Consider the following 42,670-nt stretch of genomic DNA (forward strand, 5'->3'; position numbering starts at 1 on the left):
CCGACGGCAAGACAGTTGAGGCCGAAGCTGCGCACGGCACCGTCACGCGCCATTATCGCATGTACCAAGAGGGCAAGGCGACCTCGACCAACCCAATCGCGTCGATCTTCGCATGGACAGGTGGCCTTAAATATCGCGGAAAGTTCGACGATACGCCCGATGTAATCAAGTTCGCCGAAACGCTCGAGCGCGCCTGCATCTATACCGTTGAACAAGGTGGAATGACCAAGGATCTGGCGATCCTAATCGGACCAGACCAGCCCTGGATGACGACCGAGCAATTCTTCGAGGCCATTCGCCAGAACCTCGAAAATGCCATGAATAACTGGAAGTAAGGTACAGGCGGGGAGCGGCAAGCGTCGTTTCCCCGCTGCGATGTATTGCATCGCGATATATTTCTCTACCTGCCCTGCCGTGATCGCAAAAGTCGCGCTAGGTTAGGGCATGAGCACCGGAACCCTTTCCGCCGCCGCGAGCGACGCCCTCGTAATCCTGGGCGCGGCGGGAATTGTCATTCCGGCCTTCGCCAGGTTCCGAATAACGCCGATCATAGGGTTCATTCTGGTTGGGATACTGGTTGGCCCCTTTGGCCTCGGTGCTCTAGACGGTCGTTTTCCCTGGCTGTTCTATTTCTCGATTACCGATCCGCATGCGGTAGAGCCCTTTGCCGAACTCGGTATCATATTGTTGCTATTTTCCATTGGGTTGGAACTGTCCTTTCGCAGGCTGTGGCTAATGCGAAGGCGTGTCATCGGCTTTGGTGCCACCCAGTTGATCGGGTCGGCCACCCTGATTGCCTGCATATTGTTGATAACGCGAGAGCCAGGTGATGCGGCATTGGGTCTCGGTGTTGCGCTCGCGCTGTCATCGACGGCGCTGGTCCTGCCGATGGCGGGCACCACCAGCGCGGTCGGCAAGCTGGCCTTTGCAATGCTGTTGTTCCAGGATCTCGCGCTGGTTCCGATCGTCTTCACGCTCGGCGCACTGGGAGGGTCGGCGGCGGGCTTCGATGGTGTAATGCGGCTGTTGATCGGTGGTGGCGCGACCGTTGGCGCAATGCTGATCGCTGGACCCTTTGTCCTGTCCCGCCTGTTTGCGCAGGCGGCCCGCACCAAGACCCCCGAATTATTCCTGTCGGCTAGTCTGCTGGTCGTCATTTTGGCCAGCGTCGCGACCGTATCGGTCGGACTTTCCCCCATCGTCGGCGCATTGGTTGCGGGATTGTTGATCGCCGAAACCGATTATGCGCATGAAGTCGAATCGGTCGTAGCGCCGTTCCGTGGGCTGGCGCTCGGTATTTTTCTGATCACGGTCGGGATGAGTCTGAACCTGCCGATGGTACTGGCCCGGTGGCCCGCGCTGCTGGCGGCGATTACGGGCGTGGTGGTTATCAAGGCAGTTGTGACAACGCTGGCCCTGCGGGTCGGTGGAGTCCGGGGCGGGGTCGCGGTCGAAACCGGCGTCCTGATGGCCAGCCCCTCTGAGACCACGCTGATCGTGCTCGGTGCAGCGGCCACGGCGGGGTTGATCGCCCCCGATGCCGCCGCTTTCTGGCAGGTTGTGACAGCAATCGGACTGACGATCACGCCACTGCTGGCATGGGGCGGGCATGAATTCGCACGGCGCACCGAATGGCGTGACGTGCCCGCCGCGAGCGCAGAGCCAGTGGCAGCGTCGGGAACGATCATCATCGGCTATGGCCGCGTGGGTGAAATGGTCGCCGCGATGCTCGACAGGCACAATTTGCCATGGCTCGCCGTGGAGGCCGATGTCGACATTATTACGACCGCACGGCGTGCTGGCAAGCAGGTCCGCTTTGGCGACGCCGGTCGCGAAGGCGTGCTGGAGGCGCTCGGCATAGAAAGCGCGTCAGCGCTGGTGATGACGATGGATGATCCCGTTCAGGCGGTGCGGCTCGTACGTCGGCTTAGCAAGGCGCATCCCGACCTCACCATCGTCGCCCGCGCGCGCGATCCCGAACATGCGGGCGAGCTTTATCGGGCCGGGTGCACCGATGCCGTCCCGGAAACGCTTGAGAGCTCGCTGCAATTGTCCGAAGCGGTGCTGGTCGACCTGGGTGTTGCTATGGGTCCGGTGATCGCGTCAATCCACGAAAAGCGCGATGAACTACGCGCCCAGATCAAGGATTCGGGTCATCTCGATGTGCTGCCACGGCTGGGTAGCCTGCGCGCCCGATCATGCTGAAACGGTCATTGTCTCGGCGAGCGCACGAGCGGCCTGAATGGCGAGCGCGGCCGCTTCCTGCCCCCCTGGCCCGCCGCCCTGGGCCATGTCCGGGCGCCCGCCGCCACCCTTGCCGCCGCCTGCAAGGACTCCCGTTTGGACGATCTGAACAGCGCTGAGCCGGTCGCTCACGTCAGGGGTGACAGACGCGACATAGGTGTTTGCGGCTGGATTGCTGGCCACCAGAAATACGAAGCCCGATGTGATCAGCGCGCGTTTTTCGTCTGCAAGCGATTTCAACTGCTTGCCGTCCAGCCCCTCGAAAACCTGGGTCAGGACTTCCAGGTCGCCGATCTTGTCCGGTGCGGTCGCGGTGCTGACGGTACCGCCACCTCCCAGCGCCAAGGCCTTTCGGGCTTCGGCAAGTTCTTTTTCCAACTTGCGGTGGGCGTCGATCAGAGCTGCGACACGGGCGGGGACATCGTCGGGAGCCGCTTTGAGCGCGGACGCGACTTCCTTCAGGCGATCCTCACGCGCGGTCAGCCATAGCCGCGCGGCCTCTCCGGTAAATGCCTCGATCCGGCGGATACCCGATGAGACCGCGCTTTCCGAAACAATCTTGAATAGCGCAATATCGCCGGTCGCATCGACATGCGTTCCGCCGCAAAGCTCGACCGAGTAATGACCGTCCTCGCGCGTCCCCATTGACAGGACGCGGACCTCCTCACCATATTTTTCGCCGAACAGCGCCAGCGCGCCGGCAGCAACGGCATCGTCGGGGGTCATCAGGCGCGTCGTGACCGCTCCGTTATCCCGGATGCGCGCGTTCACTTCGCGTTCGATGACGGCAATGTCGTCGCTCGACAGCGCGGTCGAATGCGAGAAGTCGAAGCGCAGGCGATCGGCGGCAACCAGGCTGCCCTTTTGCGAGACATGGCCCCCGAGCCTGTGGCGGAGCGCGGCGTGGAGTAGATGGGTCGCGCTGTGGTTGGCGCGCAACTGGTCGCGGCGCTGGACGTCGATGCGCATATGGATGGTATCGCCAACCTTGATCGTGCCGCTGTCGATCATCGTGTGGTGGGTATGGAGGCGACCGAGTTGCTTGCCGGTGTCGGTGACCCGCGCGGACATGCCTTCATCGCTGGTGATCGTCCCCGCGTCGCCCGCCTGCCCGCCGCTTTCACCGTAGAAGGGTGTCTGGTTGGTCAGGATGATAACGCTGTCCCCGGGGTTTGCCGTTTCAATCTTCGCGCCGTCCCTGATAATGGCAACAACCTGGCCGTCGCCGGTCTCGCTGGAATATCCGGTGAATTCCGTCCCGCCGAGCGTGTCGGCAATGTCGAACCAGATGTCGGCAGAGGCGGCGTCGCCCGACCCTTTCCAGGCGGCGCGCGCGGCGGCTTTCTGGCGGCCCATGGCTTCGTCGAACCCGGCCTTGTCGACGCCGATACTGCGACCGCGCAAGGCGTCCTCGGTCAGGTCATAGGGGAAACCATAGGTGTCATAGAGCTTGAAGGCGGTTTCGCCGGGGAGCGTGTCACCCTGCCCCAGCGTTGCGGTGGCATCGTCGAGCAGCTTCAACCCGTTATTGAGCGTCTGGCGAAAACGGGTCTCCTCTTGGAGCAGCGTCGCTTGAATGAGCGGCTGCGCGCGGACCAGTTCAGGATAGGCGCTGCCCATTTCGGCGACGAGCGATGGGACCAGCCGGGACATCAGCGGCTCTGCCGCGCCAAGCAACTGAGCATGGCGCATGGCGCGGCGCATGATGCGGCGCAGGACGTAGCCGCGGCCTTCACTGGCGGGCAGGACGCCATCGCCGATCAGGAAGCTGGAGGCGCGGAGGTGGTCGGCGATGATGCGGTGCGACGACTGGGTGTCGCCGGTGATAGCGGTCCGGGTGAGATTACCCGATTCGGCGATCAACGCGCGGAACGTGTCGGTGTCATAATTATCGTGGACGCCCTGCATGACGGCGGCGATCCGTTCGAGGCCCATGCCGGTGTCGATCGAGGGTTTCGGCAAGTCGAGGCGCGGACCGCCGGCAACCTGTTCGTACTGCATGAACACCAGGTTCCAGATTTCCACGAAGCGATCGCCGTCTTCATCGGGGCTGCCGGGCGGACCACCGGCAATATGGTCGCCATGGTCGTAGAAGATTTCGGAGCACGGCCCACAGGGACCGCTGTCGCCCATCGCCCAGAAATTATCCGAAGTTGCGATGCGGATAATGCGGTGATCGGGCAGGCCCGCGATCTTTTTCCAAAGGTCGAAAGCCTCATCGTCGGTGTGATAGACGGTAACGGTAAGGCGGTCGGGGGCAAGGCCCCAGTCCTTGGTCAGCAACCCCCAGGCGAGGGCGATCGCGCGTTCCTTGAAATAGTCGCCGAACGAAAAATTGCCGAGCATTTCAAAAAAGGTGTGATGTCGGGCGGTATAACCGACATTGTCGAGATCATTGTGCTTGCCGCCCGCCCGAACGCATTTCTGGCTGGACGTCGCGGTCGTGTAGTTCCGGTTTTCGAGGCCGGTGAAGACATTCTTGAAAGGGACCATCCCGGCGTTGACGAACATCAACGTCGGATCGTTGTGCGGCACGAGCGGCGCTGAATTGACGCGCTCATGACCTTCCCCTGCGAAATAGTCGAGGAACGAGCGGCGAATGTCGTTGGTCGATGTCATGGACAGCGATGTAGGGAAGACCGCTGCACTTGGGAAGGCGGACGCACTGGGAAACACTGACACTAGAGTCGCAGGATTCGCTCTAGATCGGCAAGAAAGTTACGCGAACCCTGCTCATTGATCGCTCATTCGGCATCGTCGTCCTCGCTGGGGCCAACCATCAGTTCCTCCGCAACCTTGTCGGTGCGCTGGCGGATGGCCTTTTCGAGGCGGTCGGCGACTTCGGGATTGTCCTTCAGGTAAGTCTTCGAATTCTCGCGACCCTGCCCGATGCGGATCGAATCATAGCTGAACCAGGAACCCGACTTTTCCACGATTCCGGCTTTCACGCCAAGATCGAGGATTTCGCCGGTCTTTGAAATACCCTCGCCATACATGATGTCGAATTCGACCTGCTTGAACGGTGGCGCAACTTTGTTCTTGACGACTTTCACCCGGGTAGTGTTGCCGACGATATCGTCGCGCTCCTTGATCTGGCCGGTGCGGCGGATGTCGAGCCGAACGCTGGCATAGAATTTCAGCGCATTGCCGCCGGTCGTCGTCTCGGGCGAGCCGTACATCACCCCGATCTTCATGCGGATCTGATTGATGAAGATGACCGTGCACCGTGAACGGCTGATCGACCCGGTGATTTTGCGCAGCGCCTGGCTCATCAGGCGGGCTTGCAGGCCGACATGACTGTCCCCCATCTCACCCTCGATTTCGGCCCGCGGCACAAGTGCGGCGACCGAATCGATTACCAGCACATCGACCGCGTTCGATCGGACTAAAGTGTCGCAAATCTCAAGCGCCTGTTCGCCGGTGTCCGGCTGCGAAACGATCAGCTCGTCGATATTGACGCCAAGCTTCTTGGCATAGGATGGGTCGAGCGCATGTTCGGCGTCGATGAACGCCGCCGTGCCACCAATTTTTTGCGCCTCGGCAATGGCATGGAGGGCGAGGGTGGTCTTGCCCGACGACTCAGGCCCGAAAATTTCGATAACCCGGCCGCGTGGCAGTCCACCGATGCCAAGGGCGATGTCGAGTCCGAGCGAACCCGTCGAGACCGCCTCGATCTCCATCTTTTCACGGCTGCCCAGCTTCATCGCCGAACCCTTGCCGAAAGCGCGGTCGATCTGCGCCAATGCCGCCTCGAGCGCGCGCGCACGGTCGCTTGATTCTGCTTTTTCCGCTTTGTCTGTCTTGGATGCCATATCGCTGCCGATGACTTTCAACTGAGCTGCCATGTCGTCGTTCCCTCGTAGCCGTTATGCGCATCCGGTCAACGCGCTGATTGGCTTCGTATCCGGTTTGTTCCATAAGAACAAGAGTAGAACGAACTTATTTCACTGGTGCCAATCGATCAGGAGGCAGACGCCGATCGTCCCGCCAGCGCGTCGCGCGCTGCCTCTGCCAGCTGCTTCACTGAAAATGGCTTGGGCAGGAATGCAACCCGGTCAATCTGGATCGATTTGCGCAACTGTTCCTCGGCATATCCCGACATGAACAGGATGGGCAGATCCGGAAAGCGTTCGCGGGCGTGGCGGACAAGGGTCGGGCCGTCCATTGTCGGCATCACGACGTCGGAAATCAGCAGGTCGATCGGCGTCCCCTGCCCCAGTATCTCGAGCGCCTCCTCGCCATGCGACGCCGTCAGCACGGTATAGCCATGCCGGGTCAGCGCGCGTTCGGCGACGGTCCGCACCATGTCCTCGTCCTCGACCACCAGGACGGTGCCATGCCCCCACAGGTCGGCGGGCTTTTCGACCCTGACCGGTGCGTCGACCGGCGCCAATTCCTCGGCCTTGTGAACGGGCAGGTAGATGACGAAGCTGGTGCCGACCCCCTCCTTTGAATCGGCGAAGATAAAGCCATTCGACTGTTTGACGATGCCATAGACGGTCGACAGGCCCAGCCCAGTGCCCTTGCCGACCTCCTTGGTGGTAAAGAACGGCTCGAACACCTTGGACAGGATTTCAGGCGGGATGCCGGTGCCAGCGTCGCTCAGCCGCAGCGCCGTGTAGTCAGCGACCGGCATGATGTCGCTGCCCAGCTTGCGGACGTCGGCTGCGGATACGGCATAGGTCTGTAGCGTCACGGTGCCGCCGTTGGGCATGGCATCGCGCGCATTGACCGCCAGGTTGACGATGACCTGTTCGAGCTGCCCCGGGTCGGCGCGCACCGACCCCAGGGCCCGCCCATGATTGACCGAAAGCGTCACCGTTTCACCCAGCAGCCGCTGGAGCAGATGCGAAACCTCTGCGATGACGTCGGGCAGTTGCAGGATTTGCGGACGCAGCGTCTGTTGCCGCGAAAAAGCAAGCAATTGCCGCGTCAGCCCCGCCGCACGGTTCGAATTGATGCGGATCTGGGTGATGTCGTCGTAGTCGCTGTCGCCCGGCGTGTGGCGCATCAGCATCAGGTCGCAATGGCCGATGATCGCGGTCAGGATATTATTGAAATCGTGCGCCACCCCGCCCGCCAGCTGGCCGACCGCCTGCATCTTGGTGGCCTGCGCAACTTCGCGCTTGAGACGCGATTCTTCGGTATTGTCCTTGAGGCTGAGCAGCACGGCCGCCTCGCCCAGCCCGCGGGCACCTGCCATCGTCAGCGCGACAGGCTCGTCGGGGCGATCGCGCAGCCGGACCGACAAATCACCCGAACTCGACTGTCCCGAGGCAAAGCGGCGGACGGCATCGGCAACCGCGGTCTTGTCGTCGCGAATGACCAGGTCGCCAGGATAGACCGGGGTGGACCCCGCCGCGACATTGGCAGCGCGCACGAATGCCTGGTTCATGTAGAGGAACCGCCCGTCGCGGTCGGCGAGCGCAAGACCCAAAGGCAACATTGCCAGCAGTTTCTGCAGGGGCACGTCGGCACCCTCCCCCGCCCGCAAGCTGTCGTCGTCGATCAGAGCCACCAGTTGAGGCCCGTTCTCGACCTCGGTCTCGACCGGAATCGTGAACAGGCGCAGCGGGGTGCCGAGCGGTCCCTCCAGCTTGAAGCGCGTCTGTCCGTGGCTGTCTGAGGACAACAGGCTGGCCAGGTCGCGCCCCGCGATCGGAGCCTCTACGCGACCGGTGGCGCGCTTGATCATCGGGCGATTGGCAGCGCGGACACGGCCTTCGCTGCCGATCAGCGCCAGCATGACTCCCGCTTCGCCCATGCGGTCGCCCCAGACGCCGTCGATCACCTCCGACGGGTCGAACCGGGCAGCGGAGCCCGAAGCCGCGCTGAATCGCCAGATCAGGCAATCCTGTGCGGCGCCGGCGCGGACGATGTCGACATCGAGCACCCGCCCGTCGCGCCTGATGCCTGCTGCGTGGGCATCGCCGTCCCGCCATGCCGAACGTCCGGCGGCGGTCAGCGCATTTACGCCTGCGCCATCGACGGGCAGGCCGGGCGGTGCCGCCGGCCCCCCGAACATCCGGTCGTGCGCGTCGTTGGTGCAGACCAGCCGCCCCTGCCGGTCGGTAATGGCGATAGCGGTGCCGCCCTGTTCGGCGGCCTCGCGCACCAGCGACCAGTCGACCGACTGCGCGTTTGTATCGGCTGCGGGCGGATAAAGCTGTCGGAACAGCAGCAACAGCGCCGCCGCGCAGACGATCGTGCCGCCGAACCCCGCCGCGATTGCCGCAGAACCCGTCGCATGCAGGATAGCCCACGCTGATAATATAGCGGCTGCGGCGACGATGGCACCGACTGCGCGATTGCGTTTCGATTGGCGTCGGTCAGCCATTCTTCGGCCCGGCCCCACCAGCCATGATCGGGCCGCGATCGTGCCGGCCCCGCCATTTGCGCGCCATCCGGAACCGCCAGATTAGGCTGACAAGAACGTAACCGACCACGCCGGCGGCAATGGCGAGCACGACGCTGCCCAGCGCGATCTCGCCCGACGTCTTCAGGACGACACTCAGCCAGCCGTGGACCGAACTGCCCGCCTGCGCTGCGACGTGCACGGCCGGGTTGATGTGGTTCAAGCCGATCAGAAACCGGCCGATCGAACGTTCAAGGGGAAAGATGACGATCCATGTAATAGGGTTCGACACGACCGTCGTGCCCGCCGCGATCAGCACATTTGCACGGAGCGGGATGGCGAGGAGAGCCGCGATGATCGTGTGGGCAAAGGGCACGGCAAGCCCGGCGAACAGGCCCAGCGCAACGCCACGCGGCACCGACCGCCGGTTCAACCGCCACAGACCGTTATTGAGCAGATGGGGCGCGAACGGGGCCAGCCAGCGATTGGCGGCGATCGTCTCGCGAGTCGGCAAATGGCCATGCAGCCAGGTCCCGGCCCTCGCGAAAAAGGGCGGCGGGGGCGTCGTCACCCCTTGTCCCGAAGGATGCGCGCCGCATCGCGTTTCCAGTCCTTTTCCTTTTCGTACTCGCGCTTGTCCTGATGCTGGCGACCCTTGGCCAGCGCCAGTTCGATCTTGGCCCGGCCCCGGCTGTTGAAATAGATCGACAGCGGGACCAGCGTCATCCCCTTGCGCGAGACGGCGTTGTATAATTTGGTGATCTCGCGTTCGTGCAACAGCAATTTGCGCGGGCGTTTCGGCTCGTGGTTTTCGCGGTTGCCGTGGCTGAACTCGGGGATAGTCGAATTCACCAGCCAGACGGTCTCGTTCTTCACCTCGGCATAGCTTTCGGCGATCGACCCCTCGCCAAAGCGCAGCGACTTGACCTCGGTGCCGGTCAGCATGATGCCCGCCTCGACGGTGCTTTCGATGGCATAGTCATACCGCGCGCGCCGGTTTTCGGCGACGGTCTTCACCTTGTCGAATTCGGGATGACGGGGCCGTGCCATCAGACCAGGCCGGCCGCCTCCAGCGCGGCGTCGACGGCACGGCGCGATGCTTCCGACGGGGGAGTCATCGGCAGGCGCAGTTCAGCACTCACTTTACCGAAGACCCTGCTGAGGGCGTATTTGACTGGACCGGGCGATGCATCGCTGAACAACGCGGAATGAAGCGGAAAGAGCCGGTCGTTGATGGCAAGCGCGGATTTCCAGTCGCCGCTTGCGCAGGCCGCCTGGAATTCGGCACATAATCTAGGTGCGACGTTGGCGGTGACCGAAATACAGCCGACACCACCGCTGGCGTTAAAGGCGAGTGCGGTTTCGTCATTGCCCGACAGCTGGATAAAATGGTCGCCACAACCCAGCCGTTGCGCGGTGACACGGCCCAGCACGCCGCTGGCGTCCTTGATGCCGACGACGGTGGGCAGTTCGCTGAGGCGCGCCATCGTTTCGGGCAGGATGTCGGTGACGGTTCGCCCGGGAACATTATAGACGATGATCGGCAGGTCGCTGTGCTGCGTCAGATGTTCGTAATGCGCAAAAATGCCGTCCTGGTTGGGGCGGTTGTAGTAAGGGGCCACGACCAGTGCGGCATCGGCGCCGGCCTTGGCGGCAAAGGCCATGTGGCGGACGGCAGTGGCGGTATCGTTCGACCCGCAGCCCGCGATGACGGGCACGCGACCCGCCGCCACTTCGATGCACAGTTCGATGACGCGGTAATGTTCTTCGTAGGACAGGGTGGCACTTTCGCCGGTCGTGCCACAGGGAACGAGCGCGTCGGTGCCACTGGCGATCTGCCAGTCCACGAATTCGTGAAAGGCGGCCTCATCGAGCTTACCGTCACGAAAAGGCGTCACCAGTGCCGGAATCGAGCCGGAAAACATCGCATTAATCCTTCACCAAACTGCGGCCACGCGGCATAAGCGCAATCATGATGATCATGAAGCCGTATTCGCAAGCGCCCTATTATCGGCACCCGTATTCAGCGCCTGATAAGGATGCGTGTGGCAGAATGTCCAGCATGACGAAGATAATTGCCACAGGAATGGTTTCGACGATTGCGCTGTTCGCGGCTTTTCCGGCGGCGGCACAGGATTTGATGGCCCCGCCCCCGCCGCGTTCGTTCGTTGCACCGAGCAACGCGGGCCTGTCCGATGCGCTGGCGCAGTGGATGGCGATCCGCCAGTCGGAGTCGTTGCCGTTTTCGTCCTATGCCGACTTCCTGCTGCGCCATCCCGGCTGGCCCGGAGAGGCAGCGCTTCGCAAGGTAGCGGAGCGCCAGTTGCGGCCTGACAGTGTGTCTCCGTCGCAGGTGCTCGCGTATTTCGCGCGTTACCCGGCGCAGTCCCCTTCTGCCGCCCTGCGCTATGCCGAGGCGCTGGAGTCTACCGGACAGCGCGATGCGGCCCGCGACATGGCGCGGCGGGCCTGGACGACCGGGCCATTGTCGCTTGACGACGAACAGCGGTTGCTGGCGCGCTTCGCCGGTGCCTTGACACAGCAGGACCAGGACCAGCGCACCGACCGGCTGCTATGGGCACGCTCGACGGCCAATGCGTCGCGGCAGATGGCGCTGTCCTCGCCCATCCGCCAGCCGATCTTCGACGCGCGGATTGCGATGCAGGGCCGGACGCCCGATGCATTTACCAAAGTCTCGCTGACGTCGGACAGCGCGCGGGGCGACGCCGGCTATCTCGCTGATCGGGCGAACTGGCTGCGGGCAACTGGGCAGGAGTTTGCCGCCCGCGCGCTGCTCGCGGCGCCGCGCCGCCTGACTTATACGCCGCTCGACCCCGACCGCTGGCTCGACACGCTTTACAGCTTTGCCAAGGGCGCGGCCGATGCCGGGTCATGGCAGGTCGCTTACGACATTGCGCGGCAGGTCGACGACACTTACCCAGCAGGCACCGTGATCCGCGACCGCCCGTTGAGCGAGCGCGACGACTATACCAATCTGACGTGGCTGGCGGGGACCGCGGCGCTAAATCGCCTCGGCCGTCCTGCCGATGCGATCGCGCTGTTCGACAAATATTCGCAGGCCGCGCGGTCGCCGCAGACGCAGGTCAAAGGCATCTACTGGGCCGGGCGCGCCGCCGAAGCCGCCGGACGTCGCAGCGAAGCCGATGGCTATTACCGCCGCGCCGCCGCTTATTTCGACCAATTCTATGGTCAGCTTGCCAACGAACGGCTGGGCACGGCACTCACCATCCCCCCCGTCACGCGCACCATCGAAATTTCCGCCAACGAGCGCGATGCTTTTTTCGGGCGCGAGATCGTGCGCGCGGCCAGCTATCTCGGGTCAAGCGGCGACTGGGCCAGCCAGAGCCTGTTCGTCCGCGCCATTGCCGCCGCAGCAGAAACCGACAAGGATCATGTGCTGGCATCCGAGCTGGCCGTCCGCATCAACCGCCCCGACCTTGGCGTGATGGTGGGACGCAGCGCGGGAATTAACGGCCTGCGTGACTATGTCCGCACGGGCTTTCCCATCGTGCCCGTGACGCCTGAGAACCAGCCAAGTTGGACGATGATCCACGCCATCGCCCGACAGGAAAGCCAATTCGACCGCAAGATCGTCAGCCGGGCGGGCGCTCGCGGCCTGATGCAGTTGATGCCCGGCACGGCCCGCGATGTCGCTGGCAAGACCGGCGTTGCCTATAATGCCGCCAGCCTCGACGACCCCACCTTCAATGCCTCGCTCGGGTCATGGTATTTCGGGCGGCTGATGGATCGCTACAGCGGTAATTATGTGCTGTCGGTCGCGGCCTATAACGCCGGTGCCGGGAACGTGAACAAATGGTTGGCGGCAAACGGAGATCCGCGCGCGCCGGGGGCCGACGTGCTGGCATGGATCGAGGCCATTCCGTTCAAGGAAACCCGCGACTATGTCCAGCGGGTCCTGGAAAACGCTGTGGTTTATGACCTGCTGAACCCGCGCGCAGGTTCTGCCAGGCGCAATCCGCTGTCCACCTATCTCGGCAAGTCGAACCCCGGTTGACCGAACGCAGCAACCCGATAACGCCCGCTGGATTTGCCGCGATGCAGGCCGAATATCACCAGTTGATGAGCATCGACCGCCCCGCCATCGTCGAAATTGTCAGCTGGGCCGCCGGGAACGGTGACCGATCGGAAAACGGCGACTATATTTATGGCCGCCAGAAACTGCGCGACATCGATCGCCGCGCCGGTTTTCTGGCCCGTCGCATGAAGGCCGCGCAGGTGATCGATCCAGTGCACCAAGAAAACCGCACCCGCATCTGGTTCGGCGCGACGGTCACTATTGTTGATCCGGAAAACAATCAACGCACCCTGACACTGACCGGCGATGACGAAAGCAATGCCAGCGCGGGTCAGATCGGCTGGTCCTCCCCCATCGCCCGCGCCCTTCGCGGGGCTGCAATCGGCGACCTCAAACGGGTGCAACTCCCCGGCGGCGAGGTCGAATATGAAGTCGTCGCGATCGGTTACCCGAACGCAGCCTTTGCCAGCGCCAGTACTTCGGGGTCCGCATCGACGGGCTTCATATCGACCCCCGCCTCCAGTCGGTCCGCCACATAGGTCATTACCGCGATCCGGGCAGACTTCTTGTCATTCGCGTCAACGACTTTCCATGGAGCCCAGCGCGTATCGGTGCGCTCGAACATCGTGTGATAGGCCTTTAGATAATCGTCACGCCGCGCCCGGTTGCGATAATCGTCCTTGCCGGTTTTCCAGCGTTTCCAGTGACAGTCGAGCCGATCCTTGAAGCGGCGGTCCTGCTCCTTCTGGGTGATGTGCATGAACAGTTTGATCAGCGTGACGCCGTTGTCCTTCTGCTGCGCCTCGAACTCGTTGATCTCGTCATAGGCGCGCTTCCATTCGGTCTCGGTGCAAAAACCCTCGACCCGTTCGACCAGCACGCGTCCGTACCAGGTCCGGTCGAAGATGTTGATTTCGCCCTTTGCCGGAAGCCCCTTCCAGAACCGCCACAGGAAGTGCCGCTCGCGCTCCTCGGCGGTCGGGGCACCGATCGGCCAGACCTCATACCAGCGCGGATCCCACGACGCCGTAAGCCGAGCGATCGCGCCGCCCTTACCGCTCGCATCCCATCCCTCGAAAGCGATGATCGCAGTCCTGCCATGGTTGATATACGCCGCCTGTATTCGCGCCAACCGTTCGGTCAGCGCCTTAAGGTCGTCGCCATAGTCGCCGTCGTAATCGGCGCCCTTTTCAAAGTCGGCGAGGTCAATAGCCATCTGGCGAGGTTAGCGCGGAAGGGGTTAAGGTTCTATAGACCTTTGTTGGTTCCTCAAACGACCGGGCACATTCATCGCGGAATGAAGAATACGGATGACCGCAACTGTTCGACCGTCGAAATCATATAGCACACGATGGCTACGATAGATAAGCTCCCTAAGCCGAGGCTTTACGCCTTCGAACACCGGCCCAGACTCGGGATATTGCACGAGCCGAAGCAGCGCCACATCAAGACCGTCTACATAATCCTGAGCAACTTTGCGCCCGAACCGCTCGATACTGAAAGCGTAAATGTCCGCGATGTCGAGACTGGCTTCCGCCCGAATTTCAATTTCAAACATCTTTCACGTGATATTCGGCCACCACGTCTCGAATAACCTGCGAAGGGGTACGCGGGTCGATCGGAGACGCTCGCCCCTTGTCGACTTCAGCCTGTAGCCAAGCCAGTTCTCCCGCCTCATCCTGATCCCGCCGCACCAGATCGCGAATGTAATCGCTGGTGCTTGCATAACGACCATCGGCTACCCGCTGGTCAGCCCAATTTTTTAATCCGTCCGGAACGGAGATGTTCATCTGTGCCATTCGGAGAAACTACCAATCCGCACGGATTTGCGCAAGCCTACCGCGTCAGCTTCTTATAAGCCAACCGTGTCGGCCGATCCGCAGCGGCACCCAACCGCCGCCGCTTGTCCTCTTCGTAGGATTCAAAGTTCCCTTCGAACCACTCGACATGCGAATCCCCCTCGAACGCGAGGATATGCGTCGCCAGGCGATCGAGGAAGAAGCGGTCATGGGAAATAACCACCGCGCAACCGGCAAAGGACTCCAGCGCCTCTTCCAGTGCCCGCAGTGTCTCGACGTCGAGATCGTTGGTCGGTTCATCGAGCAGCAGCACGTTGCCGCCCGCCGCCAACATCTTGGCCATGTGAACCCGGTTGCGCTCACCGCCGGACAGTTCGCCGACCTTCTTCTGCTGGTCGGTGCCCTTGAAATTAAACGCGCCGACATAGGCCCGCGTGTTCACCTCATGCTTGCCGAAATAGAACCGGTCGTTCCCGCCCGATACTTCCTGCCAGACGGTATGCGTGGGATCGAGGTCATCGCGGCTCTGGTCGACGAAGCCGAGCTTTACCGTCGTCCCGATCTTGATCGTCCCGGCATCGGGTTTTTCCTGTCCCGTAATCAGCTTGAACAGCGTCGATTTACCCGCACCGTTCGGCCCGATGACGCCGACGATCCCGCCCGGCGGCAGCGTGAAGTTCAAATTCTCGAACAGCAGTTTGTCGCCATAGGATTTGCTTAAGCCCTCGGCGTCGATGACGTTGCCGCCCAACCGCTCAGGGATCTGGATCAAGATCTGCGCGCCGCCCGGACGACGATCCGCCTGCTTTTCAACCAGCTCGTCGAACGCCCGGATACGCGCCTTGGACTTGGTCTGGCGGGCCTTGGGCGACTGGCGAATCCACTGGAGCTCTTCCTTGATGGCTTTCTGACGGCCCTCGTCTTCGCGGTCTTCCTGCTCCATCCGCTTGGCCTTGGATTCGAGCCATGCCGAATAATTGCCTTCAAACGGCAGCCCGCGCCCGCGATCGATTTCGAGCACCCAGCCGACGACGTTATCCAGGAAATAACGATCATGGGTGACGAGGATCACGTTGCCCGCATATTCGATCAGGTGATTTTCCAGCCACGACACGCTTTCGGCATCGAGATGGTTGGTCGGCTCATCCAGCAGCAGGATTTCAGGCTTTTCGAGCAGCAACCGGCACAGCGCGACACGACGTCGTTCACCACCTGACAGATTATCCACCAGCGCATCGCCGGGCGGGCACCGCAATGCCTCCATCGCGATTTCCAGCTGGTTATCCAGGGTCCAGCCATCGACCACGTCGATCTTTTCCTGCAACTCGCCCATTTCGGCCAGCAGCGCGTCGAAGTCCGCATCTTCGGGCGGATCGCCCATCAGGTTGGAGATTTCGTTGAACCGATCCATCATGTCGGCGACATCGCGGACGCCGTCCATCACGTTTTCACGGACGTTCTTCTTGGGGTTCAGGCGGGGCTCCTGCTCCAGATAGCCGACACGAATGCCCTCGCCCGCCCACGCCTCGCCATTGAATTCGGTGTCATAGCCCGCGATGATCTTCATCAGCGTGGACTTACCCGCGCCGTTCACACCGATGATGGCGATCTTTGTGCCCGGCAGGAACTGCAGGTTCACGTTGTTCAGGATCGGCTTGGCGGCACCGGGAAAGGTCTTGGTCAGACCCTTCATGACATAGGAATATTGCACGGCCATCGGGGTCGGTTCTCTTGCGGTTCGAGTGGTTTGATTTCGCGCAGCCGTTAGCCGGAGACGAACATATTGGCAAACAAATGGGAACGCGGGTAGCCTTTGTCCATGAAGCATATTGTCCTGATCGCCGCGATGGTGCCCGCCCTGGCCTCAATCGTCCCGCCAATCGCCCCCGCTAACGCCGCGCCTGCCCGACCGCCGGTCGATGATGTCGCAAAGCTGCGCGACGCCGCGCTGAACGACACGATTGCCTATGACATACTGGAAGGGCTGACGACCGAGGTCGGTCAGCGGCTGGCGGCCACCGAAGCCGAGGCACGCGCGCGGGTGTGGGCGGTGGCCAAGCTGAAGGCGCTCGGCTTTGCCAACGTCCGCGTCGAGCCCTTCACCATGCCGGTGTGGACCCGCGGTGCCGAGACAGCAGAGATCGTGTCGCCCTTCCCGCAGAAAATGATCTTGGCGGCGCTTGGCAACAGCGCGGCGACGCCGGTGGGTGGTATCACCGCGCTGATCGTCGCGTTCGACGGACTGGAAGCCCTGCAGGCCGCCCCTGCGGAAACTGTCCGGGGCAAGATCGTCTATGTCACCCACCACATGATCGCCACGCAGGATGGCATCGGTTACGGATATTATGGCGACGTCCGGCGCAAAGGCCCGCTGATTGCGTCGCAAAAGGGGGCGGCGGCGATCATCATCCGCTCGATCGGCACCGACGTCAGTCGCGCACCGCACACCGGCGTGACCGAATATGGCGAGATCAAGCCACTTCCCGCCGCCGCGCTGTCAGTCGTCGATGCGGAGCAACTCGATCGGATCCTGAAGCGTGGCAAGCCGATCATCATGAAGCTGGTGCTGACGCCGCAACATGCGCCGAACGGCCAATCGGGCAACGTGATCGCCGAGGTGCCCGGCAGTGACCCGGCGGCGGGCGTCGTGGTCGTGGGCGGGCATCTCGACAGTTGGGACCTCGGGACCGGCGCAATCGATGACGGCGCGGGCGTCGCGATTTCAACAGCCGCCGCCAAGCGCATCCTCGATAGCGGGGTGAAACCGCGTCGGACGATCCGTGTCGTCTGGTTCGGGGCTGAGGAGCCGGGGCTGTTCGGTGGCTATGCTTACCGCGACAAGCACAAGTCGGAGCCGCATGCGCTGGTTTCGGAATCCGACTTCGGGGCCGATCGGATTTGGCGGTTCGACACTAAGCTGCCCGCAGGCGCAGCAGGGGTGCGGGAGCGGCTGACGATGGCACTGGCGCCACTCGGGATCGTTGCCGGGACGACAGATGCCACCGGAGATTCGGACGTCGCTCCGTTGGTGGAAGTTGGGGTGTCGGCAGTCGATCTGAAACAGGACGGCACCCGATACTTCAATCTTCATCACACGCCCGAGGATACGCTCGACAAGATCGACCCGGCGCAGCTTCGCCAGAATGTTGCGGCGTGGACCGTAATGCTGGCGATTACGGCCAATGCGCCAGAGAATTTGATAAAAACACCAGCTTCAAAGTAGGAATTATGGCGGAAATGGCGGATTTCTGCGGTTTTATCTTGTAACGCTACTGCAATTTTACGTTGACGCGTCGCATTGTGGCGTTAATGGGGCAGGCAGCGACGGCAATCGGGCCGGCCGTTTCTTATCCAATTTGGAGCACCTGAATGAAGAAGCTTAGCTTTGTTCTCGCTGCCGCCGGCCTGATTTCGCTGGCCGCCTGCAACAAGCCTGCCGACACGGCGAACTCTGCAAATGCTGCAGACAACGCTGCTGTAGCCCTCGACAACGCCGCTGACAGCCTGAACGCTGTTTCGGAAAACGTTGCTGTATCGGCTAACGAAACTGCTGTTGCTGCGGATAACGCTGCTCATGCTGCCAACTCGGCCAGCAACGCTGCGAACGCAATGTAATCTGCTTCGGTCGCCTCGGCGACCGGGCATAGCTATTGAACGGGCGTTTCCCTTAGTGGGAAGCGCCCGTTTTTTATTGCGTGATTGATGCTGGTCATTCCGTGCTGATGCATCGTCAGATCCACCGGATGACGCAGCTATTCAATTGGCCACCTAGGCGATCGCTGATTAATCATTTCGGTGATGCCGACCATTTCGATAAAATGGTCGGGGAGACAGGATTCGAACCTGCGACCCCCTGGTCCCAAACCAGGTGCGCTACCAGCCTGCGCCACTCCCCGACACTGTCAACGACCAGCGTTTCCGCCAGCCGGTCTTGACCGGAACGCAGCCCCTAACGTTATGACAGCATAACGCAAGCGGCTTGGTGGGCCCGGAGGGACTCGAACCCCCAACCAAGCCGTTATGAGCGGCCGGCTCTACCATTGAGCTACAGGCCCGAAAGCATTTCGGAAGCGGGGCGATAGCGGACGGTCGACCCCGCTGACAAGTCGGGTTTCAAACTTGCTCACCGTGAAGGTCTTGCGCGGTCATGGCAGCGGGCAACATTAGCCGGAACGCATCATTGTCCAAGGTCAGCGTCGCACTGGTTTCCCGCGCGAGGTTGGCGATCAGGCGCAGCGTGAAGCCGAGGCCGAGGATAGGAGCATCGGGCCATTCCCCTTCGGGACCATAGGACGGGTCGAGCAGCGCACGTTCATCGCGACCGTCCAGGACCGTGGGACGGGACAGGGTCAGCAGGACCCCCGTCGACCGCGTCTCGAGCGCCACGTCGACCGTGTCGCCCACCCCCAACAACCCCACGACCGAGGCTAGCAGCCGGCGCATCATGCGGTCGAGCAGCGTTTCGGTGATCGTGACGATGGGACCGCCCGCGCCAAGCGGTACGGCTGTCTTCAGCATGACGCCACGCGCGGCGAGCGCCGACCGTTGTTCCGCTACAATCCGTTCCAGCACGAGTCCGGCATCGCTCGTGCCCGCCACGCGCTCGAAACGGTCGCTGTCGAGCCGGGCCGCCGCATCGAGGTCGTCGACCACCTCCAGCAAGCGCCGCGATTCGCCGACAACATATTGCGCGCGCGTGCGATAGGCTGACGCTGCGGGGCCCAGGATCTGCCGATCGATCATCTCGGCGAAACCCTGGATCGCGTTCAGCGGCGTGCGTAGTTCATGGACCAGCTGACGCAGCGAGTCAGCGGGCACTGCGATCCCTGACAAGGCGCCCTGCCCACCTCCTGCACGCTCATCACGCCGCGGACGTCGGGCATCGCCGTGATAACCCGCAAACCGCCCGTCGCGCGGATTGAAGATCGGTATTGCCGAAATCAGCCAGTCGCCGCCTGCCGGTCCCGTTCCGGTCACCACCAGGCGGGCATCGTGAAAAGGCGCGCGGCGGCGATATGCACCTGCCGCCTGCCCGTCGACACCCGGTTCGCGCGGCACTGCGATCTCGGCGATGGACAAGCCAACCAGCGCCTCGCGCGCGGTTCCCTGAACCCAGTTGATGTCCCCATCAATGTTTGTTTCGAACGTGAAGGCGTCGGAGGCTACTGCGACCGGGTCAAGCGCGCTCTCGGCTGCGTGCTGACTGCGAAAAGCCTCGATGCGGGCAACAAGGTTACGGATCTGCGAGCTCGATTCCTCGGGCGTCGCGGGCAGTACGGGCTCCACGGCAAAATTTGCGAGAGCAAAGTCGGATGCGCCAAAGCTTGCCAATGCGCGTTCGACCGCTGGCCCCAGGTCACGACGATTGCGTAAAATAGCGCGCGATGTTGGTGGGAAATTGCCGATCAGCCCGATCCACTCGGCTTCCGATAACGTCGCGCGTGCAATCACGGGCGCCGCCACCGCTGGCTGGTCGGTCGCAAAGATGGCGACCACGGCGGGCTGGTTTAGCCGATCGGCAAAGCTCGCTGCCGCCTGGCGTCGTTCGTTCGCGGGAATGGTGTCGCGCAGGGCCGCGATGCGTTCGTGAACGATCGCACGTAATTCGGGCTCGATCCGGCTGCCGCCTTGCGCGACGATATCGACCAGCTGCCGCCAGACCGCAGTTCGCGACCCGACGTCGGTTGCCGTCAGCCCCAGTATCGTCTGGATCATTCCGTCGTATCGCACGATTTCGGCCAACTCCCGGTGCCATGATTGGGCGCGACGCAGATGCGAGCGTGAGGAGGGCCTAGAGCGCCGGGAGTCAGTGGCCAAGGACTCAAAATGGCACGTCGCTTTATGGCACAATTGTGCCGCGCCGCAATTTTCTTATAACGGCGGGACAATAGCCAAGGAATGATGCGCGGATGAGTGTGGGGCCCTATGATTCTGTCGATCTGAAAATATTGGCAGAACTTCAGGACGAAGGTCGGATGACCAATGTCGAGCTGGCAACGCGGGTGGGCTTGACGGCGCCGCCTTGCCTGCGTCGTGTGCGCGGTCTGGAAGAGGACGGCGTTATCCGCGGGTATCATGCCGAACTGGATGCCCCACGGCTGGGTTATGCCATAACGGTGTTCGCCATGGTCAGCTTGAAAAGCCAGGCGGAAGCCGACCTGATCGCCTTTGAGCGGCATGTGGGCGCGCTCGACGCGGTGCGCGAATGCCATATGCTTAACGGTGAGATCGACTTTATCCTGAAAGTAGTGGCGCGCGATCTTCAGGAGTTCCAGAATTTCCTGACAACGTCACTGACCGCCGCGCCCAATGTCGCCAGCGTGAAAACGTCATTGACGATCCGCCGGGCAAAATATCTGCCCGGCGTACCCGTGCCGCAGGAAAACTAGGCCGCTGCAGGCTGGTCGAGATACAGTAACCAAAACCCTGCGATATCGCCACGCGAACCATTTGCACTGACAGCCGTGAATGCAGCCTTTGCTGCGTCCTTCTGGCCAGCCCGGAACAGCGCCACGCCCAGATGGGTGTTGACCGCATCGGCGTCCACGCCACCCTTAGTCAGCGCTGTTTTGTACAGCGCGATCGCCTTGTCGTTTTGGCCATAGCCCAGATAGGCATCACCCGTCGCCAGTGCGCTCTTGCCGTTGGCCGCAGACGCTGCGGTCCGCTCGGACGCGGCCAGGCTGGCGCGATCGCTGGTGGCCTTCGCATTCGCCATGGCGCGGATTTCGGTTACCGCTTTGCTGCCTGCGGGCACCGCGCTGGTCGCAAAGCCCTCTTCTGCAACCGACTTGGCCTCGCCAGGCAGCCCACGATCCGTCGCCAGCGCCGAATATTCGTAATAATCGCGCTCGCCAGCCAGGCTTTTGGTCGCGCGCATCAGGCGAAAGACATCAAGATTGACCGCGCCGTCCCGCGTGGCACTATCGCGATAGATCACCAGTGCGCTGCGCCAGTTCTCGGCCGAAGGATAAGCCTTCAACTGGGCGCGCGTCCATTTCACCGTCTCGCCATTCAGCTTGGCCTTGTAAGCGACCGACGCGGCACGGGCATACCATTCCTTAGGCGCCTTGGCACCCGTCGCTTCCTGCGCCGTGACGGCCTGCTGGACATACGCCAGCCCCGCCGGGACCTGGTTGGTCTTGAAACTGGCTTCGGCGAGCAGCAGGAAGACATCTGGCGACTTGTTGCCCAGGCGCTGCGCTTCGGTCAGCAACTGGATCGCGCGCGGATAATTTCCTGCCTGATAGGCGGCCTGACCGGAAGCCATCGTCAATTGCGTCATCATCGCTGCCGGGGCACCGCCGCTGGCTAGCATCGCGTCGACCGCCTTTGCCTGTGCAGCGGCATCCTTTTGTGCGGTTGCAACCTGGTAATGCAGCTGCGCCGATATAAACAGTTCATCGGGCGACTTCGATACCGCATCGAGCGCCGCCAGCCTGGTCGTCGCTTCAGTAAAATTATTTGCCTTGACGGCCTCCTGCGCGGGACCGGCGGCAGCGCGATACTCCTTGCTCAACTGGAGCGTCGGAGCCGCAGCCGGCTTTTCCTTGGCGACGGCGGCGGTCAGACCCGCGCTCCCCATCGTCAGTGCCATGCCGAGCGCAATTGTTGATACCAGCTTCATTCAATCCTCCTTGGACGGTCGGTTCAATGGTGCCCTTGGCGGACCACCGTCGTTCGCCGCATGATTAGCCTTGCTGAATGGACCGCACAAGCAGGGCATACCGACAAGTGCCGTCATCAGCGAAGGCCGTGATGAGCCCCGCCCGATGAACGCGCTTTGAACCAGAGGGTTGCGCCAGGGGGTTGGAATTGTGACGTCGTTGTCATGTTTGCGACATCGACATGCCATCCCACGACGCCCATCCAATTGCCACGAGCAGACGAAATTGCGTCGTTCGTGTATTGGGAGAAGTCCGATGTCGTTTCTTCGTTTCGCACCCGCGCTTGCTGCAATCACCCTGATGGCTGGCGGCGCCCATGCCGCTCCGGCCAATTCGATGGCACCGGCCACGGCGGCTAAGCCTGCCAAGCCTACCAAGGCTGCCAAGACAATGAAGCCAGCCATGGCACCTGCAAAGCCCGCCATGGCGCCGATGAAGCCTGCGGCGGCCATGAAGCCAACTACCACCATGAAGCCCGCCGCGACCCCTGCGATGCCAGCCCGCCCGGCAATGCGCGCGAAACCGCGCCATGCCGTCGCGACACCAACTGGTCGCATGGTCACGACCAAGACCACGACTGGCAAGACCATCACCTATAATTGCTCGAAAGCAGGCAACGCTGACAAAAAAGCCTGCAAATAACCTTTTGAAACCACCCTGCGCTCGTCCATCGTCCCGTGAGCGCGGGGTGGCATTTGCCGTGTCGAACGGCTAGGGTGGCTGTCACCATATCGTCATACGCCAGACCGGCCAGCGCCGGGATCGCAAACGAAAGACAGTTCCCCAGATGAGCGACGAGCTGATTCTCGCCGACCCTTCCGATATCACGCCGATCAACATCGTCGATGAAATGAAGACGAGCTATCTCGACTATGCCATGTCGGTCATTGTCGCGCGCGCGTTGCCCGATGTCCGTGACGGCCTGAAACCCGTGCATCGTCGCATCCTGTGGTCCGCGCACGAAAGCGGATTTGTCTATAACAAAGCGTTTCGGAAATGCGCCCGCATCGTCGGTGATGCGATGGGTAAATATCACCCGCACGGTGACAGCTCGATTTACGATGCTCTGGCCCGTATGACCCAGGACTGGTCGATGCGCCTGCCGCTGATCGACGGACAGGGCAATTTCGGCTCGATGGATCCCGATCCCCCGGCGGCCATGCGTTACACCGAAGCGCGCCTCGCCAAGGTCGCTGGCGCTCTGCTCGACGACATTGACAAGGACACCGTCGATTTCACACCCAATTACGACGGGTCGGAGCGTGAGCCGCAGGTCCTGCCCGCGCGCTACCCCAACCTGCTCGTCAACGGTGCTGGTGGTATTGCCGTCGGTATGGCGACCAATATTCCGCCGCATAACCTTGGTGAAGTCATCAATGCCTGCCTCGCCTTCATGGAGAACGGGGCGATCACGATCGAGGAACTGTACGAGATCGTTCCTGCTCCCGATTTCCCGACCGGCGGCCTGATCCTTGGCACCCATGGCGCGCGCTCCGCATACGCAACGGGTCGTGGCTCGATCATCATACGGTCGCGCCACATCGTCGAGGAAGGGCGCGGCGACCGGCGCTCGATCGTCCTCACCGAAGTGCCGTACCAAACCGGCAAGAACGGCCTCGTCGAGAAAATTGCCGAAGCCGCCAAGGACAAGCGCATCGAAGGCGTCAGCGACATCCGCGACGAATCGAATCGTGAAGGCGTCCGCATCGTCATCGACCTGAAACGCGATGCAACGCCCGATGTCGTGCTCAATCAGTTGTGGCGGCACACCCCCGCGCAGTCGAGTTTTCCGGCGAATATGCTCGCCATCCGCGGCGGCCGTCCGGAAACGCTGACGCTGCGTGACATGATCGAAGCGTTTGTGAAGTTCCGCGAGGAAGTCATCACGCGGCGTTCGAAGTTCGAACTGGCAAAGGCCCGCGACCGTGCGCACCTCTTGCTGGGGCTGGTCGTTGCGGTCAGCAACCTGGATGAAGTCGTCAGGATGATCCGGGGATCCGCCAGTCCCGCAGAGGCACGCGAAAAACTGAGCGCGCGGGAATGGCCGATTGGGGAAATCCTGCCCTATATCGCCATCGTCGAGTCCATCGAACCGCAGGCCGGCAGCGACACCTATAAGCTGTCGGATGTTCAGGTCCGCGCGATCCTCGAACTGCGCCTGGTCCGCCTGACCGCATTGGGTCGCGACGAGATTGGTGGCGAGCTGAAGGGGCTGGCCGTCGTGATCGGTGAATTGCTCCAGATCCTCGGCAACCGCGTCCGCCTGTATGAGGTCATGCGCGAGGAGTTGGTGGCCGTCCGCGACGAGTTCGCGACCCCGCGCCGTTCCGAAATCACCGCCGCATTCGACGGTATCGAGGACGAAGCCCTGATCGAACGCGTCGACATGGTCGTCACCGTGACGCTCGACGGCTATATCAAGCGCACGCCCCTCGAAACCTTCCGTGCGCAGGCGCGCGGCGGCAAGGGGCGTTCGGGCATGAACACCAAGGACGAGGACGCCATCACCAACCTGTTCGTGACCAGCACGCACACGCCTGTCCTGTTCTTTTCGACGCTCGGCAAGGTTTACCGGATGAAGGTCTGGCGCCTGCCGGAGGGCGGCCCCGCGACGCGCGGGCGTCCGATGATCAACCTGTTGCCGCTGGCGACCGGCGAAACCATCTCGACGGTGCTGCCCTTGCCGGAAGATGAGAGTTCATGGGGTGCGCTGCACGTCATGTTCGCGACCGCCAAGGGGCTGGTGCGCCGCAACTCGATGGATGCGTTTGCCAATGTGCCAACGGCAGGCAAGATCGCCATGCGGTTCGAGGATGAGAGCGCCGACCGGTTGATCGGTGTCGCCCTGCTGACCGAAGCCGATGATGTCCTGCTCGCCACGCGCGGCGGCAAGGCGATCCGCTTCGAAGGCACCGATGTCCGCGAGTTCCAGAGCCGGACCGCGACCGGCGTGCGCGGCGTTTCGCTGAAAGGAGACGACGAGGTCATCTCGCTGTCGATCCTGCATCGCTCGGGTGCCAGTACCGAGGATCGTGATGCCTATCTGCGGGCCGCGCCGTGGAAGGAAAACGAGAATGAATCGACACTTTCGGCTGAAATAGTGGGTGAAATGCACGCAAACGAGCAATTTATCCTGACGGTTTGCGCCAATGGCTATGGCAAGCGTTCGTCGGCCTATGAATATCGACGAACCAATCGCGGTGGCCAGGGCATCGGCAACATCGACAACATCGCCCGCAATGGCCCGGTCGTGGCCAGTTTCCCGGCCTCCGACGGGCAGCAATTGATCCTTGTCACCGACCAGGCGAAACTAATCCGCCTGACCGTTGGTGACCTCCGCGTGATCGGTCGCAACTCGGCAGGCGTGAAGTTGTTCGACGTCGGCAAGGGCGAACACGTCGTCGGGGCCGCGCGGATCGAGGAAACGGTCGAGGAAGCCGAGGCTGTGCTGATCGATCTTGCCCCCGAACTTTCACCCGACGACGGTGCGATGACCGGTGAGGATGCAGCCGACGGTGGCGAGAGCGATACGTCTATCGACGAATGATCGCCTTTAAAATACTTACGGCGGGCCAATGGGTTCGTTTCCAGGCTGACGGCGTGTTTTCGGGCGCGCCGGTCGACCTGGCTGACGGCTATATTCATTTGTCGACGGCGGAACAGTTGGACGAGACACTGGCCCGGCATTTCCAGGGGCAGGTCGGGTTGGTCATCGCGACGGTTGATCTCGACCTGCTCGGCAACGCCTTGAAATGGGAAGTCTCGCGGGGCGGTGCGCTGTTTCCCCATTATTATGGAGTGTTATCGATGAGCGCAGTCACTGCCGCGTCGCCGGTCGTTGCGCGTGACGAATAGGGTGGCTCGTGGATCGGAAACACTGTCGCCCGGAACCCTGTCCTACAGGCGTTTCCTCGACTATGCCCGCGTGCCTTGGAATCCTCTCGATCCTGCGTCCACGCAACTTTATGACCGATTTACTGCGCTTTCTGTGATCCTAACCAAATGACACACGACATCCAAGTCATTGGCGGCGGCCTCGCCGGTTCCGAATCCGCCTGGCAGCTTGCGGAATCGGGGCACAAGGTCCGCCTGTCGGAGATGCGTGGCGGCGGTGACGAAACGGCCGCCCACCGCACTGAAAGCCTCGCCGAACTGGTCTGCTCCAACAGCTTCCGCTCGGACGACGCCGACTCCAATGCGGTTGGCCTGCTCCACTCCGAAATGCGCCAGCTAAACTCGCTGATCATGGCCTGCGCCGATCGTCACAAAGTCCCGGCCGGCTCTGCCTTGGCGGTCGACCGCGACGCCTTCTCACAGTCTGTCACCGACGCCATTGCAACGCACCCAAATATCACCTTGGTCCGTGAAAGGGTCGATGCCCTGCCAGCGGGCCCGACCATCATCGCCAGCGGCCCCCTCACCGCCCCCGCACTCGCCACCGCAATCGGCGCGGAAACGGGCCAAGACCATCTCGCCTTTTTCGACGCCCTCTCCCCCATCGTCCACCGCGAGTCCATCGATATGGACATCGCTTGGATGGCCTCCCGCTGGGACAAGGGAGAGGGCGCGGACTACATCAACTGTCCGATGAACAAGGCCGAATACCTCGCGTTCCACGAGGCCCTGCTCGCCGCCGACAAAATGGCGTTCAAGGAATGGGAGGCCGACACGCCCTATTTCGACGGCTGCATGCCGATCGAAGTCATGGCGGAACGCGGCGTCGACACTTTGCTGTACGGCCCGATGAAACCAGTCGGCCTGGACAACCCAAAAACTGGTCACTGGCCGTGGGCGGTCGTCCAGCTACGCCAGGATAATGCCCTTGGCACATTGTGGAACATCGTCGGCTTCCAGACCAAGCTGAAACATGCCGAACAGGTCCGCATCTTTCGCATGATTCCCGGTCTGCAAAACGCCGAATTCGCGCGGCTGGGCGGACTGCACCGCAACACCTTCATCAAATCGCCGATCCTGCTGGACGAGACCCTTCGCCTGAAATCTGCGCCGCGCGTCCGCTTCGCCGGGCAGATCACCGGGTGCGAGGGGTATCTGGAATCCGCCGCCATCGGGATGCTGGCGGGCCGGTTCGCCGCCGCCGAACTGACGGGCACCTCAATGTCCCCGCCGCCTCTCACGACCGCATTCGGTGCCCTGCTCGGGCACATCACCGGGGGCGCGGACGCCAGTACCTACCAGCCGATGAACGTTAACTTCGGCCTGTTCCCGCCCCTCGTCCTGGAGGGCAAGCGCAAGAAGGCCGACCGCAAACGATTCTACACGTCGCGGGCGCGGGCGGCTTTCGAGGGCTGGGCGCTCACCCTTCCTCGGGTTCGTCCGCTATCGCCGGAGCCCGCACCGTCGGCGCACATTTCGGTTTCGGCTTAGGCTTGCGGACGACCCGGGTCGAGGCGAACTCGACATTGGTCAGCGCCCCGTTCTTGTCACGATCCGCACCCGCGAACTTGATCACCGCTTTGGTCGCATACTCATCGAAATCTAGCTTGCCGTCGTGATTCAAGTCGAGCTTGGCAAACGCCTTCTGACGGCTGACGAGATATTCGTCGCGATCGACGGCACCGTTCTTGTTCTTGTCATACCGCGAAAACCGCTTTTCCTCGCGGGTCTTTTCGCTGGCACTGGGCGGACCTGCCAGATCAACCATGCTCATCGGCGCGCCCGCGGCAGCCGCTATGGGCATCGCGGGAATCAGTGATTCGCGGTTGGCCTGCGCCTTCCAGATGAATAGCCCTGCCGTTATCAGTAACAAAGCCGATGCCACGCCACCCAGAAATCGCCACATGATAAACCCCCGCCAATGTCAAAGACCGGCAGTTGATGCCGCCTTGGCCCCCTTTGCCACGTTATCCCAGCACCGCGCGAAGAAAAACGAAGCGTGGCAGCGACGCACCCATCGATCGCGCCCACAATCGTGATCTGGCACTGGCGAGCCGGGACAGGATACGCAGGGGCCGGGGCATGGTCGGATGGTCCCGCAATCGCTCCGCCACCATCGCCAGCGCGCTAGCGGCAATTTTGGGATCGGAACAATGCGCGGCAAAGTCGACCAGCGCCCACCCCTGCCCCGCGATCGGCGGAACCTCGGCGCTCAAAATGCGCGCCGACAGGGCGAACAACATCCCTCCGCGCTGGTCGGCAAATATCGCCAGCGCAGCGTCGTCGAGCGGCAGCTCGAGCAGCGCCTCCCACCCCTCTATCAGCATGGCAAGGTCGGTTCCCGTCACGTCATAGGGCAGCACATGTTCGGCTAGTCTGCCGAGCAGTGGCTCGCCGCTAGCCTCCCCCGCGGTCAGTCCTGACAGGCGCTCATGCCACCAGGTCAGGCGAATCTGGCCGATCACCGGTTCGGTCGTGGTGGCCACAACCCGGCCAAGGGTTTCGTCGAGCTGCCACAGCGTGCCGAGCGCGGCGCGCCGCGATTTCGGCGCATAATTTAACGCCAGTACCCGTTCGCTGTCGGCCAGTTCTGGATCGATCATCGCCGCCAACCGCAGCAAAGGACGGTCGCCCCGTCAACCCTTTCTCGCCAACGATGACGTCAGTATGCGTTGATAGTCGCGGGTCCGGCGGTGTGGAGATTGCACGTCGATGCCGTCGCTGTCGGCGAAGGATTGGTCACCTTCGAAAAATCCCGGTTGTCGCGGACAATGAAGGATGCGGTGTATTTGATGGTCGTAGGCGTCATGAAATATGACCCGAACAATGGTTTGTATTGATAGTTGATTTCGACATACATCACGCCCGAATCCTGCGGCGCTGTGATCGGTGCCGTCGTCGGTCCGATATTAGCGACAACCTTGCCGGCATACGGATCGGTGTCCGAAGCAGTATAGCCAGCGGGCGCCGGCGCTCCTGCGGTAGTGCTCGTCACGGCGGTGTCGAAACCGGCTCCCGCCATCACGCCTGTGCAGCGTTGCCAATGAATCCGCTGCTTGCGGGTCGAGTCATACAACTGCGTGACATTTTCCAGGCTGGAAAGCGTCACCCGGCCATTGGTGGTCAGTTTCAGCCGCTTGCCCTCGACAACGGTTGCTTGCAGGATGTCGTTGATGTCGGTTTCCCGCAGGGTGCTGACGCCGTTGGAGGCTACCACGCCCACGCGCGAGGCATTATCGGCCAGGTGCAGGGCATATTGGCTGACTTCCAACTGAGTCAGCGCATATTGCGATATCTCAATGCCATAGCCGCCCGCGAGTAGCAGGATAGGCGCGCCAAAAGCGAATTCGAGCAGCGCGAGACCACTTTCGTTCGCCCAAATGCCGTGCACGCTGCGAAGTCTGGATTTTGTCATCAGCTTGGGCACTTCTTGACGTTGTCGGATGTCGCAGTCGTCCGGTACGGCTGGTTCTTGACCGTCGTTTTCGCCGTCAGATGTTGCGTGGCTGGCCATCCGATCATCTGGTAAATCGGAAACAGTCGGTTGTAGGTGAAGCCCATCTGATAGACCACAACCGCATTTGCCGTGCCCTGTCCGGTCGCGCCGGGATTGGCATCCCAAACCCCGTTGTTGTTGCTATCGAGATAGCATTCGGTCGCCGAGTCATAGACGCCATTGTTGTTACTATCGAAATAATACTCGGGTCCGATGTCGGCGAAATGCGAGTAATTCACCCGTGACGGGGTATCCCAGGTAAGGTTGGCCAATACCTTTCCGACCGCTGTCATCACCTTGTTGTCGACAGTGGTATTTGCCAGGGGCGTATTATTACCCTCAAGCGTAGAATCGCGGGAGGCCTTTTGCACCGCACCGGTTAGGATGGATTGCAAATAGCTTTGCATGGTCAATTCGGCGAGACCCATCATCATGACAAGCATCACTGGGCATATAATTGCGAATTCCACCGCCGTGATGGCACGGTTATCCTGCCGCAATTGCCGGAGAAAACGGCTTCTCACAAGCTGATCCGCAGCATGGCGATGCGTCGAGCAATTGACGTAAATGCGGTTTGCAGCGTGGCATTGTCGGCGGCGGTAAAAGCCTGTCCCGGCGAGGCGCAATAGTTCATATCTGCGGTCAAAGCCGTCCCGAATGCAATCATGTAAACGGTGATGCCGCGTGCTTTTGCAGCATCACAAAGCGCCCTGAATCGCGCCGAATGCTTGGTATCTTCGCCTCCTGCCCCGCCCGTGATGCGCTTGTCCAGGGCCTCGATACCGTAAAGCTGGTAATTGTCGGTGTTCGTCTGCGGGTCGCCATCGGTCATGAAGACAATGTTTTGCGTCGGAGCTTTCCGACCCGACGGCGGCGCCACCGAAGCCGCGAACGGCCCCGTTTTCGACAACATGCGCAATCCCCAGCTCATGCCATAATCATGATAAGTGTAGCCGGCCGCTTTGAAATTGGTGTTGTTGACATAGTTTTGAACAGCCGTTGCGGTCATCAGACTGAGCGTTTTGGCTTCCATTGGGCAAGTGACATTCTGGTTGGTCTCGAACGTTCCCAGCGCTTTGTAGCTATAGTTTTCATCGACGTTTTCGTCCTTGATGGCTGTGCCTTGGGGTTTCCAGACAGCTTCCGGCCACATTGGACGCCAGTTCGGCATCACGTCGGGATCGAGGTCAGACGGCAGGCTGCTTGCGTTAAAAGTCGACGCAGCGGATGTGTCGGTCAACTCAACGCAGCCGCGCCATTTGCTGGTTGTGCCATCAAGACGGCCGGGCGTGGCGACCGTATTCAACGCCGCATATTGAGCGACATCGAGATTAACCAATCCGTATTTCCACATGGGACGCTTGATCGTTGCCGGTCCGGTGCAGGTTCCAACCCCGCTTGGGGTCGACCAGCTCGTTGTGCCGGTGAAACTGATATAGCCGTAATAGCCTGTCGTGGTCGCCGTGCTCCCTACCTTGTACTTAAGGCCAGTCGCAAAGCCGGTAACGGGGGTCCGCCTTGCCGTACACTCGGCCTGGGTCAGGCCGGTCGCGGAGGTAGCATTGGTGACAAAGTCATAGTCACCGTTTAATCCGCGCGAATTATACGAGAGGTTGCCTGAAATCGTTGAGGTAGGCAGCAACTTGCCGATATTGACGACTTCTGAATACGGCGCGAAGCCATATCGGATATTGGTATCCGCCTGCTTGTTCGACGTCATGGTGCTGTCGAACAAGACCACCGCGTCGCGCAACGCCTGGATTTTCGAGCCGGCTTGCTCAGTTTGATATCGCGCCTGGTTGCCATCGGTGCGCGTATAAGTCGCCGCATTCCCCGACGGACCGGTGGGAGTGGCAGACATCGAGCCAGTGTTATCCAAGATGAACATGACGTCAGTGTCGGCAAGATCGTAAAGCGCCTGGCACGTCACGTTTAGCGTGCTGGCTGACGACCCGAACATGCTCATGATGGTCATCGGCACTTGCGTTGAAGCAGCGCCGCTGACGGCATTTGCGACCGACGAGTCAGTGCCGACCGTTGCCTTTGTCCAGGTTCGCGTCGTGGCCGTCGTCGAGAACCAGCCGGTGCGAAAGTTGTTATCGAAAAAGGTATTGGCTTGAGTACTGGGAGCAGGTTCGAGCGTCGTTCCTATCGTCGTGTTGGTCATCGCCTTGCGGCCCGCCAGCGCCCCCGCGTCGCAAGCCTGTTGAAGCCGCGCCTTGATGACATACAGGCGGGAGATATCGATGGCCGAACCCGACAGGGCGACGAGCGGAATGATCATTGCCGCGGTCATCGCCAGAGCGTTGCCGCTGGCGTCCCGTCGTAAACCCGTCAGAATTCCGCCGGTCCTGGTCCTGGTTTGCTTCATGCCCGATCACCCCTGACCCAGATAGAATATTCCGGGACAGGGTGTTTATGCGGTGCACACGTAAATAAGAGATTAACGCCGACGCAGGAGCCAACGACGGATTGACGTCAGTTCGTCGGACTCAAAAGGTCCGTTTTCCGGTCACAAGTCAGCGATTGAAGACCTTCCTGACCGCATCAACCACCCACGCCGCATTGACGACCACTTCCTTCTCGAGGTTGGCTGCATAAGGCATCGGCACGTCCTTGTTGGTCACGCGCATGACGGGCGCATCGAGGTCGTCGAAGCCCTGTTCCATCGCGATACTGATGATTTCACTGGCGATCGAGCAAACCGGCCAGCCTTCCTCGACCACGACCATGCGGTTGGTGCGCTTCAGGCTTTCAAGAAGGGCGGCGGTGTCCAGCGGGCGCAGCGTGCGCAGGTCGAGAACTTCGGCCTCGATGCCCTCTGTTGCCAGCGTCTCCGCTGCTTCCAAAGCCAGCCCGACGCCGATCGAGTAGCTGACGATTGTGACGTCACTTCCGGAGCGCATCGTCCGTGCCTTGCCGATGGGAACGATGACATCACCTTCCGGGACATCGTAAGTGCGCCCATAAAGCAATTCGTTTTCAAGGAAGACGACCGGATCTTCGCAACGGATGGCTGATTTCAACAGCCCTTTCGCATCGGCGGCGTCGTAGGGGGCGATTACGATCAAGCCGGGGACGCTGGCATACCATGGCGCATAATTCTGGCTGTGCTGGGCACCGACCCGCGACGCTGCGCCGTTGGGACCACGAAACACAATGGGGCAACGCATCTGGCCGCCCGACATGTAATTGGTCTTGGCCGCAGAATTGATGATGTGGTCGATCGCCTGCATCGCGAAGTTGAATGTCATAAATTCGACGATGGGACGCAGGCCCCCCATTGCCGCCCCCGCTCCGATGCCCGCGAACCCGTGTTCGGTGATCGGTGTGTCGATGACGCGCCGGTCGCCGAATTCGTCGAGTAGTCCCTGGGTCACCTTATAGGCCCCCTGATACTCGGCTACTTCTTCGCCCATGACAAAGACGCGGTCGTCGGTGCGCATTTCCTCGGCCATCGCGTCGCGCAGGGCTTCGCGCAGGGTGATCTTGCCGCCCGGCGTGCCGGTAGCAACCGGGGCTGCTGCTTGTTTCTGGACTGGTGCTGGCACCGGGGCTGCGGTCTCGTCTGGGGACTTTGCCGGGGCGGGGGTCGCGACCGGCGCCGGGGATGCCAGCGCAGCAGTTTCGGCCTCGCCGGTCTCACTCGCCATGATGGCAATGACAGTGCCGACTTTCACATTGTCAGTACCCTCGGCCACCATGATCTTGCCGACCACGCCTTCATCGACGGCTTCGAACTCCATCGTTGCCTTGTCGGTCTCGATCTCGGCCAGAATGTCACCCGACTTGACGGTGTCGCCTTCCTTGACGAGCCATTTGGCCAGCGTTCCCTCTTCCATCGTGGGCGATAGCGCGGGCATCTTGATTTCGATCGGCATCAGTATTTTCCCACGAGAATGTCGGTGTACAGTTCGCCAAGCTCGGGCTCGGGCGACTGTTCGGCAAAATCTGCCGCTTCGGCGACGATGCCGCGGATTTCCTTGTCGATAGATTTCAGCTGTTCTTCGGTCGCACCGCCCGCTTCCAGTTCCTTTTTCAACCCCTCGATCGGGTCGGACTTGTCACGCACCGCCTGCACCTCATCGCGTGACCGGTATTTGGCGGGATCGGACATTGAGTGGCCACGATAGCGATAGGTCTTCATCTCGAGGATGATCGGTCCCTTGCCCGCGCGCGTCCACTCCAGCGCTTCTTCGGCAGCAGCGCGGACCGCCAGCACGTCCATGCCGTCGACCTCTATGCCGGGTATGCGAAAACTTTCGCCGCGTCGCGACAGCTTGGCCTCGGCGCTGGAACGCGCGACACTGGTGCCCATCGCGTAGTTGTTGTTCTCGATGACGTAGATGACGGGCAGCTTCCACAACTCGGCCATGTTGAAGCTTTCGAAAACCTGCCCCTGGTTTGAAGCACCGTCGCCGAAATAAGCTAGACAAACGCCACCGTCGCCCCTGTATTTGTGACCGAAAGCAAGCCCGGTCCCCAGCGAGACTTGCGCGCCGACGATGCCGTGGCCGCCGTAAAAGCCATGTTCGACGCTGAACATGTGCATCGACCCGCCCTTACCCTTCGAAATGCCCGCCGCCCGACCGGTCAGTTCGGCCATGACGAGTTTGGGGGGGATGTTGCATAAGAGCATATGGCCGTGGTCGCGGTACCCGGTGATGACCGAATCCTTACCGATCGTCAGCGCCGACTGCAGTCCGACTGCAACAGCTTCCTGGCCGATATAAAGATGGCAGAAACCGCCGATCAGGCCCAGCCCATAAAGTTGGCCGGCCTTTTCCTCGAAGCGACGGATCAGGAGCATCTGACGATAGAATTCCAGCATCTGGTCCTGCGATGCCTGAAATCGCACAGGAGTAGCCGGGCGTTCGATGTCGGCCAGGGCGGTGCTGGCAACGCTGTTTGATGCACTCACGGACGATGAGACGGCTTTTGCCGAGACGGCTGCTTTTGCCAAGAACGGGCCTTTCGGGTGAACCAGTTTGTCGCAGCCGATATAGGCTCACCGCGCGCGGGGGTGCAACCGTTTCGCTACGGAATTATGCGATTTACGCGCACCAGAGCTAGTGGAGTGGCACGACCACTTCGTCGGGATGTGCCACGCCCAGATCACGACGCACCAATTCGTCGACCATGTCGGGATTGGCATGGTGCGGGTCGAGCAACGCGACCCGGTTGGCCAGCACCATATGATCGTGCTCGAGCTTTGCCAGTTCGATGCGACGGGTGTCGAGGCGCTTGGTATATTCACCCCAAGCCAGGATGCCGTTCGACCCGAACAGCGCATAGCCTGCGAAAAAGGCGACGATGACCATCGCAATCGCAGGGAGCGCCGCCGCCCGGACGTTTGCCCAAAGATTTCGCTTTGCCTGCGCCATTAGTTTGTCCGTGCCATCCTCACCCTTGAATCACAGGCGGTTGCGCGAATCAACTATGAAATCGTGCAAACACTGCTCTCCCCGCATATTTTGCGACAGGACCCAGTTCTTCCTCGATGCGAATGAGCTGATTATACTTTGCCAACCGGTCTGACCGCGCCAGGCTGCCCGTCTTGATCTGCCCGCAATTGGTTGCGACGGCGAGATCGGCGATGGTGGCGTCCTCGGTCTCGCCCGACCGGTGCGACATTACGGCGCTGTAACCGCCGCGCTGCGCCATCGACACCGCATCAAGCGTTTCGGTGAGCGTCCCGATCTGGTTGACCTTGACCAGCAGCGAATTTGCCAGCCCCTCTGCCATGCCATCGGATAGTCGCGCGACGTTGGTAACGAACAGGTCGTCGCCAACCAACTGGACTTTCTTGCCGATCAGGTCGGTCAGCGCCTTCCATCCCTCGAAATCATCTTCGCTCATGCCGTCTTCGATCGAGGCGATTGGATAACGTGCGGCGAGATCGGCGAGATAAGCCGCGTTTTCGTGCGGTGACCGAACGATGCCCTCGCCGGTGAAGCGATAGGCGCCATCGCGGAAATATTCGGTGGCGGCACAATCGAGCGCGAGCACGACATCCTCGCCGGGTCGATAACCGGCGGCCTCGATCGATGCCATGATCAGGTCCAGCGCTTCCGGAGCCGACGCGATGTTAGGGGCAAATCCGCCTTCGTCGCCGACCGACGTCGACAGGCCCCGGTCATGCAACTTGCCGCGCAGGGTGTGGAAAATCTCCGCACCCATCCGGACGGCTTCAAAAATGCTGTCGGCACCAACCGGCATCACCATGAATTCCTGGAAGTCGATCGGGTTGTCGGCGTGCATGCCGCCGTTGACGATATTCATCATCGGCACCGGCAACAGGTTTGCGCCGACCCCCCCGACATAGCGATACAGGGGCAGGCCACGCGCGTCGGCAGCAGCCTTCGCAACCGCCAGGCTGACGCCGAGGATCGCGTTCGCCCCGAAACGCGCTTTGTTGGGCGTGCCGTCGAGCGCGATCATGGCCGCGTCGATCTCGCCCTGGTCTTCGGCATCCATGCCGACGACTTCGCCTGCGATGTCGTCATTTACCGCATCGACCGCCTTAGTCACGCCCTTGCCCATGAAACGCGTCTTGTCACCGTCGCGCAATTCGACAGCCTCGTGCGCGCCCGTTGATGCCCCCGAGGGCACGGCGGCACGACCGAAGCTGCCATCCTGGAGCAGGACATCGACTTCGACCGTAGGGTTGCCGCGGCTGTCGATGATCGTGCGGGCGTGGACGTCGAGGATGCCGGTCATCGATAAAGCCTTCGTATTGCTGCCTGTGATGGTCGCGCCCCTATCGAAGCCGCCGACTTTGTGCAAATAGTGGTCGGACAATGGAACCCAGCGTGCCGCTTGCCGGTTTCAGCCCGATAAGACCCATTCCATGAAGGAAGTACCGACGATGGCCGATACAAATTCCTCCGATACCTCTAATAAAACACCCCGCAAGCGCGTTGCAGCGTCGGCCAGTGACATTAACGTCGGTACCGGCTCGCCTGCGAGCAGCGGGACGGCGACCAGCAGTGGCGCAACCGGAACTTTTGCCAAGGTCAAAGCACAGGCGGCGGGATTGGTCGACGAGGCCGCTGAAGTGGCGCGCAACGCCGCGACGCAGGGAAAAGACAAGGCGGCGGACGCGCTCGGTGGCCTTTCGCGACTGGCCGAAGATGCAGCCAAAGCTGTTGATGACCGTCTGGGCGGGAATTACGGCGACTATGCGCGACGGGCCTCGACCAGCGTTTCGGACTTTGCGACTTCGCTCCAAGGCAAGGACGTCGATGCCATAATTGCCGATACCAAGGCGTTTGTCCGCAAGAGTCCTGTCGTTGCCCTTGGAGCAGCGGCCGCCGTCGGCTTCTTGCTGACGCGTCTCGTCAAGATTGGCTCGACCGACCGCGACGCCTGACTTTGATGTCGGGACAACAGAACGACGGCATAGCGCCTCTGGTCGAAGAACCTTCTCGGCCGAGCCTTGGTGCCCTGTTTTCCCGGCTGATCGAGGAGGGCGAGGCGTTCATTCGCGCGGAAGTATCGCTTTACCGCGCGCAGGCGACGCGCAAGGCGTTTTCGGCAGGTTTGGTTGTAGGACTAGTTGGTGCCGCAATCATGCTGACGCAGGCGCTGCTGGTGGCAATTCTGGTCGGACTTATTCTGATCCTCGCCCCCAGGCTGGGTATGGGGTGGGCGGTGTTGTCGGTCACAGTGTCGACGGTTATCCTGATCATCGTCTGTGTCATGATCGGTCGCGCGCGCGTTGCTACACTTTTGAAGCCAGAGGCAACGCCATGAGAAACGAGGCCGATCTGCTGGTTAAATATGCCGAACGCAATGCGGTCAGATCGAGAGCGCAATTTATGGCGACGCTGGCCGAAATCCGTCGCCGCGCCGATCCGCGCGTGATCGTTGCGGAAGCCGCTGAGAACTTAGTCGGTCGGGCAAATCAGTTACGCAACGACACCACGACGACGATTCGCAATCGCCCTGCCCTGTCGTTTGGCGGCTTGGCGGCATTTGGGATTGCCGTGGGTCTGCGCGTTTGGCTTGCTCGAGCTAAAGTTGATCGTGATGCAACATGAGAGCCGATAGAGCGTTCACCCGCAGACTCTTATCGAAGTAGAGGTAGTTTCCATGACTGATTCACAGCGCTCAAACGTCGGCACCACTCGCGGTTCGTCGGAAGTGAAGCGGAAACCGAAAGCCAAGCCGGTCGACGTCGCTCGCAAGGCGATTGGAGATGGTGCCGAGGCCGTTCGGCAGCAGGCGACCGCAGCCTACGAGGCGGGGGCCCATGCTGTCGACAATGCACCGCTCACCGCGCTTGCAGGCGCAATCGCAGTCGGTGCAGTCGCGGCTGCTCTCATCCCTAATTCGGCCCGCGAGCTGCAGGCGCTTGGTCCCTTGGGTGATAGGGTACGCGGCGCGGTCGATGGGGCATTCTCGGCGGCGAAAGAGGCCGGAGCGGAACAGTTGACTGCACGCGGCCTGACCGCCGCGGCTACCAGCACGGGAGCGGGCGCGTTGCTTGGCAGTATTGTCAAAGCTGTTCTGGCAGCGAACGGAGCCGCAAAAGAAGCGCTTCACCCCACCGAAGGCGTCCAGGAAAAGTCGCCAGCGGCATAACTCCACCTTGAACACCACGCTCATGCCGCTACGGAAGGCGGTATGAGCAAACTTCATCTGGTATTCGGCGGACGGGTCAAGGATCCGCGCTTTCTCGATTTCGATCCGGCGACGATCCAGACAGTTGGTATCTTTCCCGACTATAAGTCGGCTGAAAAAGCTTGGCGGAGTGCGGCCCAGCGGACGGTGGATGATGCCGAAATGCGTTTCGTTGTCGTCCATCTGCACAAATTGCTTGAACCCGATGCGATTGCGCCTGACGCCTGACCGCTAAGAACCGCGGTCATGGGTTAGGCGTGGCGATACCGCCAGGCGAGCAAGGGACGCGCCAGTGCGAGCCCAACCAGGAAGCCGCCAACATGGGCCGCTGTGGCAATCTGGTAACTGCCCCGCGACGTCGCAAAGCTCAGCAGCCATTGGACCCCGGTCCACGCCAGTGCCAGCCACAAAGCGCGAACCCAGTGCGCGGGAATAGGCCCCAGCGCCTTCACTTCGTTGCGGCTGAACAACAGTGCATAAACGGCTAGCACCGCCGATATCGCCCCGCTTGCACCAATCATCGGCACCGGCGAACTGGGATCAACGAGATATTGCGCAAAGGCCGACGCGACAGCGCCAGCAAGATACAGCGCGACCAGCGGCACGGCACCAAGCACCTGTTCGACCGCACGCCCGCAATAGACCAGCATGATAAGGTTGAATGTCACGTGCATCAGGTCCCCGTGGACCACGGTCGCGGTGAACGGGGTCAGCCAATTGGGAACGACGAAGCCCGAGTTTGAACTAGCAAAACGAAGCGGAATGAAACCTGCCTGCTCAGCTACCCAGGCTTCCGCCCCGGTCACTTGCACAACGATCCAGGCAAGTCCGGTCACGATGGCGAGCATATAGGTGACCCGCGCCGTTCGGTGCGGAGCCAACATCAGATGAACTCTATTTTAGAGACCTGATAATATTTATCACCCGCCGGTACGGTAACTTCGACATCTTCATCGACCTTGCGTCCGATAAGAGCACGACCCAGCGGCGAATTGTACGATATCCGGCCCGATTTCGCATCGGCCTCTGTCTGGCCGACAATCTGGTACTTGACCGGTTTTTCGTCCTCATCGAGCAAAGTTACCGTCGCCCCGAACACGATCTTGTCCCCGGACAATGTTGTCGGATCGATAACTACGGCGCGCGACAGGCGATCCTCGATGTCACCAATCATCGCTTCGACCTGGCCCTGGCGTTCCTTGGCAGCGTGATACTCGGCGTTCTCAGATAGATCACCGTGCGCACGGGCTTCCTCGATCGAGTCGATGATGTCAGGACGCTCAGCCTTGAGGCGAGACAAGTCCGCAATCAGCATCCGTTGCCCTTCGATCAGCATCGGCATCTTTTCGGCAGTTGCCATAAACGTCACAGTCCCTGTTTAATTCTAGCCCGGACCAACCGCACACCCACCCGTTCAAGCTGCCCGGAGTTTCAGCTTGCGAGCCGTAGATGATAAGATTGCAGCGTCCGCACTTCAAGTCCGCGACCCCGTAAAGCAGCAATTGCCTGTACTGCCGCGACAGATGCCTGCGCGGTGGTGAAGGACGGAACCTTGCTCATCAGCGCCGATCGTCGGATGCTTTCGCTGTCTTTCAGCGATTGCTGGCCTTCGGTGGTGTTGAAGATCATTGCGATATTGCCGTCCTTGATCCGGTCGACGATATGGGGGCGGCCTTCGGCCACCTTATTAACGTGCTCAACCGTCAATCCTTCGGATTCCAGATATTTTGCCGTGCCCGTTGTCGCTGCGATGGTGAAACCCAGGGCTGTAAGTTGCCGCACGGCAGCCAGGATGACCGGCTTGTCGGTCTCCTTGACCGACACGAACACCCTGCCCGATTGTGGCAAGGTCACCCCGGCCCCGAGCTGTGCCTTAGCAAAAGCGGTGGCAAAATCGTCGTCGATGCCCATGACTTCGCCGGTCGACTTCATTTCGGGACTGAGCACCGGATCGACCCCGGCGAAGCGCGCGAACGGGAAAACCGCTTCCTTCACCGCGATATACGGAATGTCGCGATCGATTTTTGGCAAGTCGCTCAGCATTTCCCCTGCCATCACCCGCGCCGCGATCTTGGCAATGGGCGAACCAATTGCCTTGGCCACGAACGGCACTGTCCGTGAGGCGCGCGGGTTGACCTCGATGATAAAGACCGCGCCGTCCTTGACCGCGAACTGGATGTTCATCAGTCCCTTTACAGACAGAGCGCGGGCCAGCACGTCGGTCTGGCGGGCGATTTCCGTGACGATCTCGGGGCTGAGGCTATAGGGCGGCAAGCTGCACGCCGAATCACCGGAATGGACACCGGCTTCTTCGATATGCTGAAGGATGCCAGCGACCACGACGTCCACGCCGTCAGCAATCGCATCGACATCGACTTCAACGGCGTCGCGCAAGTAACGGTCGATCAGCACCGGCGCGTCGCCTGAAACCTGGACGGCGGTCGCGATATAGTGGTCGAGCTGTGCCGTCGTATCGACAATCTCCATGGCGCGGCCACCGAGTACGAAGCTGGGACGCATCAGCACCGGGTAACCGATCCGCTCGGCCACCGCGACCGCTTCGTCGCGGTTTCGCGCCAGCCCGTTTTCCGGTTGCTTCAAGCCAAGCTTGTTGATGAGGTCGGCGAACTGCTCGCGGTCCTCGGCAAGGTCGATGGCGGCAGGCGATGTGCCGAGGATCGGAATCCCGGCGGTCTCCAACGCGCGCGCGAGGTTGAGGGGCGTCTGTCCGCCGAACTGGACGATCACGCCCTTCAGCGTGCCATTCTTCTGCTCGACATGCAGGATTTCGAGCACGTCCTCAGCCGTCAGTGGCTCGAAATAAAGGCGGTCGGACGTGTCATAGTCGGTCGAGACCGTCTCCGGGTTGCAGTTGACCATGATGGTCTCATAACCCGCATCGGACAGCGCGAAACAGGCGTGGCAGCAGCAATAGTCGAATTCAATTCCCTGCCCGATCCGGTTCGGTCCGCCACCAAGAATGACGATCTTCTCGCGGTCGGTGGGATCACTCTCGCACTCGGGTTCGCCAAACGTCGGCGCTTCGTAGGTCGAGTACATATAGGGTGTCTTGGCCTTGAACTCGGCGGCGCAGGTGTCGATCCGCTTGAACACGGGGCGCACGCCCAGCTTGTGCCGCAACGCGCGCACCTCTTCCTCCGTGATGCCGCCGGTCATCGCCTTGACCGCGTCGTGGATCAGCCCCGACCCACGCGCAATGCCGCGTTCCATCCCGCGCAGATTGGCCGATTGCAGGGCGAGGAAAGCCAGTCGCTTGTCCGAAAAACCCATCGACTTCAGGCGACGCATCGCCGCCGCATCGCGGGGCAGGCCGTCGGTCATGACCTCGCGTTCGGCGGCAATGATCTCCTCCAAACGTTCCAGAAACCAGGGGTCGAACCTGGCGATCGCGTGCACCTCAGCAACGGTGAAGCCCTCACGCAACGCCTGTGCGGCGACCAGCAACCGGTCGGGCGTGGCGCGCGACAGTTCGGCAATAATGTCATCTCTGGAAGCACCAACCAGCGTGTCGATGAAGTTCAGGCCGGACAGACCGGTCTCCAGCCCGCGCAAAGCCTTTTGCAGCGATTCATGGATATTGCGCCCGATCGCCATAACTTCGCCAACGCTTTTCATGGCCGTCGACAGCAGCGGCTCGGCGCCCTTGAATTTCTCAAAGGCAAAGCGCGGGATTTTGGTAACAACGTAATCGATGGTCGGTTCGAACGAAGCCGGTGTTGCGCCGGTAATGTCGTTCTGAACCTCGTCCAGCGTGTAACCGACCGCCAGCAGCGCAGCGACCTTCGCAATCGGAAAGCCCGTCGCCTTGGACGCCAGCGCCGACGACCGCGAAACGCGCGGGTTCATTTCGATCACCACCAGCCGCCCGTCCTTCGGATCGACCGCGAACTGCACGTTGGAACCGCCTGTTTCAACACCAATTTCACGCAGGCAAGCGACGCTTGCGTTTCGCATGATCTGAAATTCTTTGTCGGTCAGCGTCAGCGCGGGCGCGACCGTGATACTGTCGCCGGTATGGACGCCCATGGGATCGATATTCTCGATCGAACAGATGATGATGCAATTGTCGTTGCGGTCGCGAACGACTTCCATTTCATATTCTTTCCAGCCGAGCACTGATTCCTCGATCAACACTTCGGTGGTGGGCGAAGCATCAAGGCCGCCGGTCACGATCTGGACAAACTCGTCCTTGTTATAGGCAATACCGCCGCCGGTGCCGCCCATCGTGAAGCTGGGACGGATGATTGCGGGCAGCCCCACGTTTTCAAGCGCCGCCAGCGCCTCGTCCAGCGTATGCGCCACGTCCGAACGCGGGCTTTCCAGGCCGATCTTGTCCATCGCCTGCCGGAACTTCAGCCGGTCCTCGGCCTTGTCGATCGCCGTGGCATCCGCACCGATCATCTCGACGCCGTATTTCGCCAGCGTGCCGTCGTTGAACAGCGCGAGCGCCGTGTTCAGCGCCGTCTGCCCGCCCATCGTCGGCAGGACGGCATCGGGGCGCTCCTTCTCAAT

Annotated in this window: 39 protein-coding genes, 2 tRNA genes and 1 pseudogene (1 of these 42 cut by a window edge); 16 read left to right on the top strand and 26 right to left on the bottom strand. The window is 61.4% G+C overall.

The window, feature by feature from the left end:
- Positions 1-335 carry the 3' end of an NADP-dependent isocitrate dehydrogenase gene (locus tag Q0R02_RS00545; RefSeq protein WP_293879875.1) on the top strand. 886 nt of this gene lie to the left of the window's left edge, so only the last 335 of its 1,221 coding nucleotides appear in the window; its start codon lies off the left edge, out of view; it ends in the stop codon at positions 333-335.
- Positions 336-444: 109 nt separating this feature from the next.
- Complete coding sequence (locus Q0R02_RS00550) at positions 445-2,205, top strand: cation:proton antiporter (protein ID WP_293879877.1); 1,761 nt, start codon at positions 445-447, stop codon at positions 2,203-2,205.
- On the opposite strand, the gene alaS is transcribed toward Q0R02_RS00550, so the two are convergent.
- The 6 genes from alaS to dapA all read right to left on the bottom strand — a co-directional run bounded on the left by alaS (position 2,197) and on the right by dapA (position 10,524).
- Complete coding sequence (gene alaS, locus Q0R02_RS00555) at positions 2,197-4,863, bottom strand: alanine--tRNA ligase (RefSeq protein ID WP_293879879.1); 2,667 nt, start codon at positions 4,861-4,863, stop codon at positions 2,197-2,199. The genes Q0R02_RS00550 and alaS overlap by 9 nt on opposite strands.
- Before the next feature lie 125 nt (positions 4,864-4,988).
- Positions 4,989-6,089, bottom strand: coding sequence for a recombinase RecA (gene recA / locus Q0R02_RS00560; RefSeq protein WP_293879881.1), 1,101 nt, complete (start codon positions 6,087-6,089; stop codon positions 4,989-4,991).
- Positions 6,090-6,205: 116 nt separating this feature from the next.
- Positions 6,206-8,581 (bottom strand): response regulator, encoded by a 2,376-nt coding sequence (locus tag Q0R02_RS00565; protein WP_293879883.1) that lies wholly within the window; start codon positions 8,579-8,581, stop codon positions 6,206-6,208.
- Positions 8,574-9,170, bottom strand: coding sequence for a DUF2062 domain-containing protein (locus Q0R02_RS00570; protein WP_293879885.1), 597 nt, complete (start codon positions 9,168-9,170; stop codon positions 8,574-8,576). Before Q0R02_RS00570 ends, Q0R02_RS00565 begins: the two co-directional genes overlap by 8 nt.
- Positions 9,167-9,649 (bottom strand): SsrA-binding protein SmpB, encoded by a 483-nt coding sequence (gene smpB, locus Q0R02_RS00575; RefSeq protein WP_293879887.1) that lies wholly within the window; start codon positions 9,647-9,649, stop codon positions 9,167-9,169. The genes Q0R02_RS00570 and smpB overlap by 4 nt, the downstream gene beginning before the upstream one ends.
- The gene (dapA, locus tag Q0R02_RS00580) at positions 9,649-10,524 is read right to left on the bottom strand and encodes a 4-hydroxy-tetrahydrodipicolinate synthase (RefSeq protein WP_293879889.1); all 876 of its coding nucleotides are present in this window, start codon (positions 10,522-10,524) and stop codon (positions 9,649-9,651) included. The genes smpB and dapA overlap by 1 nt, the downstream gene beginning before the upstream one ends.
- 137 nt (positions 10,525-10,661) lie before the next feature.
- Between dapA and Q0R02_RS00585 the strand changes: the two genes are divergently transcribed.
- On the top strand, positions 10,662-12,635 hold the full coding sequence (locus tag Q0R02_RS00585) for a lytic transglycosylase domain-containing protein (protein ID WP_293879891.1): 1,974 nt from the start codon (positions 10,662-10,664) through the stop codon (positions 12,633-12,635).
- Positions 12,632-13,108, top strand: a pseudogene (locus Q0R02_RS00590) (GreA/GreB family elongation factor); the annotation flags it as partial. The gene Q0R02_RS00585 and the pseudogene Q0R02_RS00590, both read left to right, overlap by 4 nt.
- Here the strand turns inward: Q0R02_RS00590 and Q0R02_RS00595 are convergent.
- The 4 genes from Q0R02_RS00595 to ettA are packed head-to-tail and all read right to left on the bottom strand — an operon-like array spanning position 13,102 to position 16,172.
- Complete coding sequence (locus Q0R02_RS00595; protein ID WP_293879893.1) at positions 13,102-13,872, bottom strand: polyphosphate kinase; 771 nt, start codon at positions 13,870-13,872, stop codon at positions 13,102-13,104. The pseudogene Q0R02_RS00590 and the gene Q0R02_RS00595 sit on opposite strands and share 7 nt — an antisense overlap.
- Positions 13,873-13,896: 24 nt before the next feature.
- Positions 13,897-14,214, bottom strand: a complete 318-nt coding sequence (locus Q0R02_RS00600) for a type II toxin-antitoxin system RelE/ParE family toxin (protein WP_293879895.1) — start codon at positions 14,212-14,214, stop codon at positions 13,897-13,899.
- The gene (locus Q0R02_RS00605) at positions 14,207-14,446 is read right to left on the bottom strand and encodes a type II toxin-antitoxin system ParD family antitoxin (protein WP_293879897.1); all 240 of its coding nucleotides are present in this window, start codon (positions 14,444-14,446) and stop codon (positions 14,207-14,209) included. The genes Q0R02_RS00600 and Q0R02_RS00605 overlap by 8 nt, the downstream gene beginning before the upstream one ends.
- 46 nt (positions 14,447-14,492) lie before the next feature.
- Complete coding sequence (ettA, locus tag Q0R02_RS00610; protein WP_293879899.1) at positions 14,493-16,172, bottom strand: energy-dependent translational throttle protein EttA; 1,680 nt, start codon at positions 16,170-16,172, stop codon at positions 14,493-14,495.
- Positions 16,173-16,274: 102 nt separating this feature from the next.
- On the opposite strand from ettA, the gene Q0R02_RS00615 reads away from it, so the two are divergent.
- Both Q0R02_RS00615 and Q0R02_RS00620 read left to right on the top strand, forming a co-directional pair.
- Positions 16,275-17,678, top strand: a complete 1,404-nt coding sequence (locus Q0R02_RS00615; protein WP_293879901.1) for a M20/M25/M40 family metallo-hydrolase — start codon at positions 16,275-16,277, stop codon at positions 17,676-17,678.
- 146 nt (positions 17,679-17,824) lie between these two features.
- Positions 17,825-18,070 carry a hypothetical protein gene (locus Q0R02_RS00620; protein ID WP_293879903.1) on the top strand — a complete coding sequence of 82 codons (246 nt, stop codon included), beginning with the start codon at positions 17,825-17,827 and terminating at the stop codon, positions 18,068-18,070.
- 204 nt (positions 18,071-18,274) lie between these two features.
- Here Q0R02_RS00620 and Q0R02_RS00625 read toward each other — a convergent pair.
- The 3 genes from Q0R02_RS00625 to Q0R02_RS00635 form a co-directional block, all read right to left on the bottom strand.
- A tRNA-Pro gene (locus tag Q0R02_RS00625) sits at positions 18,275-18,351 on the bottom strand.
- Between the two features lie 84 nt (positions 18,352-18,435).
- Positions 18,436-18,510 (bottom strand) — tRNA-Ile (locus Q0R02_RS00630).
- 58 nt (positions 18,511-18,568) lie between these two features.
- The gene (locus Q0R02_RS00635; protein ID WP_293879905.1) at positions 18,569-20,197 is read right to left on the bottom strand and encodes a histidine kinase dimerization/phospho-acceptor domain-containing protein; all 1,629 of its coding nucleotides are present in this window, start codon (positions 20,195-20,197) and stop codon (positions 18,569-18,571) included.
- Positions 20,198-20,364: 167 nt separating this feature from the next.
- On the opposite strand from Q0R02_RS00635, the gene Q0R02_RS00640 reads away from it, so the two are divergent.
- Positions 20,365-20,844 carry an Lrp/AsnC family transcriptional regulator gene (locus Q0R02_RS00640; RefSeq protein ID WP_293879907.1) on the top strand — a complete coding sequence of 160 codons (480 nt, stop codon included), beginning with the start codon at positions 20,365-20,367 and terminating at the stop codon, positions 20,842-20,844.
- Here the strand turns inward: Q0R02_RS00640 and Q0R02_RS00645 are convergent.
- A complete protein-coding gene (locus tag Q0R02_RS00645; RefSeq protein WP_293879909.1) occupies positions 20,841-22,082 on the bottom strand; it encodes a tetratricopeptide repeat protein in 1,242 nt (413 codons plus the stop codon). The genes Q0R02_RS00640 and Q0R02_RS00645 overlap by 4 nt on opposite strands.
- 295 nt (positions 22,083-22,377) lie before the next feature.
- Here Q0R02_RS00645 and Q0R02_RS00650 point away from each other — a divergent pair, with 295 nt between their 5' ends.
- The 4 genes from Q0R02_RS00650 (at position 22,378) to trmFO (ending at position 27,507) form a co-directional block, all read left to right on the top strand.
- Positions 22,378-22,764 carry a hypothetical protein gene (locus Q0R02_RS00650; RefSeq protein ID WP_293879911.1) on the top strand — a complete coding sequence of 129 codons (387 nt, stop codon included), beginning with the start codon at positions 22,378-22,380 and terminating at the stop codon, positions 22,762-22,764.
- 145 nt (positions 22,765-22,909) lie between these two features.
- Entirely contained in the window at positions 22,910-25,669 is a 2,760-nt protein-coding gene (gene gyrA / locus Q0R02_RS00655; RefSeq protein WP_293879913.1) for a DNA gyrase subunit A, read from the top strand.
- Positions 25,666-25,977, top strand: a complete 312-nt coding sequence (locus Q0R02_RS00660; protein ID WP_293879915.1) for a DUF952 domain-containing protein — start codon at positions 25,666-25,668, stop codon at positions 25,975-25,977. The genes gyrA and Q0R02_RS00660 overlap by 4 nt, the downstream gene beginning before the upstream one ends.
- A 147-nt stretch (positions 25,978-26,124) precedes the next feature.
- A complete protein-coding gene (gene trmFO, locus Q0R02_RS00665) occupies positions 26,125-27,507 on the top strand; it encodes a methylenetetrahydrofolate--tRNA-(uracil(54)-C(5))-methyltransferase (FADH(2)-oxidizing) TrmFO (RefSeq protein WP_293879917.1) in 1,383 nt (460 codons plus the stop codon).
- Here the strand turns inward: trmFO and Q0R02_RS00670 are convergent.
- The 9 genes from Q0R02_RS00670 to eno form a co-directional block, all read right to left on the bottom strand.
- On the bottom strand, positions 27,437-27,922 hold the full coding sequence (locus Q0R02_RS00670; protein ID WP_293879919.1) for an EF-hand domain-containing protein: 486 nt from the start codon (positions 27,920-27,922) through the stop codon (positions 27,437-27,439). The two genes, trmFO and Q0R02_RS00670, sit on opposite strands and share 71 nt — an antisense overlap.
- 61 nt (positions 27,923-27,983) lie before the next feature.
- Positions 27,984-28,619: a squalene/phytoene synthase family protein gene (locus tag Q0R02_RS00675; RefSeq protein WP_293879921.1), complete on the bottom strand. Its 636-nt coding sequence runs from the start codon at positions 28,617-28,619 to the stop codon at positions 27,984-27,986.
- 59 nt (positions 28,620-28,678) lie between these two features.
- The gene (locus Q0R02_RS00680) at positions 28,679-29,431 is read right to left on the bottom strand and encodes a hypothetical protein (RefSeq protein ID WP_293879923.1); all 753 of its coding nucleotides are present in this window, start codon (positions 29,429-29,431) and stop codon (positions 28,679-28,681) included.
- On the bottom strand, positions 29,431-30,036 hold the full coding sequence (locus Q0R02_RS00685) for a TadE/TadG family type IV pilus assembly protein (RefSeq protein ID WP_293879925.1): 606 nt from the start codon (positions 30,034-30,036) through the stop codon (positions 29,431-29,433). Before Q0R02_RS00685 ends, Q0R02_RS00680 begins: the two co-directional genes overlap by 1 nt.
- Positions 30,033-31,883, bottom strand: coding sequence for a TadE/TadG family type IV pilus assembly protein (locus Q0R02_RS00690; RefSeq protein WP_293879927.1), 1,851 nt, complete (start codon positions 31,881-31,883; stop codon positions 30,033-30,035). Before Q0R02_RS00690 ends, Q0R02_RS00685 begins: the two co-directional genes overlap by 4 nt.
- 148 nt (positions 31,884-32,031) lie before the next feature.
- Positions 32,032-33,393 (bottom strand): pyruvate dehydrogenase complex E1 component subunit beta, encoded by a 1,362-nt coding sequence (locus tag Q0R02_RS00695; RefSeq protein WP_293879929.1) that lies wholly within the window; start codon positions 33,391-33,393, stop codon positions 32,032-32,034.
- Entirely contained in the window at positions 33,393-34,400 is a 1,008-nt protein-coding gene (pdhA, locus tag Q0R02_RS00700) for a pyruvate dehydrogenase (acetyl-transferring) E1 component subunit alpha (protein WP_293879965.1), read from the bottom strand. Before pdhA ends, Q0R02_RS00695 begins: the two co-directional genes overlap by 1 nt.
- A gap of 181 nt (positions 34,401-34,581) precedes the next feature.
- On the bottom strand, positions 34,582-34,896 hold the full coding sequence (locus tag Q0R02_RS00705) for a septum formation initiator family protein (protein WP_293879931.1): 315 nt from the start codon (positions 34,894-34,896) through the stop codon (positions 34,582-34,584).
- Positions 34,897-34,945: 49 nt separating this feature from the next.
- Entirely contained in the window at positions 34,946-36,232 is a 1,287-nt protein-coding gene (gene eno, locus Q0R02_RS00710; protein WP_293879933.1) for a phosphopyruvate hydratase, read from the bottom strand.
- Positions 36,233-36,380: 148 nt separating this feature from the next.
- On the opposite strand from eno, the gene Q0R02_RS00715 reads away from it, so the two are divergent.
- From Q0R02_RS00715 to Q0R02_RS00735, 5 genes are all read left to right on the top strand, one after another.
- Positions 36,381-36,884: a hypothetical protein gene (locus tag Q0R02_RS00715; RefSeq protein ID WP_293879935.1), complete on the top strand. Its 504-nt coding sequence runs from the start codon at positions 36,381-36,383 to the stop codon at positions 36,882-36,884.
- 5 nt (positions 36,885-36,889) lie between these two features.
- Positions 36,890-37,267, top strand: a complete 378-nt coding sequence (locus Q0R02_RS00720; RefSeq protein WP_293879937.1) for a phage holin family protein — start codon at positions 36,890-36,892, stop codon at positions 37,265-37,267.
- A gap of 65 nt (positions 37,268-37,332) precedes the next feature.
- A complete protein-coding gene (locus tag Q0R02_RS00725) occupies positions 37,333-37,554 on the top strand; it encodes a hypothetical protein (RefSeq protein WP_293879939.1) in 222 nt (73 codons plus the stop codon).
- Positions 37,555-37,606: 52 nt separating this feature from the next.
- Complete coding sequence (locus Q0R02_RS00730) at positions 37,607-38,098, top strand: hypothetical protein (protein ID WP_293879941.1); 492 nt, start codon at positions 37,607-37,609, stop codon at positions 38,096-38,098.
- Positions 38,099-38,140: 42 nt separating this feature from the next.
- Positions 38,141-38,365, top strand: a complete 225-nt coding sequence (locus Q0R02_RS00735; RefSeq protein WP_293879943.1) for a DUF4170 domain-containing protein — start codon at positions 38,141-38,143, stop codon at positions 38,363-38,365.
- A 23-nt stretch (positions 38,366-38,388) separates the two neighbouring features.
- On the opposite strand, the gene Q0R02_RS00740 is transcribed toward Q0R02_RS00735, so the two are convergent.
- The 3 genes from Q0R02_RS00740 to carB all read right to left on the bottom strand — a co-directional run.
- Positions 38,389-39,021, bottom strand: a complete 633-nt coding sequence (locus Q0R02_RS00740; RefSeq protein WP_293879945.1) for a rhomboid family intramembrane serine protease — start codon at positions 39,019-39,021, stop codon at positions 38,389-38,391.
- Positions 39,021-39,497 (bottom strand): transcription elongation factor GreA, encoded by a 477-nt coding sequence (gene greA / locus Q0R02_RS00745; protein ID WP_293879947.1) that lies wholly within the window; start codon positions 39,495-39,497, stop codon positions 39,021-39,023. Before greA ends, Q0R02_RS00740 begins: the two co-directional genes overlap by 1 nt.
- Before the next feature lie 71 nt (positions 39,498-39,568).
- Positions 39,569-42,670 (bottom strand): carbamoyl-phosphate synthase large subunit (carB, locus tag Q0R02_RS00750; protein WP_293879949.1); only part of this gene is annotated, 3,102 nt, incomplete at its 5' end.

Source organism: Sphingomonas sp. (genome assembly GCF_025353885.1).
Taxonomy (GTDB): Bacteria; Pseudomonadota; Alphaproteobacteria; order Sphingomonadales; family Sphingomonadaceae; genus Sphingomonas_O.

Excerpts from the sequence above, each read along its gene's own strand:
- Q0R02_RS00645 (WP_293879909.1), bottom strand. The coding sequence starts at position 22,082 with ATGAAGCTGGTATCAACAATTGCGCTCGGCATGGCACTGACGATGGGG.
- Q0R02_RS00695 (WP_293879929.1), bottom strand. The coding sequence starts at position 33,393 with ATGCCGATCGAAATCAAGATGCCCGCGCTATCGCCCACGATGGAAGAG.
- Q0R02_RS00735 (WP_293879943.1), top strand. The coding sequence starts at position 38,141 with ATGAGCAAACTTCATCTGGTATTCGGCGGACGGGTCAAGGATCCGCGC.
- recA (WP_293879881.1), bottom strand. The coding sequence starts at position 6,089 with ATGGCAGCTCAGTTGAAAGTCATCGGCAGCGATATGGCATCCAAGACA.
- Q0R02_RS00585 (WP_293879891.1), top strand. The coding sequence starts at position 10,662 with ATGACGAAGATAATTGCCACAGGAATGGTTTCGACGATTGCGCTGTTC.
- Q0R02_RS00550 (WP_293879877.1), top strand. The coding sequence starts at position 445 with ATGAGCACCGGAACCCTTTCCGCCGCCGCGAGCGACGCCCTCGTAATC.
- Q0R02_RS00720 (WP_293879937.1), top strand. The coding sequence starts at position 36,890 with ATGTCGGGACAACAGAACGACGGCATAGCGCCTCTGGTCGAAGAACCT.
- Q0R02_RS00650 (WP_293879911.1), top strand. The coding sequence starts at position 22,378 with ATGTCGTTTCTTCGTTTCGCACCCGCGCTTGCTGCAATCACCCTGATG.
- Q0R02_RS00675 (WP_293879921.1), bottom strand. The coding sequence starts at position 28,619 with ATGATCGATCCAGAACTGGCCGACAGCGAACGGGTACTGGCGTTAAAT.
- Q0R02_RS00690 (WP_293879927.1), bottom strand. The coding sequence starts at position 31,883 with ATGAAGCAAACCAGGACCAGGACCGGCGGAATTCTGACGGGTTTACGA.
- smpB (WP_293879887.1), bottom strand. The coding sequence starts at position 9,649 with ATGGCACGGCCCCGTCATCCCGAATTCGACAAGGTGAAGACCGTCGCC.
- Q0R02_RS00730 (WP_293879941.1), top strand. The coding sequence starts at position 37,607 with ATGACTGATTCACAGCGCTCAAACGTCGGCACCACTCGCGGTTCGTCG.
- eno (WP_293879933.1), bottom strand. The coding sequence starts at position 36,232 with ATGACCGGCATCCTCGACGTCCACGCCCGCACGATCATCGACAGCCGC.
- Q0R02_RS00740 (WP_293879945.1), bottom strand. The coding sequence starts at position 39,021 with ATGTTGGCTCCGCACCGAACGGCGCGGGTCACCTATATGCTCGCCATC.
- Q0R02_RS00600 (WP_293879895.1), bottom strand. The coding sequence starts at position 14,214 with ATGTTTGAAATTGAAATTCGGGCGGAAGCCAGTCTCGACATCGCGGAC.
- Q0R02_RS00615 (WP_293879901.1), top strand. The coding sequence starts at position 16,275 with ATGAAGCATATTGTCCTGATCGCCGCGATGGTGCCCGCCCTGGCCTCA.
- Q0R02_RS00605 (WP_293879897.1), bottom strand. The coding sequence starts at position 14,446 with ATGAACATCTCCGTTCCGGACGGATTAAAAAATTGGGCTGACCAGCGG.
- trmFO (WP_293879917.1), top strand. The coding sequence starts at position 26,125 with ATGACACACGACATCCAAGTCATTGGCGGCGGCCTCGCCGGTTCCGAA.
- dapA (WP_293879889.1), bottom strand. The coding sequence starts at position 10,524 with ATGTTTTCCGGCTCGATTCCGGCACTGGTGACGCCTTTTCGTGACGGT.
- Q0R02_RS00715 (WP_293879935.1), top strand. The coding sequence starts at position 36,381 with ATGGCCGATACAAATTCCTCCGATACCTCTAATAAAACACCCCGCAAG.
- Q0R02_RS00705 (WP_293879931.1), bottom strand. The coding sequence starts at position 34,896 with ATGGCGCAGGCAAAGCGAAATCTTTGGGCAAACGTCCGGGCGGCGGCG.
- Q0R02_RS00640 (WP_293879907.1), top strand. The coding sequence starts at position 20,365 with ATGAGTGTGGGGCCCTATGATTCTGTCGATCTGAAAATATTGGCAGAA.
- Q0R02_RS00620 (WP_293879903.1), top strand. The coding sequence starts at position 17,825 with ATGAAGAAGCTTAGCTTTGTTCTCGCTGCCGCCGGCCTGATTTCGCTG.
- Q0R02_RS00680 (WP_293879923.1), bottom strand. The coding sequence starts at position 29,431 with ATGACAAAATCCAGACTTCGCAGCGTGCACGGCATTTGGGCGAACGAA.
- Q0R02_RS00595 (WP_293879893.1), bottom strand. The coding sequence starts at position 13,872 with ATGGCTATTGACCTCGCCGACTTTGAAAAGGGCGCCGATTACGACGGC.
- Q0R02_RS00660 (WP_293879915.1), top strand. The coding sequence starts at position 25,666 with ATGATCGCCTTTAAAATACTTACGGCGGGCCAATGGGTTCGTTTCCAG.
- gyrA (WP_293879913.1), top strand. The coding sequence starts at position 22,910 with ATGAGCGACGAGCTGATTCTCGCCGACCCTTCCGATATCACGCCGATC.
- Q0R02_RS00725 (WP_293879939.1), top strand. The coding sequence starts at position 37,333 with ATGGCGACGCTGGCCGAAATCCGTCGCCGCGCCGATCCGCGCGTGATC.
- greA (WP_293879947.1), bottom strand. The coding sequence starts at position 39,497 with ATGGCAACTGCCGAAAAGATGCCGATGCTGATCGAAGGGCAACGGATG.
- alaS (WP_293879879.1), bottom strand. The coding sequence starts at position 4,863 with ATGACATCGACCAACGACATTCGCCGCTCGTTCCTCGACTATTTCGCA.
- Q0R02_RS00670 (WP_293879919.1), bottom strand. The coding sequence starts at position 27,922 with ATGTGGCGATTTCTGGGTGGCGTGGCATCGGCTTTGTTACTGATAACG.
- Q0R02_RS00565 (WP_293879883.1), bottom strand. The coding sequence starts at position 8,581 with ATGGCTGACCGACGCCAATCGAAACGCAATCGCGCAGTCGGTGCCATC.
- ettA (WP_293879899.1), bottom strand. The coding sequence starts at position 16,172 with ATGGCCGTGCAATATTCCTATGTCATGAAGGGTCTGACCAAGACCTTT.